The following is a 57,671-nucleotide window of genomic DNA, read 5'->3' as shown; positions in this document are numbered from 1 at the left end:
GTATCTCTCTGAAGCCAGCACCCTGAACGCGCTATGGCTGAAGGTTTCCCTGGGCCATTTTAGCGACACGCAGCCTCTCGATGCCTTACGTACTCTGCTCAATACCAGCGGTATAGCGCTGGTTGTGGAAAACGATCAGACCGACTGCGGCCAGCTTGCACCGATGCAACGCTTTCAGGCCGCCTGTCGCGAAAGGGCGCTTCCCGTCACGCTGACCTTTGACATGGGCAACTGGCTGTGGGTCGGTGACTCCCCGGAAGAGGCCGCGCGTCATCTGGCGCCTGCCGTGAGCTATATCCACGTTAAAGCCGCCGTTCCGCATAAAGATAACTTCCGCGCCGTCGCGCCGGATGGTGCCGATTCCCGCTGGCTGGATCTGCTTGGCCAGCTGCCTGCCGATGCCCCGCGCGGTATCGAGTTCCCGCTGGAAGGGGCGGATTTAACCGCCGTTACCCGCCATTACGTCAACCTGCTGCGCGAGGAGTAAATCATGCACAAGACGCTGGATGTCATCACGATTGGCGAAGCCATGGCGATGTTTGTCGCCACCGAAACGGGCGAGCTGAGCGCGGTAGAGCACTTTATCAAACGCGTGGCGGGCGCAGAGCTGAACGTCGCAACCGGCCTGGCGCGTCTGGGCCTGAACGTCGGCTGGGTCAGCCGCGTGGGCGATGACAGCTTTGGCCACTTCGTTCTCGATTCGCTGAAAAAAGAGGGGATTGATGCCGCAGGCGTCACGCTCGACGGACGCTTCCCCACCGGCTTTCAGCTTAAGTCTAAAGTTGAAAATGGAACCGATCCCATCGTGGAGTATTTCCGCAAAGGGTCGGCCGCCAGCCATCTCTCCGTAGAAGATTACCACGCCGATTATTTTGCCTCCGCGCGCCATTTGCACCTGAGCGGCGTGGCGGCGGCACTCTCTGCCAGCTCGTATTCGCTGCTGGATCATGCGGCAACGACCATGAAGTCGCTGGGCAAAACGATCTCTTTCGATCCAAATTTGCGCCCGGTGCTGTGGAAAAGCGAAGCGGAAATGATCGAGAAGCTTAACCGGCTGGCATTCAGGGCGGACTGGGTTCTGCCGGGCCTGAAAGAAGGGATGATCCTGACCGGCGAAAATACACTGGAAGGCATTGCTGACTTCTACCTGAATAAAGGGGTAAAAGCGGTGGTGCTGAAAACCGGCGCCGATGGCGCATGGTTTAAAACAGCCGAAGGCGAGCAAGGCGCGGTCGCGGCGGTGAAGGTCGAGAATGTCGTCGACACCGTCGGCGCGGGCGATGGCTTTGCCGTGGGCGTCATTAGCGCGCTGCTGGAAGGCAAACCGCTGCAGCAGGCGGTTGCACGAGGCAACAAGATTGGCTCACTGGCCATTCAGGTGCAGGGCGACAGCGAAGGATTACCGACACGAGGACAGCTCGGCATGTAAATTCCCTCTCCCCGTGGGAGAGGGCTAGGGTGAGGGCAACAGGCCGCACCCAATAATTAAACCACCGTGTACCCTACAGGCAACGGCGGTAACAACCTCAACAACAGAGGCAAGCCTATGAACAGTTCGACCAATGCAGTAAAACGCTGGTGGTACATCATGCCAATCGTGTTTATCACGTACAGCCTGGCGTACCTTGATCGTGCCAACTTCAGTTTCGCATCCGCGGCTGGGATCACCGAAGACCTCGGGATCACTAAGGGCGTCTCATCCCTGTTGGGCGCCCTCTTCTTCCTGGGGTATTTCTTCTTCCAGATCCCCGGTGCTATTTACGCCGAACGCCGCAGCGTGCGTAAGCTGATCTTCATCTGTCTGATCCTGTGGGGCGCCTGTGCGTCACTTACCGGCGTGGTGAACAATATTCCTGCCCTGGCCGCCATTCGCTTTATCCTTGGCGTCGTTGAGGCGGCGGTCATGCCCGCGATGCTGATTTACATCAGCAACTGGTTTACCAAATCTGAACGCTCACGCGCGAATACTTTCCTGATCCTCGGTAACCCGGTCACCGTACTGTGGATGTCGGTGGTCTCCGGCTACCTGATCCAGTCCTTCGGCTGGCGCGAGATGTTCATCATCGAAGGGGTTCCGGCAGTGATTTGGGCCTTCTGCTGGTGGGTGCTGGTGAAAGATAAACCTGCCCAGGCGAAATGGCTTTCCGAAGATGAAAAAGCGGCGCTCCAGGCGCAGCTGGATAAAGAGCAGCAGGGTCTGAAGGCGGTACGTAACTACGGTGAAGCCTTCCGCTCCCGTAACGTGATCCTGCTCTGCGCGCAGTATTTTACCTGGAGTATCGGCGTGTACGGTTTTGTGCTGTGGCTGCCGTCGATCATCCGCAGCGGCGGTGAGAATCTCGGCATGGTTGAAGTGGGCTGGCTCTCGTCCGTACCGTATCTGGCTGCGACCATCGCCATGATCGTCGCCTCCTGGGCGTCGGATAAGCTGCAAAACCGTAAGGTGTTCGTCTGGCCGCTGCTGCTGATTGCTGCTTTTGCCTTCATCGGCTCCTGGGCCGTGGGCGCGAATCACTTCTGGGCCTCTTATACCCTGTTGGTCATTGCCGGTGCCGCCATGTACGCCCCGTACGGTCCATTCTTTGCCATCATCCCGGAGATGCTGCCGCGTAACGTGGCGGGCGGTGCCATGGCATTAATTAACAGCATGGGCGCGCTGGGTTCGTTCTGCGGCTCCTGGTTTGTTGGTTACCTGAACGGAGCCACCGGCAGCCCATCCGCATCGTACATCTTTATGGGGGTGGCGCTTTTTGCCTCCGTGTGGCTTACTCTGATTGTTAAGCCTGCTAATAATCAACAGCACCCCGTCGGCGCACGCCACGCCTGAATCCTTAAAAATCAACGGAGATTAGCATGAAGCCGTCCGTCATTTTGTATAAAGCACTGCCGGAAGATCTGCAGAAACGCCTGGAAGAGCACTTCACCGTCACGCAGGTGAAAAACCTGAGTCCGGAGACCGTGGCACAGCATGCCGATGCGTTCGCCAGCGCCGAAGGCCTGCTGGGTTCAAGCGAGAAAGTGGACATCGCCCTGCTGGAGAAAATGCCGAAGCTTCGTGCTACTTCAACTGTTTCAGTAGGTTATGACAACTTCGACGTGGATGCCCTGAGCGCCCGCAAAATCCTGCTGATGCACACGCCGCATGCCCTGACGGAAACCGTGGCCGACACGCTGATGGCGCTGGTGCTCAGCACCGCCCGTCGCGTGGTTGAAGTGGCCGAGCGCGTTAAAGCAGGCGAATGGACAAAAAGCATTGGCCCGGACTGGTTCGGCGTGGATGTTCACGGAAAAACGCTGGGCATCGTGGGTATGGGACGTATCGGGCTGGCGCTGGCACAGCGCGCGCATTTTGGTTTCAACATGCCGATACTGTACAACGCGCGCCGTCACCACGATGAAGCGGAAGAACGTTTTAACGCGCGTTACTGTGAGCTGGATACGCTGTTGCAGGAAGCCGATTTTGTCTGCCTGATCCTGCCGTTGACGGATGAAACACGTCACCTGATTGGCAAATCCGCATTTGAAAAAATGAAGAAATCCGCCATTTTTATCAACGCGGGTCGTGGCCCGGTGGTGGATGAGCAGGCGCTCATTAAAGCCCTGCAAAATGGCGAGATCCACGCCGCCGGTCTGGACGTGTTTGAGCAGGAGCCACTGCCGGTGGATTCTCCACTGCTGAAAATGCCAAACGTCGTCGCCCTGCCCCACATCGGCTCTGCCACGCACGAGACACGCTACAACATGGCGGCTACCGCAGTGGACAACCTGATTGCCGCGCTGGGTGGAAAAGTGGATAAAAACTGCGTTAACCCGCAGATCCAACAGTAGAAACGAAAAAACCCGCCAGAAGGCGGGTTTTTGAATTTTGTGCTACTGGGTTGGAAGCTTACAGGCTTACAACGTTACCAGCTGCTGGGCCTTTAGCGCCGCTTTCGATGGTGAAGGACACTTTCTGACCTTCGTCCAGAGATTTGTAGCCATCGTTCTGGATAGCAGAGAAGTGTACGAACACGTCTTTTGAGCCATCGTCAGGAGTGATGAAGCCGAAACCTTTATCAGCGTTGAACCATTTTACCAGACCAGTCATTTTAGCAGACATAGAATTACCTTAATTAACAAATATATTGTGCCTTCCGGCTTGATGGATTGCGTTACAGATTTTTAAGCGATGAAGGAAGGGTCACAACGAAGGGTATCTATGGATAACAATCTGGACTGCTTTACTAAACTGCTTTAGGTCTGTGTAACAAACCGACGGGAATAGTTATACCGATGTGGTAGAGGAATGACAAGCGTTATTTTCGCAATGCATAAAAAAAACCCCGCCTGACGCGGGGTTTTTTCGGTTTATTCTGTGGCCGTGACGGCGGCACTCCATGCCTGGCTAAAGGCCTGATGCTGGGAGGCCAGTGGCCCAATCAGCGTATTGTACTGACTTGCCTGCTGCGAAGTCGGGAACTGGATGCCGTTGGCAACAAAGCTCACCTGAGTGTCCTGCTGGGCGATAAAGTCACCCACCTGAACCAGCTGCTGCGTGAAAATTTGCGCGGCCGGAATCAGCGGTTGCAGTGCTTCAGACGGTTTGGTCACCACTTTCTCATACACTTTGTCAAAGACCGGTTTGAGATCGTCACCCTGCTTCAGCGCAGAACGTGATGCATCAGCCTGCATTTTCGCATTCTGTAGCTGCTGGCTCAGCACGCCGAGCGCACCGTTGGACTGGCGCAGCGGTTCACGCTGAGTCACATAATCCTGTGGAACGCGGATGGCGTTTACGCTATCCACGACCGGGCGGATACCGGAATCCATCGCCTGGCTCACCTGCTGTGAATACCCATAAAGAATGGCGTAATCGGACACAAAGGGACCAAACTGTTTTTTCTGATCCGCAGTCAGCGTCGGTAACCGCTCGCCGCTGCGCATCACTGTATTCTGCAGAAAATCGATAAACGCTTTGCGCTGATCGCCTTCTTTATCAAAACACCCACTCAGGCTAACAACCATCAACAACGCCGCAATAGGCGCAAACCAGCGAGAGCAGGACTTTCCTGTCGCCATTTTATTACTCCTTTCACCCAAAAAAGCGCACACCGGCTCACGCGTGCCCGACGGCTTACAAGGATAGTCCAGGTCAGCCTTGCAAGATACTCTTTTCATGTAAAACGCCTATTGCCGATTTATTTCTTATCATTTACAAAAAAATACCTGACGGACCCTCCTTATGGTTAATCAGGTAATTAGCATAACTATCCATATAGCTGAATCGGATAAAGCGATCGTTACCGCACGATTAATCACACCCGTGACGATCCTGGGTTTGTATTAGGGACTATTCTTAATTGGCTCTCTGATGTTCTTGATCACGATGTGAGATTTAAGAGGAGTTCTCAATGGAATATAAAGATCCTGAGTTTGAGCTGCTGAGCAGTCTGGAACAGATCATTTTTAAAGATGTACCGCAGACGATTACCCTGCAACAAAAAGCCAATCCCTTTACAGAATATGAGCAATTGCGCAAAGGGACAGGTCTGAAGACAGAAGAATTCGCCAGAGCGATGGGTGTCAGCGTAGCTATGGTGCTGGAGTGGGAGTCAAAACGTGAGAGACCCACGCCAACCGAGTTAAAGCTGATGCGCCTGATTCAGGCCAACCCTGCACTCAGCAAACAGATAGCGTAGTGACGTTTGAACGCCCCCGCCTTCGCGGGGGCTTGTGTTTAAAGACTTTCGCAACGCCAGCCCGCCTCTTCCCAGATCATCTCGTGCGACAACGTTAACCCTTTTAAAAAAGCGTCATCGTGTGACACCACCAGCAGTGCTCCCGGAAAACCGGCCAATGCCGCTTCAATGGCCTGAACCGAGGCCAGATCCAGATGGTTGGTCGGTTCATCCAGCAACAGGAGCTGCGTGGCCTCAGCACGCCATAATACGCAGGCCAGTGCCGCCTTAAGACGCTCACCGCCGCTCAGTTCCGCCAGCGGGAGCGCGACTTTATCGGCCCCCAACTGAAGCTGTGCTAAACGGGTTCGTAATACCCCCTCTTCAAGGGGCGTATTGCCCAGGTTGAGGTGGGTCATGACCGACTGCGAGAGATCGAGCCGGGACAGATGTTGATCGAGATAAGCGCAGCTGACGGAAACGTTGCAGGTCCCTGAACGCGGGCTGATTTCGCCGAGAATCGCTTTTAACAGCGTCGACTTCCCGCAGCCGTTTGGTCCTTTTAACGCCACGCGCATCGGACCATCCATCCGCCAGTTGAGTGGGGGAACGGGCACATGCGGCAGCACCAGATTTTCCATCACCAGCACCTGTTTTCCTTCCGGAATCTGACTCCCCGGCAGGGTAAACATCACCGGGTTATCGTCTTCTACCCGCTCACGCGCCTTGTTTACGGCAGCGTTCAGGGCATCATTTTGCTCGTTATGCTGTTTTTTCCAGCTGCCAATACGTTCCTTTGCCGCGCCTTTATATTTGACGCGTTCGAACGATGCGATATTGAGGGTATCGACAGTGCGCAATGTTTTTGCCGACCGCCGCTGGCTGTCGTCATGCTCTTTCTGCATGCGCGCGCGGGTACGTTTGCGCGCCGTCGCCGCGTGCTCCAGCGCCGCGCGGGCAGCCTGTTGCTCAGCATCGCGCTGGGTTTGATAATCCGCATAATTCCCGCCATAGCTGCGAAGACCCGCGCCACTCAGTTCAAGAATACGCGGCACCTGCGCCAGCAGCTCACGGTCATGGGAGGCCACCAGTACACCGCCCTGATAACGGGCAAGCTGGTCGTAGAACCATGTCCGGCCTTGCCGGTCCAGGTGGTTAGTGGGTTCGTCCAGCAGCAGATAATCCGCTTGCGCCGTAAACGCCCCGCACAGCAACGCGCGGACACGCTCGCCACCGCTGAGTTCAGCGGCAGGCTTATCCGGATCAAACGGCGGCAGTCTCGCCCGGGCAAACGCCTCGCTCAGGCGTTCTGCTAAATCCCAGAAGCCATCAAGCGTTTCCAGATCGTCAGGCTGATACTCTCCGCTGTCGACACGCGCTCGCGCCGCGAAGATTGCCTCGTACCCGAGCAATTCAGCCAGCGTCGTGTGTGGCAAAATATCCTGCTGCTGCGCCACATAAACCTGTGTTCCGGTTCGTTCGATATGCCCGTTTGCGGGTTCATCAAGCCCCGCCAGCAGGCGCAGCAGACGTGTTTTCCCACTGCCGTTGCGGCCCACCAGCGCGCACAGAGACGGTTCCAGAGAAAGATTCAGCGGACCAAAAAGGATATCCCCCGTCGCAAACTGACAGGTGACCTGATGCAAAATAAAAGAAGGGGACTGCGCTAAATGAGCCATAAGCACTCCTGAATGAAATCAAAACATCCCCTGCCGACGCGGTGGCGTTTAGCAAGGATCGAAATTCATCAGTCGTGTTTGTTCATTTTTGGGGGGCACTCCAGCACGAGAAATTTAACGAGGGTAAGGATAACGGTAATGTGTTGAAGGTTTCAAGGTTAAATTTTGGGCGACTTATACTCCCTCAGCCCTTTGGGAAGGACTACTTTGCCGATACCCTGAAGGCGCTGCGCTTATCCGGCCTACAAAAGCCCCATAAAAAAACCCGCCGAAGCGGGTTTTCAAACTGCTGGCAAAGTGCATTTTGTCAGTTTCGCCCGGCGGCGCTACGCTTGCACGGGCCTACAATGAAACGTGCAACCCGTTACACAATGTAGGCCGGGTAAGCGTAGCGCCACCCGGAAAGAAAGACGGCTCGTATGTTTATGACAGCGGGCACATTACTGCAGCAGCGAAATATCCGCCACGCGCAGGAACAGCTCGCGCAGTTTTTCGAGCATAGAGAGACGGTTGATACGCAGGTCTTTATCTTCTACGTTCACCATCACTTTCTCGAAGAAGGCGTCGATCACGTCACGCAGTTCCGCCAGTTCCACCAGCGCTTCCTGGTAGCGGCCTTCCGCGAAGTACGGTTCGAGCTTGTCGCGCAGCACCACAACCTGCATCGCCAGAGCAATCTCTTCCGGCTCTTTCAGGGTCGCGGCGTTCACGCGTTCGTTCAGCGTTTCGTCGGATTTCGCCAGAATGTTGGAGACACGCTTGTTAGCCGCAGCCAGCGCAGATGACGCTTCCAGCGTACGGAAGTGGGAAACCGCCTTCATACGCGCATCGAAATCAGCCGGACGGGTCGGACGACGCGCCAGCACCGCCTGAATGGTGTCAACGGTGTAACCTTCGTCCTGATACCAGGCGCGGAAACGACCGAGCATAAAGTCGATAACGTCGTCCACCACGTTCGCGTTGGTCAGCTTGTCGCCGTACAGACGCACCGCTTCTTCGGTCAGTGTCTGCAGATCGAGGTTCAGGTTCTTCTCAACGATGATGCGCAGCACGCCCAGCGCAGCACGACGCAGCGCAAACGGGTCTTTGTCCCCTTTTGGATGCTGGCCGATACCGAAGATACCCGCCAGGGTGTCCATCTTGTCGGCAATCGCCACGGCGCAGGCGACCGGGTTGGACGGCAGTTCGTCACCCGCAAAGCGCGGCTGATACTGCTCGTTCAGTGCCACAGCCACGTCTTCCGCTTCGCCATCGTGACGCGCGTAGTGCATGCCCATCACGCCCTGGGTGTCGGTAAATTCGAACACCATGTTGGTCATCAGGTCGCACTTGGAGAGCAGGCCCGCACGGGTCGCATGGTTGACGTCGGCACCAATTTCGCGGGCGATCCAGCCGGACAGCTCCGCAATGCGGTCGGTCTTGTCGCGCAGCGTACCCAGCTGCTGCTGGAACAGCACGGTCTGCAGACGCGGCAGGTTATCTTCCAGACGTTTTTTGCGGTCGGTATTGAAGAAGAACTCGGCATCCGCCAAACGCGGACGAACGACCTTCTCGTTACCGGAGATAATCTGGATCGGATCTTTCGATTCGATGTTGGCGACGAAGATGAAGTTTGGCAGCAGCTTGCCGTCGTTGGCGTAGACCGGGAAGTACTTCTGGTCACCCTTCATGGTGTACACCAGCGCTTCTGCCGGAACGGCCAGGAATTTTTCTTCGAACTTCGCGGTCAGCACCACCGGCCATTCAACCAGAGAGGTCACTTCTTCCAGCAGGCTGTCGCTCAGATCAGCATTACCGCCAATCTTGCGCGCCGCCTCTTCCGCGTCCGCTTTGATTTTGGCTTTACGCTGTTCGTAGTCAGCAATGACCTTGCCGCGCTCCAGCAGAATTTGCGGATACTGGTCGGCATTGTCGATGGTGAACTCCGGCTCACCCATAAAGCGGTGGCCGCGGATCACGCGATCGGACGCCACGCCCAGAATGGTGGCAGGAATAACGGTGTCGCCCAGCAGCAGGGTCACGGTATGCACCGGACGCACGAAGTGGACGTCAGACGCGCCCCAGCGCATCAGCTTAGGAATCGGCAATTTCGCCAGCGACGTGGCAATCATGTCCGGCAGCAGCGCTTCTGCGCTCTCGCCTTTCACATGCGCACGATACAGCAGCCACTCGCCTTTGTCGGTGGTCAGACGCTCGGCCTGGTCAACAGTGATGCCGCAACCGCGCGCCCAGCCTTCAGCCGCTTTGCTCGGCTTGCCTTCCGCGTCGAACGCCTGGGCAATAGCCGGGCCACGTTTTTCGACTTCACGATCCGGCTGAGACGCCGCCAGATTTGCCACTTTCAGCGCCAGACGACGCGGCGCAGCAAACCACTCAATTTTACCGTGCGCCAGGCCAGCGTTATCCAGCTCGGCAGTCACGTTCGCAGCAAAAGATTCAGCCAGGCTGCGCAGGGCTTTTGGTGGCAGCTCTTCGGTGCCGATTTCCACCAGGAAAGTTTTCTCAGACATGGCCGCCTCTTATTCGTTTACTTTGATGTCTTCTGACTTCAACTTGTTGCACATCGGGAAGCCAAGGGCTTCACGGGACGCGTAGTAAGCTTCAGCAACGGCTTTGGTCAGGGTACGAATACGCAGAATGTAGCGCTGACGTTCAGTCACGGAGATGGCTTTGCGGGCGTCCAGCAGGTTGAAGCTGTGGGCGGCCTTCAGAATACGCTCGTAAGCAGGCAGCGGCAGCGGAGTCTCCAGCGCCAGCAGCTGCTGCGCTTCTTTCTCGTACTGCTCGAAGCAGGTGAACAGGAAGTCCACGTCCGCGTATTCGAAGTTATAGGTGGATTGCTCCACTTCGTTCTGATGGAACACGTCGCCGTAGGTGGTTTTACCCAGCGGGCCGTCGCTCCAGACCAGGTCGTAAACGCTGTCTACGCCCTGAATGTACATCGCCAGACGTTCCAGACCGTAGGTGATTTCACCCGTGATCGGCTTACATTCCAGACCGCCAACCTGCTGGAAGTAAGTGAACTGGGTCACTTCCATGCCGTTCAGCCACACTTCCCAACCCAGACCCCAGGCACCCAGCGTTGGGTTTTCCCAGTTATCTTCCACGAAACGGATATCGTGAATGGTTGGATCCATACCCAGCTCTTTCAGCGACCCGAGGTACAGTTCCTGAATATTGTCGGGCGATGGCTTAATCACCACCTGGAACTGATAGTAATGCTGCAGACGGTTCGGGTTCTCACCGTAACGACCATCGGTCGGACGACGGGAAGGCTGCACATACGCGGTCGCCATTGGCTCTGGTCCCAACGCGCGCAGGCTGGTCATCGGGTGTGAAGTGCCGGCGCCGACTTCCATGTCCAAAGGTTGAACAATGGTGCAGCCCTGACGAGCCCAGTAATCCTGTAAGGTCAGGATCAGGCCCTGGAAGGTCTTGGTATCAAACTTTTGCATAGTATTTCGTGCTGGATACGTGTGGTTTTAAATGGAAGGGACCAGTATACCCGCTGGCTGCAAGATATACAGTACGAAACGGGGTTGTTTAGGGAAAATTGGGAAATAAGCCTTCAGGCCAGAACGTGGGCGACGTCTGGCTGTTGATTATGCGAGCAGGCTAGCGCATGGAGAGGTGTAAAAACTGGCCGTCTGCACCAAACGAGCAGACAAAGCCCTCTTTACGCGACGTATGGCCCCGCAGCTCATAGCTTCCCTGAAAGCGCTCAAATCCGGTGACATCAATCTTCTGAACGGCCGAGTTATAGCGGCGTGCAGCCTGATCTTTACAGATTGCCTCCATGTTCAGTGAACGTTCCGGGCTCATTTTGCCCTGCTGTGCTTTTTGCACAGGTGCTTCTTGTGGCGTACTGCAACCTGCCAGCATGAGCAGCAGAAAGAGTGACGCCACTCGCTTCATCATCATTTTTATTACCGTCCTGGTCAGTGGCTGTTATTTTTAGTATCAAAGCTTTTATAGATTAAGGTCCGCCATTCTGCGAATCTCGCGGTCTTCCGGCAAGCCTGCTGATAAAACTCAGAATTTTCCAAACGAAGACTTTTGGACAATGGCAGTCACACTCCATTTACAGGGAATACGAGGAACTGATGGCGTCAAAAATTAACTGGATTGATAACCTGCGAGGAATAGCGTGCCTGATGGTGGTCATGATCCACACGACGACCTGGTATGTCACGAATGCGCACAGCATCAGCTCTGTTAACTGGGACATTGCCAACATTCTCAACTCTGCGTCTCGCGTCAGCGTCCCGCTATTTTTTATGATTTCCGGCTTTCTCTTTTTTGGCGAACGTAGCGCGCAGCCGAGGCACTTCATCCGCATCGCGGCCTGTCTGGGGTTTTACAGCGCCGTTGCCTTGCTCTATATCACCCTGTTCACCTCAATTAACGCCGGGCTATCACTCAAATATTTGCTGCAAAAACCAGTGTTCTATCACCTGTGGTTTTTCTTCGCCATTATCGTTATCTATCTCGTCTCTCCTCTTATTCAGGTGAAAAACGTCAGCGGGAAAATGCTGCTGGCCCTGATGGTGGTGATTGGCCTCATCGCCAACCCGAATACGGTCTCGCAGAAAATCGACGGATTTGAATGGTTGCCGGTCAATCTCTATATCAACGGCGATACCTTCTATTACGTGCTTTACGGCATGCTGGGGCGCGCCATCGGGATGATGGAGACGCAAAAACGTAGTCTGAACTGGCTTTGTGCGTCGCTGTTTATCGCAGGCGTGGCGGTGATATCGCGCGGGACGCTGCACGAATTGCAGTGGCGCGGTAATTTTGCCGATACCTGGTACCTGTATTGCGGACCGATGGTGTTTCTCTGTGCCGTCTCGCTGCTTACGCTCGTTAAAAACACGCTCAACGCGCGGCCACTCCCGGTACTGAGCGTGATTTCGCGGCACTCGCTCGGAATTTATGGTTTTCACGCGCTGGTGATCCACGCCCTGCGAACAAGAGGTGTGGAGCTAAAGAGCTGGCCAGTGCTGGATATCATCTGGATTTTTGCCGCCACGCTGGTCATCAGCCTGCTGCTGTCGATGCTGCTGCAAAGAATCGATACGCGCAGGTTTGTAAGTTAACCAGATGTACGGGGAGTTGTAGGCCGGGTCAGCGCAGCGCCACCCGGCGGATGTTTACGACATCAGCGGCAGCAGCTGCTGATAGATTTTGCGGAACACGTCGCGCCTCTGCGCATAGCGGGCATGGCGTGCTGCGTCAGGCAAGTGCGCCTGTTCAAGCGGAAGCTGCGGTAACAATTGTGAAAGCGGTTTTTCGGGGTTCATGGCTATCTGTGCCAGCCGTGCGGCGCCGAGTGCGGGCCCGACATCGCCACCAGTGCGGAAATCCAGCTGCAATCCGCTGATGTCAGCCAGCATCTGTCGCCAGTAAGGGCTCCGCGCGCCGCCGCCAATCAGGGTGACGCTCGACGGTTTCAGGCCGCAATCATGCACCACGTCCATGCCGTCGGCCAGCGCATAGCCCACACCCTCCAGAACCGCACGCGCCAGCTCAGCCGGGCCATGCTGATGAGTTAAACCAAAGAACACCCCTTTCGCTTCCGGGTTGTTGTGCGGCGTTCGCTCACCGGAAAGATACGGTAAAAACCAGATCGTACCCGCGGTGTCATCCGCCTGCTGCGCGGCGGAGATGAGCGCCGGAACATCGGCCATGCCGGTGAGTCTTGCCGCCCAGTCCAGGCAAGATGCGGCACTGAGCATCACTGACATCAAATGCCATTTCCCCGGAAGGGCATGGCAGAAACTGTGCACAGCGCTTTCAGGGTTGCTGCGATACCCGTCGCTAACGGCAAAATAGACACCGGACGTTCCCAGCGACAGCATCGCCTGCCCTGCCTCCACCATGCCGACACCCACGGCCCCCGCCGCATTGTCACCGCCTCCGGCCACCACCGGTACGGCTGGCATATTCCAGCGTTCAGCAACGGCTGGCTGCAGCGTGCCTGTCACCTCGCTACCTTCGAACAGCGCGGGCATATGGGCGCGGGTCAGATGGCAGGCATCCAGCATCGCCTCGCTCCAGTCACGTTTCGCCACGTCGAGCCACATCGTGCCCGCCGCGTCAGACATGTCGCTGGCGAAATCACCCGTCATGCGAAAACGCAGATAATCTTTCGGCAGCAGGACTTTCGCCACCTGCCGGAAAATCTCAGGTTCATGACGCTGTATCCACAGAAGTTTCGGTGCGGTAAAACCGGGCATCATCAGGTTGCCGGTGATCTGGCGGGAGGTGGGTACACGTTCCTCAAGAAGCGCACACTCTTCTGCACAGCGGCCATCGTTCCAGAGGATCGCAGGACGCAACACGCGATGCTGGCTATCCAGCAGCGTTGCGCCGTGCATTTGCCCGGCAATCCCCAGCGCTTTGACGTCACGCAGAGCGTGTTTCTCGCCTAGCGCCTTGATGGCACGGTCCGTTGCCTGCCACCACTGCTCCGGGTCCTGTTCCGACCACAGCGGATGCGGACGTGAAACCTGCAGCGTTTCCGTCTGCGTGGCTAACACATCGCCCTGCTCGCTTAACAGGATGGCTTTCACACCCGACGTGCCAAGATCGATCCCGATATACATTACGGTGACTCCTTTAACAGAAATGCCCGGTGGCGCTGCGCTTACCGGGCCTACGTGCTGTTATTTATCGAACAGGTAGTGGTTGACCAGGTTTTCCAGCAACTCCTGGTGCCCGCTCTGGTGCTGCGGTGCCAGCTGCTGCTGTTCAGCGTACTTCGCGATCTCCGCAAGTGATAACTGGCCTTTCAAAATTTGCTGACCCAGCTCACTGTTCCAGCCGCTGTAGCGCTTCGCAACACGCTTATCCAGCTCACCGTCTTCAATCATGCGAGCGGCGACTTTCAGCGCCAGCGCCATGGTGTCCATCGCGCCAATGTGGCCGTAGAACAGATCGTATTTGTCGGTGCTCTGACGACGTACTTTGGCGTCAAAGTTCAGGCCGCCGGTAGTGAAACCACCCGCTTTAATGATTTCGTACATCACCAGCGCATTCTCTTCCACGCTGTTCGGGAACTGGTCTGTATCCCAGCCCAGCTGTGCATCGCCGCGGTTAGCATCGACAGAGCCAAATATGCCCAGTGCAATCGCAGACGCAATCTCGTGATGGAAAGAGTGGCCCGCCAGCGTGGCGTGGTTGGCTTCAATGTTAACTTTAATCTCTTTTTCCAGACCGAACTGTTTCAGGAAGCCATACACCGTCGCCACGTCGTAGTCATACTGGTGCTTGGTCGGTTCCTGCGGTTTCGGCTCGATCAGCAGCGTGCCACGGAAGCCGATTTTGTGCTTATGATCGACAACCATCTGCATAAAGCGGCCAATCTGCTCGCGCTCCTGGCGCAGATCGGTGTTGAGCAGGGTTTCGTAGCCTTCACGACCGCCCCACAGGACATAGTTTTCGCCGCCCAACTGATGCGTGGCGTTCATGGCCGTCACCACCTGCGTGGCCGCCCAGCTAAACACTTCCGGATCCGGATTGGTTGCCGCGCCCGCGCCGTAGCGTGGGTTAGTGAAGCAGTTTGCGGTGCCCCACAGCAGCTTCACGCCGCTTTGCTGCTGTTTTGCCGCCAGCACATCCACCATCTGCGCGAAATTGTTCAGGTACTCTTTCAGAGACGCACCTTCCGGCGAGACGTCCACATCGTGGAAGCAGTAGTACGGCACGTTCAGCTTGTGGAAAAACTCAAATGCCACATCGGCTTTGCGTTTCGCCAGCTCGATGGCTTCACCCGGCTGCTGCCATGGGCGGTCAAAGGAACCCACACCGAACATATCGGCGCCGTTCCAGCAGAAGGTATGCCAGTAACAGGCGGCAAAGCGCAGATGGTCTTCCATGCGCTTACCCAGAACCAGCTCATCCGGGTTGTAGTGACGAAATGCTAAAGGATTGGTCGTTTTTGGGCCTTCGTAACGAACACGATCGAGTTGGTCGAAATAAGCTTGCATATTGAGCTCCATAATCAGGGTATGCGGCGAGTCGTTGATACAGGAGTAATAGTGAATAGACATTTTGGGTTGCTCAATTACGTTATTTCACACTGCTATTGAGAGAATGCACAACTGTGCGCTGGCTCGCAAAATAATGCGCAGGCAAACTATTTTTCGGCGTAAATTCCAGAATCAAATGTAATTAAGACGTTACGCATTTTAAAATCCGATCGCGGTCATAAATTCAGAAATAAACCAAATATCGTAATGAGAAGATAAAAATCTGTAATTGCCAGCCCGCCTTTCCGCGTTAAAAATTTGCTGCGTCCCAGCAGTGAATGTTTCTTTTATCTCAGCAACACATACCCCTACAAAAGGCCTAATAATTATGAAGATAAAGAACCTGACCCTAACGATCTGCACTACTCTCCTCCTTGTAAGCTTTGCAGGACATGCCAAAGAGGTCAAAATTGGCATGGCGATTGACGACCTGCGCCTGGAGCGCTGGCAAAAAGATCGCGATATCTTTGTGAAAAAAGCGGAATCACTCGGTGCGAATGTCTTTGTTCAGTCAGCGAATGGCAATGAAGAAACGCAAATGTCACAGATCGAGAATATGATTAACCGTGGTGTCGATGTCCTGGTCATTATCCCTTATAACGGCCAGGTATTAAGTAACGTAGTGAAAGAAGCGAAGCAAGAAGGCATAAAAGTTCTCGCTTATGACCGCATGATTAATAATGCGGATATTGATTATTATATTTCGTTCGACAATGAAAAAGTGGGTGAATTACAGGCGCAAAGCCTGATCGACAAAGTGCCTCAGGGCAATTATTTCCTGATGGGTGGCTCTCCGGTAGATAACAACGCCAAACTGTTCCGTGAAGGACAAATGAAAGTCCTTAAACCCTATATCGACAACGGGAAAATTAAGGTGGTTGGCGATCAGTGGGCCGACGGATGGCTGCCAGAAAACGCGCTGAAAATTATGGAAAACGCGCTGACGGCCAACAACAACAAAATTGATGCGGTCGTGGCCTCCAACGATGCCACCGCAGGCGGTGCTATCCAGGCGCTGAGCGCCCAGGGGCTGGCCGGGAAAGTCGCTATCTCCGGGCAGGATGCCGACCTGGCAGGGGTAAAACGCATTATCGCTGGCACACAAACCATGACGGTCTACAAACCGATTACCGAGCTTGCCAATACCGCGGCTGAAATCGCCGTGGAGCTGGGCAATGGCAAGCAGCCTAAAGCAGACGCGACGCTGAATAACGGGCTGAAAGATGTTCCGGCTCGCCTGCTCACGCCAATTGAAGTCAATAAAGAGAACATTGACGCCACCGTGATTAAAGACGGTTTCCACAAGAAGAGCGAACTGTAATCCAGCGCGGCCCCCGCTCTGCGGGGGCGCATCACGTTGTACTGTTCTTCCCTCGGGTTATGTGGAGCAGGTATGCCTTATTTACTTGAAATGAAAAGCATCACCAAGCGCTTCGGCGCAGTGAAGGCCGTCGACAACGTCAGCCTCCGGTTGAACCCCGGCGAAGTGGTTTCGCTGTGCGGCGAGAACGGTTCGGGCAAATCAACGTTGATGAAAGTTCTGTGTGGGATCTACCCACACGGCAGTTACGAAGGCGAAATTGTCTTTGCCGGTGAAGTGATCCAGGCGACACACATTCGCGATACCGAACGTAAAGGGATCGCCATTATCCACCAGGAGCTGGCGCTGGTGAAGCATCTCACCGTGCTGGAAAACATCTTCCTTGGAGCCGAGATTTCCCGCCACGGCGTACTGGATTACGACACCATGACGCTCCGCTGTGAAAAGCTGCTGGCGCAGGTGAGCCTCAATATTTCACCGGATACCCGCGTGGGCGATCTGGGTCTGGGGCAACAGCAGCTGGTAGAAATTGCTAAGGCGCTGAACAAACAGGTACGGCTGCTGATCCTCGATGAGCCCACGGCTTCGCTCACCGAACAGGAAACCGCAGTTCTGCTCAATATCATCCGCGATCTGCAAAACCACGGCATCGCCTGTATCTACATTTCGCACAAGCTAAACGAGGTTAAAGCCATTTCGGACACCATCTGTGTCATTCGCGACGGGCAACACATCGGCACGCGCGAAGCGGCAGGCATGAGTGAAGATGACATCATCACCATGATGGTAGGCCGCGAGCTGACGGCGCTCTACCCGAATGAGCCACACGCCAGAGGCGAGGAAGTGCTGCGTGTGGAAAACCTGACCGCGTGGCACCCCGTTAACCGCCACATTAAACGCGTGAATAACGTCTCGTTTTCTCTTCACAGCGGCGAAATTCTCGGGATTGCGGGCCTCGTCGGCGCCGGACGCACGGAGGCCGTACAGTGTCTGTTTGGCGTGTGGCCCGGGCGCTGGGAGGGGACGATTTATATCGACGGCCAGCCAGTGAAAATCGACAACTGCCAGCAGGCGATTGCCCGCGGCATTGCTATGGTGCCGGAAGATCGTAAAAAAGACGGCATCGTACCGGTCATGGCGGTGGGGAAAAACATTACGCTTGCGGCACTCGATCGGTTCTCCGGCGCGCTGAGCAGCCTGGACGATGCCGCAGAGCAGCAGTGCATTCTTCATTCGCTTGCCAGGCTGAAGGTCAAAACGTCCTCCCCGGAACTGGCGATTGGCCGCCTGAGTGGCGGTAACCAGCAGAAAGCGATTCTGGCGCGCTGCCTGCTTCTCAACCCACGCATATTAATCCTCGATGAGCCAACGCGCGGGATTGATATCGGTGCCAAATATGAAATCTACAAACTGATTAATCAGCTTGTTCAGCAAGGGATTGCCGTCATTGTCATTTCGTCTGAGTTACCCGAAGTGCTCGGCCTGAGCGACCGCGTGCTGGTGATGCACGAGGGGAAACTGAAAGCCAACCTGATTAACCAGAACCTGACGCAGGAGCAGGTGATGGAAGCCGCTTTAAGGAGCGAACGTCATGTCGAAAAGCAATCCGTCTGATATCAAAGTCGCCGTTCCGACGCCCGGTGCGTTCGCAGGGCTAAAAGCGCTGAACCTGCAGGTCTTCGTGATGATCGCAGCGATTATCGTCATCATGCTGTTTTTTACCTGGATGACCGATGGCTCATACTTAAGCGCGCGTAACGTCTCTAACCTGCTCCGCCAGACCGCCATTACCGGGATCCTGGCCGTAGGCATGGTGTTCGTCATTATCTCGGCAGAAATTGACCTGTCTGTAGGCTCGATGATGGGCCTGCTCGGCGGCGTGGCGGCTATTTTCGACGTCTGGCTTGGCTGGCCGCTGCCGCTGACCGTGGCGGTGACGCTGGTACTGGGTCTGGTCCTGGGGGCCTGGAACGGCTGGTGGGTTGCCTACCGCAAAGTCCCGTCGTTTATTGTTACCCTGGCGGGGATGCTGGCCTTCCGTGGGATCTTAATCGGGATTACCAACGGCACTACCGTCTCCCCCACCAGCGCCGCCATGTCGCAAATTGGTCAGAGCTACCTCTCCGATAGCGTGGGCTTTACGATTGGCGTGGTAGGTTTGCTGGCGTTTGTCGCCTGGCAGTGGCGGGGGCGCATGCGTCGTCAGGCGCTGGGGCTGGCGTCACCGGCATCAACCTCCGTGGTAGGACGCCATGCGCTGACTGCGGTCATTGTGCTGGGCGCCATCTGGCTTCTTAACGACTATCGCGGTGTTCCGACACCGGTCCTGCTGCTGGCGCTGTTACTGCTGGGCGGGATGTTTATGGCGATGCGCACCGCGTTTGGCCGCCGCATTTATGCCATCGGTGGCAACCTTGAAGCTGCCCGTCTCTCGGGGATCAACGTCGAGCGCACTAAGCTCGCGGTGTTCGCCATTAACGGCCTGATGGTCGCCATCGCCGGGTTGATCCTCAGTTCGCGTCTGGGTGCCGGTTCGCCCTCCGCGGGTAACATCGCCGAGCTGGATGCGATTGCCGCCTGCGTCATTGGCGGCACCAGCCTCGCCGGCGGTATCGGTAGCGTGGCGGGTGCCGTCATGGGGGCATTTATCATGGCGTCGTTGGATAACGGGATGAGTATGATGGACGTCCCGACGTTTTGGCAGTATATCGTCAAGGGGGCCATTCTTTTACTGGCAGTCTGGATGGACTCTGCCACCAAGCGACGAGCCTGATAACCGTATTGTGACTTAATTGGGAAGTGAGCCATGTTTGAAAAGCGTCACCGCATTACGTTGTTATTCAATGCCAATAAAGCCTACGACCGTCAGGTCGTTGAAGGCGTGGGTGAATATTTGCAGGCGTCGCAATCCGAGTGGGATATCTTCATTGAGGAAGACTTCCGCACCCGTCTGGAGAACATCAAAGACTGGCTGGGGGATGGCGTCATCGCTGACTATGACGATCCCGTCATTGAACAGCTGCTGACCGACGTCGACGTCCCGATCGTGGGCGTCGGCGGCTCCTACCATTCCCCCGAAAATTACCCGCCGGTTCACTATATCGCCACCGATAATCATGCACTGGTCGAAGCCGCTTTTCTTCATTTAAAAGAGAAAGGCGTCCATCGTTTCGCGTTCTATGGTTTACCCGCCACCAGCGGCAAGCGCTGGGCAGTCGAGCGCGAGCATGCGTTTTGCCAGCTGGTCGCGCAGGAGAAGTATCGCGGCGTAGTGTATCAGGGGCTGGAGACGGCTCCGGAAAACTGGCAGCACGCGCAAAACCGGCTGGCGGACTGGCTGCAAACGCTGCCCCCGCAAACCGGTATTATTGCCGTCACCGACGCCCGTGCCCGCCACGTGCTGCAGGTCTGCGAGCATTTACATATCCCGGTGCCCGAGAAGCTGTGCGTGATTGGCATTGATAACGAAGAACTCACCCGCTATCTCTCCCGCGTAGCGCTCTCCTCTGTGGCACAGGGCACCCGTCAGATGGGCTATCAGGCAGCGAAGCTGCTGCATCGTCTGCTGGATAAAGAGTCTCTGCCGCTTCAGCGTTTGCTGGTACCCCCTGTCCGCGTCGTGGAGCGTCGCTCAACCGACTATCGTTCCCTGAGTGACCCGGCCGTCATTCAGGCGATGCACTATATTCGCAACCACGCCTGTAAAGGAATTAAGGTCGATCAGGTTCTGGATTCGGTGGGCATTTCTCGTTCGAATCTGGAGAAGCGTTTCAAAGAAGAAGTGGGCGAAACCATTCATGCCGTCATCCATGCGGAGAAACTGGAGAAAGCCCGCAGCCTGCTCATCTCAACATCACTGTCGATCAACGAAATCTCGCAGATGTGCGGTTATCCGTCGCTGCAATATTTCTATTCGGTGTTTCGCAAAGAGTATGACACCACGCCAAAAGAGTATCGGGATCGCCACAGCGAGGTGCTGATATAGAAAAGAAAACGCCTTCATTTAGAAGGCGTTTTTAGTGATTACATATGGGCGGCGATTAAGCGCTGGTTATCCTGGTACATCGCGAACAGATAGTTGTTATAGCTCTGCCCCTTCGTCGAATAACCCTTCAGCTTGTGGATCATCGTACTGGCCGTCACTTCCTGATCCGCTTTACGCAACTGAGCACGTGATTTACGGAAAGATGAGTAGGCCGGGTGCGTATTCAGATTGACCACATAGGCACCCACGGAATCTTTGACTGATTCAAACTGAGAATAGCCTTTCACCTTGCCAGGCGCATTATTACAACGACCTTTCACACACTTCATACCGAAAAGATTGTTGTTATTACGCGCCAGCTTTGACGTTCCCCAGCCGCTTTCGGCTGCCGCCATGGTCGCAACCATGCTATTCGGGATGATATCGACACGTTCAAGGAGAGCATTCCACGGCACACGACGGGTGTTACCGTTCCAGCTCAGCTTGTAGCGCTTCGTGATATCTTTCAGACGCGCGCGTTCTGAGGGCGACCAGCGGCTATCGTACTGTTTGGAAATCAGCCAGTTACGATCCGCAGTAATCGCGGCATTTTGACTCGTGATGTAAGGCATTACCGTCCGGAGAAACGCTTTTTTCCTTGGTGTTCCGGAAGGGTATTTTCGCAAATCAGGAAGTGAACTACTCTTTGCACTATTGCGAGAATACTCTTGTTTACTGCTAACCTTACTACTTGTCGTCTTTATTACGTGGGCTTTCTTACTCGTTGTATCCGTGTGCGTCTTCGCAAGCACCTCACCTGAAAATGCCATGGTGAGTAACATGAGTATCGCAGCCCCATATCGTCGAATGGGAGTCGATATCATTAGGTCTCCTGGTCGGATGTCATCATCCTAACACCTTATTTTTTTCACAAATTTGAGAGCGGAATCTCAAATCATATCAAAAATAGACTTCAAGAGCACGTATAGAAATAGTCCAAATCCGAAACTATGTCACCTGAAACTTGCTTATAAAAACAGCACTCCTGAAAATTTGTGCGCGATATCGCAGATAACTGCCTAATTTTGCGCGGGATCACTCATCCTCACACGTCCTCCTGGCAGAAAGCGCTGGAGGATGAGTTTTTACCCTCCGCCTGATGGCAAACTGGTTAAAAATGCCGCGACAGGAAAATGGAATGAAACGCACCGCTCTGGCTTTTCTGATGCTACCCACACTGGCACACGCTGACTGGTCATCACCGGGGTTTAATAGTTTTAGCGCCGAAGGCACCGGGATTTTCACCAGCCAGGCAAAGCTTGCGAAGGGTACGCGTCCTCTTACGCTGAGTTTTGACAAGACGTGCTGGCAGCCATCAGAGGCGATAAAACTCAATGAGATGCTGTCGCTCAAACCCTGCGATAGCACGCCGCCGCAGTGGCGCCTTTTCCGCGACGGTGAATATCAGATGCGGATTGATACTCGCTCCGGCACGCCCACGCTACTGCTGACAATTCAGAGTGCAGCAGAACAACCGGTGGCAACCGCTATCCGCCAGTGTCCGAAGTGGGATGGTAAACCGCTGACGCTGAACGTTAGCGATACTTTCCCGGAAGGGACAGTAGTGCGTGATTTCTACAGCAAACAGACCGCGACGGTACAGAACGGAAAAATTACCCTGCAGCCCGCCGCTGGCAGTAATGGCCTGCTGCTGCTTGAGCGCGCCGAAACGGATAAACCCGCACCGTTTAGCTGGCAGAACGCCACCGTCTATTTTGTCCTGACCGACCGCTATGTGAACGGTGACCCGAGCAACGACAACAGCTATGGCCGCCATAAAGACGGCATGCAGGAGATTGGCACCTTCCACGGTGGCGACCTCAAGGGACTTGCCAGCAAGCTCGATTATTTACAGCAACTGGGGGTGAATGCGCTCTGGATAAGCTCTCCGCTTGAGCAGATCCACGGCTGGGTAGGCGGGGGGACCAAAGGGGATTTCCCTCACTATGCGTATCATGGCTATTACACCCAGGACTGGACAAAGCTTGATGCCAACATGGGTACCGAAGAAGATTTGCGCCATCTTGTCGATGAAGCACACAAGCGTGGTATCCGCATCCTGTTCGATATCGTCATGAACCACACGGGCTACGCGACGCTAGCAGACATGCAGGCGTATCAGTTTGGCGCGCTGTATTTACAGGGTGATGAGCTGAAAAAAACGCTGGGTGAACACTGGACCGACTGGAAGCCAGGTGCAGGCCAAACCTGGCACAGCTTCAATGACTACATTAACTTCAGCGACAAAGCCGCATGGGAAAAATGGTGGGGCAAGAAATGGATCCGTACCGACATCGGTGATTACGACAACCCTGGCTTTGATGATTTGACGATGTCGCTGGCGTTCCTGCCCGACCTGAAAACGGAATCCACCGTCCCTTCCGGGTTACCCAATTTCTATCAACACAAATCCGATACCCACGCGAAGGCCATCCCGGGGTATACCCCGCGCGACTATCTGACTCACTGGCTCAGCCAGTGGGTACGAGACTACGGCATCGACGGTTTTCGGGTCGATACCGCGAAGCACGTCGAGCTTGCGGCCTGGCAGCAGCTAAAAGATCAGACAAGTCAGGCACTGGCGGCCTGGAAAGGGGCGAACCCGGACAAAAAGCTCGACAACGCACCGTTCTGGATGACCGGGGAATCCTGGGGTCACGGGGTGATGCAGAGTGATTATTACCGCCACGGTTTCGATGCGATGATCAACTTTGATTATCAGGAGCAGGCGGCAAAGGCGGTGAACTGCCTGGCCGATATTGACCTGACGTGGCAGCAGATGGCAGAAAAGCTGCAAAGCTTCAACGTTCTGAGCTACCTCTCCTCCCATGACACACGCCTGTTCCGCGAAGGTGGTCAGCGCGCGGCTGAGCTGCTCCTGCTGGCACCGGGCAGCGTACAAATCTATTACGGGGATGAATCCGAACGTCCGTTCGGCCCGACGGGCTCCGACCCGCTTCAGGGCACCCGTTCGGATATGAACTGGCAGGATGTCACGGGCACGCAGGCGTCAACCGTCGCCCACTGGCAAATGCTGGGTCAGTTCCGCGCCCGTCACCCGGCGATCGGCGAAGGCAAGCAAACCACGCTGTCGCTGAAAGAAGGGTATGGCTTTGTGCGCGAGCACAAGGGCGATAAAGTCATGGTGGTATGGGCTGGTAATCAATAATCCCCCCCTCACCCTAACCCTCTCTCCACAGGGGAGAGGGCCGGGGTGAGGGGAGAAAAAACCGCCAGAACAATTCACTGAATAAATCCTTACCCGCCACACAAAACAACAAATCCGACCACACCACCCGATTTGCACCAACACGGTGCTAGCGTTATGGTTACCCACTTTCAAAATAAGCTCGACAGATCACCTGCTATGACGTTTTCACTTTTCGGCGACAAATTCACCCGCCATTCAGGCATTACTCGCCTGATGGAGGACCTCAACGACGGGCTGCGCACACCGGGCGCAATCATGCTCGGCGGCGGAAACCCGGCTCAAATTCCGGAGATGAATACCTATTTCCAGACGCTGCTCGCTCAGATGCTGGAAAACGGCAAAGCGACCGATGCGCTCTGCAATTACGACGGTCCTCAGGGCAAAACTGAACTGCTGGCGCTCCTCGCTGGAATGCTGCGTGACGAGCTGGGCTGGGATATCGAACCACAGAATATTGCACTAACAAACGGCAGCCAGAGCGCGTTTTTCTACTTGTTTAACCTGTTCGCAGGACGTCGCGCCGACGGCACGACCAAAAAAGTGCTGTTCCCGCTGGCCCCGGAATATATCGGCTATGCCGATTCCGGTCTGGAAGAGGATCTGTTCGTCTCCGCACGCCCTAACATTGAGCTGCTGCCGGAAGGCCAGTTCAAATATCACGTCGATTTTGAACATCTGCATATCGGTGAAGAGACGGGCATGATCTGCGTCTCCCGTCCGACTAACCCGACGGGCAACGTCATTACCGACGACGAGCTGATGAAGCTGGATGCGCTGGCAAATCAGCACGGCATTCCGCTGGTGATCGATAACGCCTACGGCGTGCCGTTCCCGGGCATTATCTTCAGCGAAGCGCGTCCGCTGTGGAACCCGAATATCGTTCTGTGCATGAGCCTCTCTAAGCTGGGCCTGCCGGGTAGCCGTTGCGGCATTATCATCGCCAACGAGAAAATCATCACCGCCATTACCAATATGAACGGCATTATCAGCCTTTCACCGGGCGGCATCGGTCCGGCAATGATGTGTGAAATGATTAAGCGCAACGACCTGCTGCGTCTGTCTAACGAGGTTATCAAGCCGTTTTATTATCAGCGCGTTCAGGAAACCATCGCGACGATTCGCCGCTACCTGCCGGAAGAGCGCTGCCTGATCCACAAACCTGAGGGGGCGATTTTCCTCTGGCTGTGGTTTAAGGACCTGCCGATCACCACCGAACTGCTCTACCAGCGTCTGAAAAAACGCGGTGTGTTGATGGTGCCGGGTGATTACTTCTTCCCGGGTCTGGATAAGCCGTGGCCGCACACGCACCAGTGCATGCGTATGAACTACGTGCCCGATCCGGAAAAAATTGAAGCGGGCGTCAAAATTCTCGCCGAAGAAATCGAAAAAGCCTGGCTCGAAGACGGTCAGTGACGCGTTACGCCAGATGATGCTGCACAGCGGGCATAATCTGGCGACCCCGAGGCAGGTCAACCAGAATTAATATGCTCTTTACAGTACCGCCGTTTCCAGACGGCGGGCGTTAGACCGGTGTGCTTAGAAAAAATCTGTCGAAAATAGCCCACATCATTAAAACCGCAGCGTGTCGCTACTTCGGTTAATGATGCGGCCTCGTTGAGCAGTAATTTTTCTGCCGCCCGGACACGCTGGCGATGAATGGCCTCCGTCAGGGTTAAATGAAATGTCCGGCGAAATACTCGCCCAAGATAATCCGCATTGCAGTGCAGCTCTTTTGCCAGTAGCGACGTTGAAAGCGGTAAATGAAACTGTGTGCGAATAAGCTGTTTCGCCTTCCACGCCATGGCCGCACCGGCTTCATTGGCGCTGTCTTCATATCCGGAAGGACGGGAAATTTGCTGTAAGATCAGCAGTAAAATGATTTCAAGCGCCATGGTTCGCTGTAATTTCTCCTGCTCGCTTAAGAACTGGCGGAAAAGAGAAATGACAGACTGGGCGTCCCTCACGCGACAATGCTGTTCTATCGCCAGATTGGGTTGTGAAGAGGGGTAATGTTCAATCTCAAAATGCAGCCAATAAAATTTAAGATCGATCGGGAATTCGCCCACACCCACGTGTCGCCTGTCAGGCCAAAGCAGTAACGTCTCCCCCGCACGCACCTCAAACACCGTATTTTCTTCCTGGATCGTTAATGTCCCTTTTTCGACAAAAATAATCTCCCACGATGTTAATTTCCGCGCAGGATGGCGACCCACGCCCCGGGAAATAAATAGGCCGCCATTTTGGACCTTAATCGGAAGCGCTATGGATAATTCGAGCATGGATATTCACCATTCCGCTTTTATTGCCATCAATATTCAATTTACGCATTGATTATTAACTAATATCTGAATAACTGTCCGATCGAAATCACATTTTCTTTATCAGGTCGGAATCGTCACCTTTTTATACTTTTCCCTTCCCTTGTTGGCCTTGCCGTTCAATGCAGAATAAATGGGTACCTTGCATAAATACGATAATAAATTCGTTCATCGAGGAGTTACTTCATGACTTCCACACCGATTACTGAATCAGACGTGACACAAGGGGCGGCAGATGACCGGCTGTCCGTCCGCGAAAAAATTGGCTATGGCCTGGGTGATGCGGGCGGGACGGTAATTACCTGCCTGATCATGAATTTCCTGACCTTTTTCTATACCGATGTCTTTGGCCTCACTCCCGCGCTCGTGGGCACGCTATTTATTGCTCTTCGTGTGTTTGATGCCATCTCCGATCCGGTGATGGGCGTGATTGCTGACCGCACGCAGAGCCGCTGGGGACGTTTTCGTCCCTGGCAGCTATGGGTGGCGCTCCCCATCGGGGTGATTGGCGTGCTGACGTTCACCGTACCGGAAGCCAGCATGGGGGTGAAAATCGCCTGGGCGTTTGGTACCTATTTGCTGTTGTCCGTTGGTTATACCGCCATTAACGTGCCCTACTGCGCGCTGATTAACACCATGACTACCCGACACAACGAGGTGATCGCCTGCCAGTCATGGCGCTTTGTGCTGTGCGGCGTGGCGGGATTTCTGGTCTCTGTGGGTTTGCCATGGCTGGTCGCGGAGCTCGGTCAGGGCGATGCCGCAAAGGGTTATCAGCTTGGCGTCGGCGTCCTGTGTGCTGTCGCCGTGGTGATGTTTCTCTGCTGCTTCTTCTGGGTTCGCGAGCGCGTTCCGCTGGCGCTGATGGGTAAATTCACCTTACGCGAGCACCTTGCGGGCCTGCGTAAAAACGATCAATTGCTCCTGATGCTGGTGATGTCGTTTCTGCTGATCAACGTTTTCAACATTCGCGGCGGCGGATACATGTACTTCATCACCTACGTCCTGCAGGGCAGCACGGCCTATACCTCGCTATTTTTCACGATGGTGACTTTTGCGGCCATTCTGGGCGCGGTGATCGTCAATCCGCTGTCGCGCCGTATTGATACCGTCAAACTCTACTACTACACCAACCTGGTGCTCGCTGCGCTTGCGGTGGGCATGTGGTTTCTGCCGGGAGGCCCGGCGCACCAGACGCTCTGGCTGGTGATTATTTTAAGCAACGGCGTGATCCTCGGTTTTACCCTGCCACTACACTTCTCGCTGATGGCTTTTGCCGATGACTACGGTGAATGGAAAAACGGCGTGCGCTCATCGGGCATGAACTTCGCCTTCAACCTGTTTTTCATCAAGCTCGCATGGGCATCCAGCGCCGGGATCATCAGCCTGGTGTTTATCACCGTAGCCTATCAGCCGGGCATGGGTAACCAGACGCCAGCCTCGTTACAGGGCATCACCGCCATGGAGACACTGCTGCCTGCCCTTTTCCATCTGCTGCTGGCGGTCACTATCCGCTGGTGCAGGCTTAACAATCCACTGATGTCGCGCATTGCCACCGATCTGCGCCAGCGTCATGTCCCTTCCTGAGGAGAATACGATGTCCGTAATGGAACCCGATCTGCACCAACTGAAAATCAATGACCCGTTTCTCGGGCAGTATCAACGACTGGTCCGTGATGTGGTGATCCCCTACCAGTGGGATGCGCTGAACGATCGCGTGGCAGAGGCTGAACCCAGCCACGCCATCACCAACTTCCGCATTGCCGCGGGTCTGGAAGAGGGTGAATTCTACGGGATGGTGTTTCAGGACAGCGACGTGGCGAAATGGCTGGAGGCCGTGGCGTGGTCGCTATGCCAGAAACCGGATGCTGAACTGGAAAAAACCGCCGACGAGGTCATTGAACTGATTGCCGCAGCACAGTGTGAAGATGGCTATCTCAATACGTACTTTACGGTTAAGGCCCCCGAGGCGCGCTGGACCAATCTGGCCGAATGCCACGAGCTGTACTGCGCCGGGCATATGATTGAGGCTGGCGTGGCCTGGTTTCAGGGAACCGGTAAACGCAACCTGCTGGATGTGGTGTGCAGGCTGGCAGACCATATCGACAGCGTGTTTGGCCCTGGCGAAACGCAGCTGCACGGTTATCCTGGCCACCCGGAAATCGAGCTGGCGCTGATGCGGCTGTACGACGTCACGGAGGAACCACGCTACCTCAATCTGGTGAAATACTTTATTGAGGAACGCGGCGCCCAGCCTCACTTCTACGATATCGAGTACGAGAAGCGTGGCAAAACGTCATACTGGAATACCTATGGACCTGCGTGGATGGTCAAGGACAAAGCCTACAGCCAGGCACATCAACCTCTTGCTGAACAACAAACGGCCATCGGCCATGCGGTACGCTTTGTCTACCTGATGGCGGGCATGGCGCATCTGGCGCGCCTGAGCGGCGACGAAGGTAAACGCCAGGACTGCCTGCGGCTGTGGAATAACATGGCGCAGCGCCAGCTGTACATTACCGGCGGGATTGGCTCGCAAAGTAGCGGCGAGGCGTTCAGCAGCGATTACGATCTGCCCAACGATACGGTGTACGCGGAAAGCTGCGCCTCCATTGGCCTGATGATGTTTGCCCGCCGGATGCTCGAGATGGAGGCAGACAGCCACTACGCCGACGTGATGGAGCGCGCGTTATACAACACGGTACTCGGCGGCATGGCGCTGGACGGAAAACACTTCTTCTATGTGAACCCGCTGGAGGTACATCCGAAAACGCTGGCGTTCAACCATATCTACGATCACGTGAAGCCCGTCCGCCAGCGATGGTTCGGCTGCGCCTGCTGTCCGCCGAATATCGCCCGCGTGCTGACCTCACTGGGACATTACATTTATACCGTTCGCCCGGATGCCCTGTTGATCAACCTGTATGTGGGGAACGATGTCGCCATAAAGATTGATGAAAACACACTCCAGCTACGTATTAGCGGTAACTATCCGTGGCAGGATCAGGTGACCATCGAAATAACCTCGCCTGTTCCGGTGACTCACACGCTGGCCCTGCGGCTGCCGGACTGGTGCGCAGAACCGGCTGTTTCGCTGAATGGTGAACGCGTCACCGGTGAGGTCGTTCGTGGATATCTTTACCTCAACCGTTGCTGGCATGAGGGCGACACGCTGACTCTGACACTCCCTATGCCGGTTCGCCGCGTGTACGGTAACCCGCAGGTGCGCCAACAGGCAGGTAAAGTCGCGCTTCAGCGCGGGCCCCTGGTTTACTGTCTGGAAGAAGCTGATAACGGCGCAAATCTGCATAACCTCTCTTTGCCTGAAAACAGTGCGTTCCGGGTATTTGAAGGCAAAGGCATTTTCGCGCACAAAATGTTGATACAGGCGGAGGGGAGCGGTTATCACGCGAAGGATACGGATGCGCTGTGGCAGTACGATCGCTCGCCGGTACAGCGTGAGCCCCAGACGCTGACCTTTATTCCCTGGTTCAGTTGGGCAAACCGGGGAGAAGGGGAGATGCGGATATGGGTGGATGAAGGCTGAATATTTGCGGTCCGTTGCCCTCCCCCCGGACTGTACACACCCACGGGGAGAGGGAGTAAACCGGCTTTAACGTATCAGAAGCGCCAGGTCAGCCCGGTCATCAGCACGAAGCTGTCGTCGCGGTCGATCATCGGGCTGTTCTTCACGTCGTCAGGCAACACGGTGTAGACCGCGCTGGCGTTAAGGTACAGCTTCTGGGTTAACTGATATTTAGCCGCCAGGCCAACGTATGGCGTCCAGCTGTCACCGGCGGTGTATTGCTTCAGACCTGAGCGGCGAGACTCGTTGCCGGATACGCCGTAGTAGTAGTCGTTATAGCTTTCGTCGGTATAAAAAACACCCACAGATGGCGTCAGGGTCAGGCGTTCCATCCTGATGGGTCGAAAGTAGGAGACTTCTCCAATCATGCCGCCGCTTTCATCCGTGGCATCGCCAGAGACCGCCACTTTCAAAGAACCCCAGCTTTCATGGTGATAGTACGCGCCACCGAGGAAAGCGGACGCCTTACGCTCATCAAGCTGTTTCATCTGATGGTCGTCATTGTCATCGGGATCAAAATGCAGCGGCATCCACGATGCGGTCAGGCTGAGTTCATTTTTTGCGTCTTTCCACAGGATCCAGCCGCCCGTGGTCTGGCGCACATAAAAACGATCGCTTTCGTAACTGATTAACGGCACCGCAGTGGTATTTTCGTTATATCCCTTATAAGGCGACTCATTAAATACAGCCCCCGCCCCTATTGAAAAGTCACCGGCCATCGCAGATGTGGCTGCAAATAACGTGGCAGCGATAAGTAAATTGTATTTAATAGTCATCAAAGTAATCCATTTAAACGCCAAACAAGCGGGGCGAATAATAATGGTTACAAATTTGCCAATGCAACGCTGCGGTTTATATAATATTATATATATAATGATATAGATGGGTGCGCATGATGAGTAAATTACAACTAAAACCACGCGAATTAAAAATAATCTCCGTCATCGCCGCCACTCACAGCATTGGTGATGCTGCTGCCCTGTTGGGTATGGCGCAGGCTAACGTCAGTAAATATCTCTCTGATTTTGAAGCGCGGGTTGGACTAAAGGTTTTTGAGCGCACGACCCGTCAGCTTGCGCTTACTCAGTTTGGTGAAGCGTTACTTCCCTATATTGACGCTTCGCTGGACAAAAACGATCAGCTCGTGAATTTCATTGCCGATTATAAGCATGAAAAGCGGGGCAAAGTGACCCTTTACGCGCCCACGGGAATTGTCACCTACCTCGCGCGCCATGTCATCCATCAGATAAAAGACATCGGCGACATTCGTATCTCCCTGAAAACGTACAACCTGGACCGCAATGAATTTTCAGAAGGCGTTTCCTTCCCGGATGACTGCGATATTTTAATTACCTATGCACAACCAAAAGATGGAAGTCTGGTCGCCAGCGTATTAACAAAATATTCCGTTACGGCATTCGCCACTCAGGAATATTTAAATAACCATCCATTAGCCGGACCTGACGATTTAATTAATCACTCATGTATTCTGATCGATTCCATGCTGGTCGACGATGCAAATATCTGGCGTTTTCGTACCCATGGTAGTGATAACGTGCAAGATTACAGGGTGACCGGAAATTATATTTGCGACAACACGCAGACGGCGCTGGAGCTGGCAAGAAATAACCTTGGCATCGTATTCGCACCTAAAGAGAGCCTGAAAAAAGAATTAGCGCAAGGCATGCTGGTTCCCTGCTTCACGCATCAGGAAGAGTGGTGGCTCGATCTGACCGCAATATTCCGCAAACGTGAATACCAGCCCTGGCGTGTGCAGTACGTCCTTGATGGCGTCCTCAATTGCCTGCGCCAGCAAATTGCTCAGGCCGCCCAGGGACGGCCTGAGCAGGGCGACTAGAACAGGCCCAGCGGTTTATCGGAGTAGCTGACCAGCAAACATTTCGTCTGCTGGTAATGCTCCAGCATCATCTTGTGGGTTTCACGCCCGATGCCGGATTGCTTATAACCCCCAAATGCGGCGTGTGCCGGATAGGCGTGATAGCAGTTGGTCCAGACGCGCCCGGCCTGAATGCCCCGGCCCATTTTATAGGCCAGATTTCCGTTGCGGCTCCAGACGCCCGCCCCCAGGCCATACGGCGTGTCGTTGGCAATCTCCAGTGCCTCCTCCATCGTTTTGAAGGTGGTCACCGCCAGCACCGGTCCGAAAATCTCCTCCTGGAAGACGCGCATGTTGTTCTTGCCAAACAGGATCGTCGGCTCAAGGTAATACCCGTCCTGCAGATCGCCACCAAGTACCTTACGGCGTCCGCCGGTCAGGATATCTGCGCCCTCTTTCTTGCCGATATCAATGTAGTTGAGGATGGTCTCCAGCTGTCCATGTGAGACCTGCGCCCCCATCTGCGTAACGTTATCAAGCGGGTTCCCGCTGCGGATAGATTCGACGCGGCGAATGGCGCGCTCCATGAAGCGTTCATAGATAGACTCCTGCACCAGCGCGCGACTCGGGCAGGTACAGACTTCACCCTGGTTAAACGCAAACAGCGCAAACCCTTCCAGGGCTTTATCAAAGAAGGCATCCTCTTCTTCCATCACGTCTGCAAAGAAGATGTTCGGGGATTTTCCCCCGAGCTCAAGCGTCACCGGAATGATGTTCTGGGTGGCGTACTGCATGATCTGCTGGCCCACTTCCGTCGACCCGGTAAATGCCACTTTGGCGATACGTTTAGACGTAGCCAGATACTCCCCTATCTCGCCACCCGCACCGTTCACCACGTTAATCACGCCCGGCGGCAGGAGATCGCCAACGATTTCCATCAGCAGCAGAACCGAAAGCGGGGTCAGACGCGCCGGTTTGAGCACAATGCAGTTGCCTGCTGCCAGCGCGGGCGCCATTTTCCAGCTCGCCATCAGCAGCGGGAAGTTCCACGGAATAATTTGCCCTACCACGCCCAGCGGTTCGTGGAAGTGATACGCCACGGTGTCGCTGTCGACCTCGCTGATTCCGCCCTCCTGAGCGCGAATACAGGAGGCAAAATAGCGGAAGTGGTCAATGGCCAGCGGCACGTCTGCCGCCATCGTTTCCCGGATCGGCTTGCCGTTATCCCAGGTTTCTGCCGTCGCCAGCAGTTCCAGATTCTGCTCCATCCGGTCAGCGATTTTGAACAGAATGGCTGCCCGATCCTGAACGGAGGTATGCCCCCATTTGTCTTTCGCGTTGTGCGCCGCATCCAGCGCCAGATCGATATCGCGCTTGCCGGAGCTGGCTATTTCACACAGCGGCTGGCCGGTAACGGGGGTCAGGTTGGAATAGTATTCGCCGTCGACGGGGGCCACCCAGTCGCCGCCAATAAAGTTGTCATAACGAGGCTTTAGCTTGAGGGGAAAACCATACTCGCCAGGCTGGATACGCGAAGAGGGAGGATTGTTTGTCATGACCGTCTCCTTGCTGTTGGTGTACAACAAGGGTAGTCCCGGCTGGCGATTTTCTCGCCAACCGGTAACGGTGTTTACGACGGGGGTCACGGAGTTTCAGGAAATAATAACGAATCTCGCAGAACATGGTCGTTACCGCGGCGACGCGTAAACCCAATACGATTGAAATATTCCAGGATCTGAATCGCCAGCTTGCGCCCTACGTTCAGCCGATCGCGAAAATCGGCTGCACAGGTGGAGCCGCGCGCCTGATCCAGCTCGCGGATCAGGTTAGCAAACGCCACAATGCGATCGTTACGGTAATAACGATCTTTCACGATCGCAACTATCAGCCCCTGCTGCGCCGCGTGGCGTAATACCTGACGCATCGCCTGCTCGTCGGTGTTCGTTTCGCGCGCCAGATCGCGAACCCACCACGGCTCATCACCAAACAGCGAAGCCACTTTCTGCCAGATAACCTCCTGCTCTGCGGTGAATCCGGCTTTGTGATCCGGCAGGTGCAGCCAGCCGTGGTGGCTTTTAATCACCCCGCTTTCGCGCATGTTTTCAATCAGCAGCAGCACCAGCGCATCGTCTTCCATCGGCAGCGCCATGCGGCGCAGACGCTCACGCCCCGGACCAGGCTCATCCTGATGCTGTTCATGATACGTCGCGAGAGTGGTGAGTATTTTACGCTGCCAGCGTGCGGCAACCGGGGCATTCAACAGGCTATTACCGGCCTGAATAAAGCCCGGCTGCCGGGTCAGCGGGTCTAATCCTTCCCTGCTCAGCTGGCGTGCCCAGGCAAAATCACCCAGGTTCACTGCACCGCGATCGAGATGCACCCGCAGCGCGGCGTTATCATCAGGGGCCTGTGCCAGCGCGGCCAGCCATTGCAGATATTCCGGTTTACGCTTGCCGCGTCGCGGCGAGTTAAGCGCCACCACCCGTGCCCCGGCCAGCGTTTCCCGCGCGGAGATATCCCGCAGAACCAGACGGTCGTTGTCTGCAAGCCAGAGCGGTGAATCGAAAACCAGTTCAGCAAGATCGTTTTCCAGCAGCGACACGCGTCCGGTGATATGGCTGGCCGCGTGGTGAATATGCAGCGGCTGCCACTGAGTCAGCGGCACATTCGTCTGCAGAGAGACAATCACGCGTTCAGACGGCTCTGGCGGAGCATCGGCCAGCAGCCAGTCGCCGCGGTTAAGCTGCTCTTTTTCCGCATCTCCGGCAATATTCAGCGCGATCCGCTGCCCGGCATGCGCCTGCTCTGCGGGCTGGTTCTGTGCATGTAAGCCGCGCACGCGCATCGGTTTGTTAACGCCCGTCAGCCACAGGCTATCGCCCACCTTCACTTCACCGCTCAACGCGGTACCGGTGACCACCAGGCCCGCCCCTTTTACGGTAAATGCCCGATCAATCGCCAGACGGAAGCGATGATGACTTGCGTGGTCACGTGACGTCAGTTGCTGCAAATGGTGACGAAGTTCGTCGATGCCGCGGCCTTCGGTGGCCACGGTGACAAAAATCGGCGCATCGGCAAAACCATACTCCCGTAAGGTGGCCTGCACCCCTTCGCGCACCTCGCCGACGCGCGCGTCATCCACGCGGTCAGCTTTCGTCAGCGCTACGGTCAGCTGCGGGTTGCCGGTCAGCTGGAGGATTGCCAGATGCTCGCGGGTTTGCGCCATCACGCCGTCATCGCAGGCCACGACCAGCAGGGCATGATCGATACCCCCCACCCCCGCCAGCATGTTAGACAGAAACTTCTCGTGCCCTGGTACATCAATAAAACCCAGCACGCGGCCGTCTGGCTGGGGCCAGTAGGCATAGCCCAGGTCGATGGTCATGCCGCGCTTTTTCTCTTCCGGCAGACGATCGGCGTTTATGCCAGTAATCGCCTGCAGCAACGTCGTTTTTCCGTGGTCGACATGACCGGCGGTGGCAATAATCATTTCAACAACATCTCCAGAAATCGCTCTTCATCATCAAGGCAGCGCAGATCCAGCCACATTCGTCCATCGTAAATCCGCCCGATAACCGGCACAGGCATGGCGCGCCAGCGTAACGACAGGGCCTCCAGGTGGCTGCCGCGCCCGTCACGCGGGGTAAACGTGAGCGCTTCGCTCGGCAGCCTGTCCACCGGCAGCGAACCGCTGCCAATCTGCGACTGGCAGGGCTCAATCCGAACGTCAAAATCAGGGTAGTGCGGGGCGATGCGCGGCAGCAATAACTCGGCCTGCGCACGAATCGAGGCGGCATCACGGGTTAAGAGACGCAGCACAGGCAGGCGGTCGGCCAGTTTCTCCGGATGGAGATAGAGCCGCAGCGTCGCATCCAGCGCGGCAAGGGTCATTTTATCGGCTCGCAGGGCGCGCTTGAGCGGATGCTGCTGCAGCCGGGCAATCAGCTCGCGTTTGCCGACGATAATTCCGGCCTGCGGCCCGCCCAGCAGTTTGTCGCCGGAAAAACTCACCAGGCTGACGCCCGCCGCAATCATCTCTTGCGGCATCGGTTCTTTTGGCAAGCCGTACTGGCTCAGGTCCACCAGCGAACCGCTGCCGAGATCGGCAATCACCGGGATATTCAGTTCGCGCCCAATCTCCGCCAGCTCGGCCTCATCAACCGTTTTGGTGAAGCCTTCAATCTGATAATTGCTGGTGTGAACCTTCATCAGCAGGGCGGTGTTTTCATTCACCGCTGCGCGATAATCTTTCGCATGGGTACGGTTGGTGGTACCGACCTCATGCAGCGTGCAGCCCGCCTGGCGCATCACGTCCGGGATGCGAAACGCCCCGCCAATTTCCACCAGCTCGCCGCGGGATACCACCACCTCTTTGCCACTGGCGGTGGCCGCCAGCATTAGCAGCACCGCTGCGGCGTTGTTATTCACAATGCAGGCATCTTCTGCACCGGTCAGCTGGCACAGCAGATCCGCCAGGGCACGATCGCGATGCCCGCGTCCTGCGCCGTCCAGATCGTACTCCAGCGTCACCGACGTTCGCATGGCCTGCCCGACCGCAGCCACGGCCTCTTCCGCCTGCTGCGCGCGGCCCAGGTTGGTGTGCAGCACGGTACCGGTAAGGTTGATCACCGGGCGTAATGCGCTTTGCGCGTTCTTGTCCAGCCGATGTTCCACTTCCAGCTCCCACGCGCTACACCAGCCGGGCAAGCTATTTTCTGCCTGAATGGCGCATCGGGCTTCGTCCTGAAGCAGGCGTAACATCTCAACCGTCGCGGTATGGCCGAAACGCTCCACAACAGCATGAATGCGAGGTTCGCGAAGAAGACGATCGGTAGCGGGGATCTGGCTGTAGAGCGAATGATGAGTAGTCATGAAAGCGCCTGGCGAGTAAATATCTTCCCCCCTCCCGACGGGAGAGGGAGTTAACATGTGGAGAGATTGTACCGCCTCCTGCAGCGAAGTGTTATAACCCGCGTCAAGCCTTTGGCGGTTCGGTACGGGCAAAGCTCTCGCGGCTAAAGAGCGTTTCAGCCAGCTTCACCAGCAACGGTCGGTCAACGCACCAGCCGGGGGACACGCGGCGGAAATTGAGATACCCGATGGCGCAGGCAATGGCGATGGTGGCCAGGTTCAGGCTGTCGGTGTGAATTTTTCCCTCCCGGATGAGCTGTTCGCACATATCCAGACTGCGGTTGATTTTTTCCCGCTGGCGCAGCAGTTCGTTTTCTGACTGCTGTGCGGCAGGCCTTGCCTGCTCACGCACGGAAGTCAGCGCCGCATCCATAATGCCGTCGGCCAGGGCTTCAATCTGCTTCACCGCCAGCGCCGCTTTTTGGTTAGCCGGCAGCATGGCCGGGGCCACGCCCAACAGCTCGATATACTCCGCAATAATCGGGGAGTCGAACCAGTATTCACCCTCGTCCGTCACCAGCGCCGGAACTTTTCCTAGCGGGTTGTACTGCGCGACGCCGTTTTCAGCGTTGTAGGGCTGTTCATTGACGAATTCGAATGTCATCCCTTTCTCCAGCAGGAGAATCGAGATTTTTCGCACGAAGGGACTGGTGTAGCTACCGATGAGTTTCATTGCCTGATCCTTGATGCCGGAAAAAGGTCAGTATGGATCACGGGATGAAAAAAGGGCAGGTATGGATGTCGCATTCCTGCCCTGGCGGGATTAATGATCGAGGTAGAGGTAGTGCATCCAGCTGGTCATGCGCAGCAACACTTTACGCATTACCGAGACGTGGGCGAAATGGTCTGAATAGACCGCCACCTGGGCATAGATACCGTCTGGTAGCGCATCGACGTCGGCGTTAGGCTCCAGTTCAATCAGCGCCTGTACGCCATCCGTGCCCGGTGTGACGGTCAATGCCTGCAACGCCCCCTGCGCCTGGTACGACCCTCCCGGCACCACCGGCAGGACGCTGGTGAGTTTCCCGGTAAATACCTGGCCCGGCAGCGCATTAAACACCACTTCCGCTTCATCACCCGGCTTAAGACGCAGCAGCGAGTTCTGGCGGAACTGCGCCACAATCTGACGTTTCTGTTCCGGAATAAAGACCATGACCGGACGCAGAGGTAACGCGGCGGCATAGGTCCCCGGACGGATCAGCACCTGGGTGATATAGCCGTTGCTCGGCGCGCGCACCACGGTCTGATCGAGATTGTATTTCGCTTCGGCAAGCTGGGCGCGTAATGAAGCAATCTGCGACTGTTCACCGTTCACCATGCTGTCTAACTGACTTTGAATCTGCGTCTGTTCAGCCACAGAACCTTTCACCAGCGCATCCTGCGCCAGATAGTTCTGCCGCGCGTTGTCGATATCGCTTTCAGAAAACGGGTTCACCTTCGCCCGGCTGCCTTTCAGGTAACGCTGATAATCTTTATACAGGCGGTCACGCTCTGCCGAGACGCGCGTGGTATTAGCGACGGCTTCTGCAAGCTGCGCTTTCAGGCTATCGATATTGTGGGTTGCGGTGACCAGATCGGCCTTGAGTCTGTCGACCCGCGCCTGGTAGCGGCCCGGATCAAGTTTAAATAATACTTCGCCTTTTTTAATGAGCTGGTTGTTTTTATCAGTCACTTCGGTGACCACGCCCGTCACCTGCGGTGTAATCGGAATGGAAATAACCGCTTTTTGCGCCGTAAAGGTATACGGATGGTTATAGTTCATTAACAGAATCAGTCCGGCAACAATAAATACCCCACCCAACGTTGCGGTGGCGAGCGTCCACTGATTTACCGGAATGCGGAATATTTTAAAGATCGCCCAGGCAAATGCCACATAGGTCAAAATAATCAACAGATCCATGATTAGCGCTCCAGCGTGTTCTGATCAGCAGTGGGCTGTACCGCCGCCAGCTTTTGTTCTAATTCGGCCACGCGTTTGGACAGCGCATCCATGCCCGGAACCTCATCTGGCTTTGTAATGTGGTTCTGCATGCCCCAACCGCGATCTTCACGGTAGAGCGTGGCCCAAATCCACAGAAACGGCCAGATGGCATGGAGGGTGAACAGGCTAATCCAGCCTGCCGTATGAATCGCATCAGCATGGGGATGATTACGTTTTTTAGCCATATTATAAGGGATATCATGAATAGCGATAATCCCGTAAAAAAGCACCAGAAATACAAAAATCAATACGCCCAACGCAAAATAGTTGAGAAACATATTTTCCTCACTTAAACAACGTCAACTCATTAGGTGATGCTGCCAACTTACTGATTTAGTGTATGATGGTGTTTTTGAGGTGCTCCAGTGGCTTCTGTTTCTATCAGCTGTCCCTCCTGTTCAGCTACTGACGGGGTGGTGCGTAACGGCAAAAGCACTGCCGGACATCAGCGCTATCTCTGCTCTCACTGCCGTAAAACATGGCAACTGCAGTTCACTTACACCGCTTCTCAACCCGGTACGCACCAGAAAATCATTGATATGGCCATGAATGGCGTTGGATGCCGGGCAACCGCCCGCATTATGGGCGTTGGCCTCAACACGATTTTCCGCCATTTAAAAAACTCAGGCCGCAGTCGGTAACCTCGCGCATACAGCCGGGCAGTGACGTCATCGTCTGCGCGGAAATGGACGAACAGTGGGGATACGTCGGGGCTAAATCGCGCCAGCGCTGGCTGTTTTACGCGTATGACAGGCTCCGGAAGACGGTTGTTGCGCACGTATTCGGTGAACGCACTATGGCGACGCTGGGGCGTCTTATGAGCCTGCTGTCACCCTTTGACGTGGTGATATGGATGACGGATGGCTGGCCGCTGTATGAATCCCGCCTGAAGGGAAAGCTGCACGTAATCAGCAAGCGATATACGCAGCGAATTGAGCGGCATAACCTGAATCTGAGGCAGCACCTGGCACGGCTGGGACGGAAGTCGCTGTCGTTCTCAAAATCGGTGGAGCTGCATGACAAAGTCATCGGGCATTATCTGAACATAAAACACTATCAATAAGTTGGAGTCATTACCAACTCATTAAACGAATAAAACAGCACGCAGCCTAATTAATTTATTTTTAAATTTAAAAGGCACACTGGTTATTTCAGAGCCGGGGAGTATCGGTTTTTATAATATCTCCATGCAAGTTTATAAACGTGTCAAAATATAACCTGAATAATAATATACTTAACCTTACATTATGAGCGTAATCCACCTTTTAACTTTTCGCCATACCACACATGAAAAGTGGTTTTTTAGCTTTACGTGTCACTCAAGACTATCCTGACGCCAATTCGCAAAGCAGAGTTTGCCGCCGATCACAGCCAGAGAAATCTGCATAAAAATATTTTGTGAAATCAGTCACAATCCAGAAACAAACCCACAAAACAAAAATGCGATCACAATCACAAAAACACGTGGTTTTTGCTTTGTTTTTCGCCATCGTATTTTTTTTACCCACTAATTTTGTGATTCGGATCACGTCATTAAATGCCACACCCCCTACATTTACGTGACATATGTCACACAAATTTTCACTGTCTGGACAGTTGAACGATTCAGTGCCAGATTTCACAGCATCAGAACAGGGCCCGGCTACCTCTGCCGCCGCACATTAACGATAAACCTCGGGCCGCAAGCCTAAGCGTAAACATAAGAAGGGGTGTTTTATGTCATCCGATTTCAAGATCAAAGTTCAAAGCTTTGGTCGTTTCCTCAGCAACATGGTGATGCCAAATATCGGCGCGTTTATCGCGTGGGGTATTATCACCGCATTGTTCATTCCGACAGGGTGGTTGCCTAACGAAACGCTGGCGAAACTTGTTGGCCCTATGATTACTTACCTCCTGCCGCTGCTGATCGGTTTCACCGGTGGTCGTCTGGTTGGCGGTGACCGTGGTGGCGTTGTGGGTGCCATCACCACAATGGGTGTTATCGTCGGTGCGGATATGCCGATGTTCCTCGGTGCCATGATTGCCGGTCCTCTGGGCGGCTGGGCGATTAAGAAATTCGACGTCTGGGTAGATGGTAAGATCAAATCCGGCTTCGAAATGCTGGTGAACAACTTCTCTGCGGGCATCATCGGGATGATCCTCGCGATTCTGGCGTTCCTCGGCATTGGCCCTGCGGTTGAAGTGCTGTCCAAAATTCTGGCGGCAGGCGTTAACTTTATGGTGGCGCACGACATGCTGCCGCTGGCGTCTATCTTCGTTGAACCGGCGAAAATTCTGTTCCTTAATAACGCCATCAACCACGGTATCTTCTCGCCGCTGGGTATTCAGCAGTCTCACGATCTCGGCAAGTCCATCTTCTTCCTGATTGAAGCGAACCCAGGTCCGGGTATGGGCGTTCTGCTGGCATACATGTTCTTTGGTCGCGGCAGCGCTAAGCAGTCTGCTGGCGGTGCGGCTATCATCCACTTCCTGGGCGGTATCCACGAAATTTACTTCCCGTACGTGCTGATGAACCCACGCCTGATCCTGGCCGTTATCCTCGGCGGTATGACCGGCGTGTTCACCCTGAGCGTGCTGGGCGGCGGTCTGGTCTCCCCTGCTTCTCCGGGCTCTATCCTGGCCGTGCTGGCGATGACCCCGAAAGGTGCCTACTTCGCTAACATCGCGGCTATCTGTGCGGCCATGGCGGTCTCCTTCGTGGTTTCTTCTATCCTGCTGAAAACCAGCAAAGTGAAAGAAGATGACGATATCGAAGCGGCAACCCGCCGTATGCACGACATGAAAGCGGAATCCAAAGGCGCGACCCCGCTGGCGGCTGGCGATGTCTCTAACGACCTGAGCCACGTGCGTAAAATCATCGTTGCTTGTGATGCCGGTATGGGCTCCAGTGCAATGGGTGCCGGCGTGCTGCGTAAGAAAGTACAGGATGCGGGCCTGACCAACATCTCCGTGACCAACAGCGCAATTAACAGTCTGCCGCCGGACGTTGACCTGGTGATCACCCACCGCGATCTGACCGAACGCGCCATGCGTCAGGTACCGCAGGCACAGCACATTTCGCTGACTAACTTCCTCGACAGCGGCCTGTACACCAGCCTGACCGAACGTCTGGTTGCCGCGCAGCGTCATGAAGATAACGAAGTGAAAGTGCGCACCAGCCTGCAGGATAGCTTTGACGAGAGTAATGCCCACCTGTTTAAACTGGGTGCGGAGAACATCTTCCTCGGCCGTACCGCGGCTACTAAAGAAGAAGCGATTCGCTTTGCCGGTGAACAGCTGGTAAAAGGCGGTTACGTTCAGCCTGAATATGTCGATGCGATGTTGGAACGCGAAAAACTGACCCCGACCTATCTCGGTGAATCCATCGCGGTTCCACACGGTACCGTTGAGGCGAAAGACCGCGTGCTGAAAACCGGTGTGGTGTTCTGTCAGTATCCTGATGGCGTACGCTTCGGTGAAGAAGAAGATGACATCGCCCGTCTGGTGATTGGTATCGCCGCTCGCAACAACGAGCATATCCAGGTGATCACCAGCCTGACCAACGCCCTGGACGATGAGTCCGTTATCGAGCGTCTGGCCAAAACCACCAGCGTTGAAGAAGTTCTGGCACTGCTGAACAAATAACAGCGCCTCTTCCCTCTCCCCCCGGGGAGAGGGCTAGGGTGAGGGGGAGAAAGCTCCTCACCCCAGCCCTCTCGGGTAAAAACATTGATGAAGGTTAACACTATGAAAGCATTACATTTTGGCGCAGGTAACATCGGTCGTGGTTTTATCGGCAAACTGCTGGCAGACGCGGGCATTACGCTGACGTTCGCCGATGTGAATCAGGTGGTCCTGGATGCCCTGAATGCCCGTCATAGCTATCAGGTCCATGTGGTGGGCGAAAACGAGCAGGTCGATACCGTCTCAGGCGTGAACGCGGTCAGCAGCATTGGCGACGACGTAATCGACCTGATTGCCAGCGTTGACCTTATCACCACGGCGGTAGGCCCGGTGGTTCTGGAGCGTATCGCCCCGGCGGTGGCTAAAGGCCTGGCAAAACGTAAAGCGCAGGGCATCGACACCCCGCTGAACATCATCGCCTGTGAAAACATGGTACGCGGCACCACACAGCTGAAAGGCCATGTCATGGCGGCCGTGGCTGATGAGGATAAAGCCTGGGTCGACGCGCACGTTGGGTTTGTGGATTCCGCCGTGGACCGCATCGTTCCGCCGTCAGCATCCGCCACCCACGACCCGCTGGAAGTGACCGTGGAAACCTTCAGCGAGTGGATCGTCGATAAAACTCAGTTTAAAGGTGCGCTGCCGACCATTCCGGGAATGGAATTAACCGATAACCTGATGGCATTTGTCGAACGCAAACTCTTCACGCTGAACACCGGGCATGCTATAACCGCGTACCTCGGAAAATTGGCCGGTCATCAGACCATTCGCGATGCGATTCTCGATGAGAAAATCCGCGCAGTGGTAAAAGGGGCCATGGAAGAGAGCGGCGCGGTGCTGATCAAACGCTACGGTTTTGATGCTGATAAACACGCAGCCTACATCCAGAAAATCCTCGGTCGCTTTGAAAACCCGTATCTGAAAGATGATGTTGAGCGCGTGGGACGTCAACCGCTGCGTAAGCTGAGTGCAGGCGACCGTCTGATTAAGCCGCTGCTCGGCACGCTGGAATACGGTCTGCCGCATGCCAACCTGGTGAAAGGGATTGCCGCTGCAATGCACTACCGCAGCGATCAGGACCCGCAGGCGATCGAGCTGGCTCAGCTGATTGATGACAAAGGCGCGCAGGCTGCGCTGGCGCAGATTTCCGGTCTGGACGCCAATAGCGACGTGGTTGTGGAGGCGGTTAACGCATACAACGCAACCAAATGATGCACAGTGTGGCGCAGGTTAGCCTGCGCCCAGATAACAGATTGTCAGATATGCAGGCAATAATGGAACAAACCCAGGCCTTTGAAAATCGTGTGCTTGAGCGTCTGAATGCTGGCAAAACCGTACGAAGCTTCCTGATTGCCGCCGTCGAGCTGTTAACCGAGGCGGTAAATATCCTGGTGCTTCAGGTGTTTCGCAAAGACGACTACGCGGTAAAATATGCTGTAGAACCGTTACTGGACGGCGATGGACCGCTGGGCGATTTATCGGTGCGTCTGAAGCTGATTTACGGTCTTGGCGTGCTGAACCGGCAAGAGTACGAAGATGCAGAGCTGTTAATGGCGCTACGTGAGGAGCTCAATCATGACGGTAACGAATACGCCTTTACCGATGATGAGATCCTGGGGCCCTTCGGCGAGCTGCACTGCGTGGCCGCGCTGCCCCCTGCCCCTCATTTCGACAGCAGCGACCCTGAGCTATATGCAATGCAAAAGCTGCGTTATCAGCAGGTTGTCCGCTCCACGATGGTCCTTTCCCTGACTGAGCTGATTTCCCGGATCAGCTTAAAAAAAGCGTTTCAGAAGTAAGCCTGCTCACATTGGTGTATCCTTCCCTGTAAATTCCCCGTTTTCAGAGTTATTTGTCATGAAAGAAGTCGAAAAGAACGAAATTAAACGCCTGAGCGACCGCCTGGATCTGATCCGTCACCAGATGGCGGGTCTGTCACTGGTCGATTCCGCCGAGAAGTACGCCGAGCTGGAGAAAGAGACCGCGAAGCTGGAGGCAGAGATCGAGCGCCTGCGCGAAGTAAAAGGCCAGAAGCTGAGCAACGAAGCGCAGAAGCTGATGAACATGCCACACCGCCGCGCAATCACCAAAAAAGAACAGGCTGACATGGGCAAGCTGAAGAAAAGCGTCCGTGGCCTGGTGGTCGTGCACCCGATGACCGAGCTTGGCCGTGAAATGGGCCTGAAAGAGATGACGGGTTTTTGTAAGACCGCATTCTGATTTCATGCCGGGTGGCGCTGCGCTTACCCGGCCTACTCTTTTCCCCTTCGTGTGAATTGGTCCAACCAATTGCGCAATCAATCCTCCCCTGGTTCACAATTCCATTATTTCCGCTCACAAAACCATTGCCACCCCATAACATCTGATTAACCATTCATTGTCATTAACCCTACAACACAACATTGGCAGGACCACTTTTACATAACCTGTGATGCAGAGATGAGCGGAGACTCACCCGCCGCGCAGGTTATCTGGTCCCCAGGAGACCTGCATGAGCCTCTGGCAACAAAACTACGACCCGGCCGGAAATATCTGGCTGTCGAGCCTGATCGCATCGCTTCCAATCCTGTTCTTCTTCTTTGCGCTGATTAAGCTCAAGCTGAAGGGCTACCTTGCCGCGACGTACACCGTTGCCATCGCTCTGCTGGTGGCGCTGTTCTTCTACAAAATGCCGGTCGATCGCGCGCTGGCCTCCGTTGTCTACGGTTTCTTCTACGGTCTGTGGCCAATTGCGTGGATCATCATCGCCGCTGTCTTTGTCTATAAAATTTCGGTGAAAACCGGGCAATTCGACATCATCCGCTCGTCGATTCTCTCCATCACGCCGGACCAGCGCCTGCAGATGCTGATTGTCGGCTTCTCCTTCGGGGCGTTTTTGGAAGGTGCCGCCGGATTTGGCGCACCGGTCGCCATTACGGCCGCCCTGCTGGTGGGCCTCGGCTTTAACCCGCTTTATGCCGCGGGCCTGTGCCTGATTGTGAATACCGCCCCGGTGGCGTTTGGCGCAATGGGGATTCCGATTCTGGTCGCCGGACAGGTGACCGGGCTGGATAGCTTTGAGATCGGCCAGATGGTGGGTCGCCAGCTGCCGTTCCTGACCATCATCGTGCTGTTCTGGATCATGGCGATTATGGACGGCTGGCGCGGCGTGAAAGAGACGTGGCCTGCTGTAATGGTGGCGGGCGGTTCGTTCGCCATCGCGCAATACCTGAGCTCAAACTTCCTCGGTCCGGAGCTGCCGGACATTATCTCGTCGCTGGTCTCGCTGGTCTGCCTGACCCTGTTCCTGAAACGCTGGCAGCCGGTACGTATTTTCCGCTTCGCCGACATGGGTGCCTCGCAGGTCGATCAAACCCTGGCACGCACGGGCTATACCGCAGGGCAGGTGATCCGTGCCTGGTCACCGTTCCTGTTCCTGACCGCAACGGTAACGCTGTGGAGCATCCCGCCGTTTAAAGCCCTGTTCGCCCCGGGCGGCGCGCTGTACGACATGGTGATTAACATCTCCGTGCCGTTCCTCGACAAAATGGTCGCCCGCATGCCGCCAGTCGTGCATGCCGCCACACCGTATGCCGCGGTCTATAAGTTCGACTGGTTCTCCGCCACCGGGACCGCCATCCTGTTTGCCGCGATCCTTTCCGTGGTGTGGCTGCGCATGAAGCCTGCCGCCGCGGTGCAGACCTTCGCAGCGACGATTAAAGAACTGATGCTGCCGATTTACTCCATCGGCATGGTGCTGGCGTTCGCGTTTATCTCGAACTACTCCGGCCTGTCATCGACGCTGGCACTGGCGCTGGCCCATACCAGCCACGCCTTCACCTTCTTCTCACCGTTCCTCGGCTGGCTGGGTGTGTTCCTGACCGGGTCAGATACCTCGTCGAACGCCCTGTTTGCTGCACTGCAGGCTACGGCAGCCCAGCAGATTGGCGTGTCGGATGTCCTGCTGGTCGCTGCGAACACCACCGGCGGCGTGACCGGGAAAATGATCTCCCCGCAATCCATCGCCATTGCCTGTGCGGCGGTGGGACTGGTCGGTAAAGAGTCGGATCTGTTCCGCTTTACCGTGAAACACAGCCTGATATTCACCTGCATGGTCGGGGTGATCACCACCCTGCAGGCTTATGTCTTAACCTGGATGATCCCATGATAGTGATGCCCAGACGCCTGTCCGACGAGATAGCCTCTCGCGTACGGGCGCTGATTGAAGAACAACAGCTGGAAGCGGGCATGAAGTTGCCCGCTGAACGCCAGCTCGCCGCCCAGCTTGGTGTATCGCGTAATTCCCTGCGTGAAGCGCTGGCCACGCTGGTCAGCGAAGGGGTACTGGTGAGCCGTCGCGGCGGCGGCACCTTTGTGCGCTGGCAGCATGACGACTGGTCCGAGCAAAACATCGTTCAGCCGCTGAAGACGCTGATGGAAAATGACCCGGACTACAGCTTTGACATCCTCGAAGCGCGTCACGCCATCGAGACCAGCACCGCCTGGCATGCGGCCATGCGGGCAACCGAGGCCGACAAAGAGAAGCTCAAAGCCTGCTTTGAGGCCACGCAAAGCAGCGACCCGGATATCGCCTCCCAGGCTGACGTGCGTTTTCACCTGGCCATTGCCGAAGCGTCGCACAATGTGGTTCTGCTCCAGACCATGCGCGGGTTCTTCGACCTGCTGCAATCCTCTGTCAAACAAAGCCGCCAGCGCATGTACCTGGTTCCGCCGGTGTTTGCCCAACTGACTGAACAACACGAGGCGGTGCTTAACGCCATTCTGGCCGGTGATGCCGAGGCCGCACGCAAGGCGATGATGGCGCATCTCGGCTTCGTTCACACCACCATTAAACGATTCGATGAAGACCAGGCCCGACAGGCGCGTATTACCCGTCTGCCTGGCGACAGTGATATTTCCAGGGAGAACAAAGCATGATCATTTCAGCAGCCAGTGACTATCGCGCCGCGGCGCAGCGCATTTTGCCCCCGTTCCTGTTCCACTACATCGACGGCGGGGCGTATGCCGAATACACCCTGCGCCGCAATGTGGAAGACTTGTCAGAGGTGGCCCTGCGTCAGCGCGTGCTGAAGAATATGTCTGACCTGAGCCTTGAGACGACGCTGTTCAACGAAACGCTCTCCATGCCGGTCGCCCTCGCCCCCGTCGGCCTGTGCGGTATGTACGCCCGTCGTGGCGAAGTGCAGGCGGCGGCGGCCGCGGATGCCAGGGGTATTCCGTTTACCCTCTCTACCGTCTCCGTCTGCCCGATTGAAGAGGTCGCGCCGACCATCAAGCGTCCGATGTGGTTCCAGCTGTACGTCCTGCGCGATCGCGGTTTTATGCGCAACGCGCTGGAGCGCGCCAAAGCGGCGGGCTGTTCCACGCTGGTCTTTACCGTCGATATGCCAACGCCGGGTGCGCGCTACCGTGACGCCCACTCCGGCATGAGCGGCCCGAATGCCGCTCTGCGCCGCTACTGGCAGGCGGTGACGCACCCGCAGTGGGCGTGGGATGTGGGTCTGAACGGACGTCCGCACGATCTGGGCAATATCTCGGCTTACCTCGGTAAACCGACCGGGCTGGAAGATTACATCGGCTGGCTGGCGAACAACTTCGATCCGTCCATCTCCTGGAAAGACCTGGAGTGGATCCGCGAATTCTGGGACGGCCCGATGGTGATCAAAGGGATCCTCGACCCGGAAGATGCCCGCGACGCGGTACGTTTTGGCGCAGACGGCATTGTGGTCTCAAACCACGGCGGGCGTCAGCTCGACGGTGTGCTCTCCTCCGCACGCGCGCTGCCCGCCATTGCCGATGCGGTGAAAGGCGATATCGCGATTCTGGCCGACAGCGGCATTCGCAACGGGCTGGATGTGGTACGCATGATCGCGCTCGGCGCCGACAGCGTGCTGCTGGGCCGTGCGTATCTGTACGCGCTGGCGACGGCAGGTCAGGCTGGCGTGGCGAACCTGCTTGACCTGATCGAAAAAGAGATGAAAGTCGCGATGACGCTGACCGGTGCGAAAACCATTAGCGAAATCAGCAAAGACTCTCTGGTGCAGGAGTTAAGTCGATTACCGGCGGCGCTGGCTCCCCTTGCGCAGGGAAACGCTGCCTGAATACCCCTCCTGTTAACACCGCTGTTCACGCGCCCGGTTCCCCCTTCGGGCGCTTTTTTTTGCCGAAAATAACACTTAGATAACAAATTGGATAAGAAAATTTGACATATTTACCCCCTCCGCAATTGTATAGACAAGCAAATACAAGAACACAAAAACAACATCACATCGGAGAGGAGCATATGACGTATTCAGGCAAGGTGGATATTCAGCAGGTGATCGATGAGAGTCCCTTTTCAGGGTTTCACTGGCTTCTTATCGTACTGGGCTTTCTGGTTCTGGCGATCGATGGATTTGATACCGCGGCAATGGGTTACATCGCCCCTACGCTGTCGGCAGAATGGGGGATACATAAACAGGATCTGGGGCCGGTGCTGAGCGCTGCCCTGCTGGGCTTGTCGCTGGGTGCCCTCATTGCAGGCCCGGTATCGGACAAGATGGGGCGCAAGCGCGTGCTGGTCTTCTCCTGCCTGTTCTTCGGCCTTGCAAGCCTGGGCACGGCCTGGGCGCAAACTCTGAATACGCTGACGTTGTGGCGCTTTCTGACGGGCCTTGGCCTCGGTGCCGCAATGCCAAACGCCATCACGCTGATTTCGGAGTTCGCCCCCCAGCGCTGCCGCGCCATGGCGATTAATACCATGTACTGCGGCTTCCCTCTGGGTGCCGCAGGGGGCGGTGCGATCTCTTCGTGGCTTATTCCCCACCATGGCTGGCGAAGCGTGCTGCTGACGGGTGCAATTGCGCCGCTGATTTTGACGCTGCTGCTGGCGCTATTTTTGCCGGAGTCGGTGAAGTTTCTGGTGCAGCGCGGGAAGGACGTCATGCAGATCCGCCGTATCGCGAGCCGGTTCAGCCGCAGCACTCTGGAGAGCGTTACCGGCTTTTTCCTGGCAGAGGAAAAAGTCGCTTCTAGAAAAGGGAGCGTGGCGCAGCTCTTCTCCATGCCCTGGCTGCCCGGCACACTAATGCTATGGGTCACCTACTTTATGGGGCTGGTGATTTACTACGTCCTGCTGAGCTGGATGCCGACCCTGATGCAGGGGATGGGCTATGCGCTGGCGGAATCCGCCTGGCTCACCTCGCTGTTCACCTTCGGCGGTACCGCAGGCATTCTGCTCGCGGGCTGGATGATGGATCGCTGGGAGGCACACAAAGTGGTCGCGGGTGGCTTTGTGCTGACAATGGGTCTCATTCTGTTACTGGGCATTGAGCATAATCATATCGTCCTGTTTGGCGGGTTGATTTTCCTGATGGGGATCGCGATGAACGGGGCGCAATCGGGCATGCAAACCCTGGCTGCGACTTTTTACCCAACAGAGTGCCGCGCAACGGGTATTGCCTGGATGCAGGGGATCGGCCGCTTTGGCGGCGTGGCGGGAACCATGACCAGCGCTCAGCTGCTTTCCCTGCAGTGGCAGGCGGACAGTATTTTGATGATCCTCAGCGTGCCTGCCATGGTCGCCGCAGCGGCAACGTGCTACAAAATGCTGCGTTGCCGTGCGCAGGAACCTGGCGTCGCGTAATTCCTCACTTTTCTGCTATTCTGCCCCCGCAATTAAGGGGGCAGCATGCTTAACATCGTTTTATTCGAACCAGAAATTCCGCCGAATACCGGCAATATCATCCGCCTGTGTGCCAACACCGGCTTTCGTCTGCACATCATTGAGCCGATGGGCTTTACGTGGGACGATAAGCGTCTGCGTCGCGCGGGGCTGGATTACCATGAATTTACTGCCGTCGTGCGCCATCATGATTACGCCGCGTTTCTGGAAAGCGAAAAGCCGCAGCGCATGTTCGCCCTGACCACCAAAGGCACGCCAGCACACAGCGCCGTGAGCTATCAGGACGGTGACTATCTGATGTTTGGCCCGGAAACCCGCGGCCTGCCAGCCGCGATTCTGGATGCCCTGCCCGCTGAGCAGAAAATCCGTATTCCGATGATGCCGGACAGCCGCAGCATGAACCTGTCGAACGCGGTGTCGGTGGTGGTGTATGAAGCATGGCGCCAGCTGGGGTACCCGGGCGCCATTCTCAGAAGTTAAATGCCGTCACCATACTCAAACGTATGGTGGATACCGTTGAAATGCTGATCCATATCCATGGACGGCTTATCGCTGTCTGGTTTGCCGACGATACGCGCCGGTACGCCAGCCGCGGTGGTGTGCGGCGGAACCGGCTGGAGCACAACCGACCCTGCACCAATCTTCGCGCCGCGTCCGACTTCGATATTGCCGAGGATTTTGGCACCCGCGCCAATCATCACCCCTTCACGAATTTTCGGATGGCGATCGCCGCTGGTTTTACCGGTACCGCCAAGGGTAACCGACTGCAGGATCGAAACGTCGTCTTCAATCACCGCCGTCTCACCCACAACAATGCCGGTGGCGTGGTCGAGCATAATTCCACGGCCAATTTTCGCTGCCGGGTGAATATCGACCTGGAAGGTCACGGAGACCTGATTTTGCAGGAAGATTGCCAGCGCGCGGCGGCCTTCATTCCATAGCCAGTGGCCGATGCGATACGCCTGCAGGGCGTGGAAGCCTTTCAGGTATAGCAGCGGCGTAGAGTATTTATCTACCGCTGGGTCACGCGTACGCACGGCCTGAATATCACAGGCGGCAGAGGCGATCATTTCCGGGTCAGCGGCGTATGCCTCCTCCACCACTTCACGGATGGCGATAGCAGGCATAATCGAGGAGGCCAGCTTGTTGGCGAGCATGTAGCTGAGAGCACTGCCAAGGTTTTCGTGTTTGAGTAGCGTAGCGTGGTAAAAACTGGCCAGCATAGGCTCACAGTCGGCCAGCGCCCGGGCTTCGGCTTTAATATTGTTCCAGACGATATCCAGTTCTTCACACGGCATTGCTTACTCCAGACGATAAGTTAATGACCAGCCAGTTCTGCGCTGGCTGGGTCATTCAGGTGACAATGGTTCCGACTACTTACTGCTGCGCTCGTCCTTGCGCGCACGACCTAATAAGGTCAATGCTGCCTCGCGCGCATTTTTTCCGCAATACAATACCTGATAAATTTCCTCGGTTATTGGCATTTCGACACCAAACCGGTGCGCCAATTCGCGGACTTCTTTGGTATTGCGGTAGCCTTCCACCACCTGTCCAATCTTCTCCTGCGCGCTTTTTACATCGCTGCCCTGTCCGAGCATCATGCCAAAGCGGCGGTTACGAGACTGGTTGTCGGTACAGGTCAGCACCAGATCGCCCAGACCCGCCATCCCCATAAAGGTGGCCGGATCGGCGCCCAGCGCCTCGCCAAGACGGGACATCTCGGTTAAGCCGCGGGTAATCAACGCCGTACGGGCGTTGGCGCCAAAGCCAATACCGTCAGACATCCCGGCACCGATAGCAATCACGTTCTTCACCGCACCGCCCAGCTGGACACCGATAAAATCAGGGTTGCTGTAGACGCGGAAACTCTTGCCACAATGCAGCAGATGCTGGAGATCGTCGGCGAAAGCCTGGTCAGTCGATGCCAGCGAGATCGCCGTCGGCAGGCCAGCAGCCAGCTCTTTGGCAAAGGTCGGACCGGAGATGACCGCCAGCGGGATCGCATCACCCAGCGCTTCGCGGGCAACGTCCTGCAGCAGGCGTCCGGTTTCCGCTTCAAGACCTTTGGTTGCCCAGACAATACGGGCATCCGGGCGCATCAGCGGCTTAATCTGACGCAGCACTTCGCCAAACACATGGCTCGGGACGACAATCAGAATGTTGCGGCTGGCCGCCAGCGCGGTCGCTAGATCGCTTTCCAGGTGCAGGGAGTCAGGGAACGGAACGTCCGGGAGAAACGCCACATTGCAACGGTCGTGCTGCAGCGTGGCGATATGTTTTGGATCGTGGCCCCACAGGACCACGTCGTGACCATTTCTTGCCAGCGTGATGGCAAGAGCGGTGCCGTATGAGCCGGCACCGATCACAGTCATTGAAGCATTAACAGTGCTCATCAGGCATCCTGATGTTGTTCAGCACCTTCGCCAGCTTGCTGCTGCAGATAGTTCATGAACAGCGCATCAAAGTTAACTGGCGCAAGGTTCAGTTGCGGGAATGTACCGCGAGAAACCAGGCTGGTGATGCATTCGCGCGCATACGGGAACAGGATGTTCGGGCAGTATGCACCCAGGCAATGCGCCATCTGGTTGCCTTCGATGCCGCCGATGGAGAAGATACCGCCCTGCTGTACTTCACACAGGAACGCGGTTTCTTCGCCCAGAGAGGCGGTCACGGTCACACGCAGTACAACTTCATACACGTCATCTGCCAGTTGGGTAGATGCGGTATCCAGATCAAGTTTAACCTCTGGCTGCCAGTCTTTCTGGAAAACGTGCGGCGCATTTGGCGCTTCAAAAGAGACATCTTTCGTGTAGATGCGCTGGATCTGGAAAATCATTTCATTATTGCTTTGTTCTGACATGGAAAAACCCTTTTTAATTGTCCTAAAGTCTCTTAGCTCAGCAGCGGATCGAGTCCACCACGGGCGTCGAGCGCATACAAGTCATCACAGCCGCCAATGTGCTGCGCATCAATAAAAATCTGCGGAACCGTCGTACGACCACTACGTTGGATCATCTCTTCACGTTTAACCGCGTCACCGTCGATCGGCAGTTCCTTGAACGTGACGCCTTTGCTGTTCAGCAGCGCTTTCGCACGGTGGCAGAACGGGCACGTCGCTTTGGTGTAGATCTCAATATTGGCCATGACTGAACTCCTTATTTACCGCGAACCAAAGGAAGATTTTCCCCGCTCCAGCCGGAGATCCCTTCTTTCAGTACCGTTACATTTTCGAAGCCCGCTTTATAAAGCGCGCTGGCAGATTCTTGCGCCTGCATACCGGTTGCATCAACAACGATAATTGGCTGGGCTTTGTGTTTTTCAAGCTCACCCACGTTGTTCGCTTTGATTTCAGCTGGCAACAGGTTGATTGCGCCTGCAATGTGACCTTTACGGAAATCGTCACGCTGACGCAGATCGACAACGACGGCATCTTCTTTGTTGATAAGACGCGTCGCTTCACCACGGGTGATAACCTTAATCTTAGACGTCAGGCTCTTAAATGTGGTGAACAGCACAGCAGCCAGCAGGCCAATCCACGCGATGCTCAGAACCGGATGGCGGCTAACGAATTGCATAATTTCTTGCATGGAGGGTAACTACTCCCGACTAAGTGATAAAAAAACCAGGACAGGAGTATACCTGTGCGTTCTGGCAAATACAGCCAGCGACCCTAACCTAATCCATTTTCTGCGGCATGCCACCTAAAAAAATGCCTCAAAATGGTCCGGTCAGCGCCTTGCCCCTGCGCTTTCTTTGATCTTCTGCGGCTATTTGATCGATTCAGCTGTAGTAAAATTACGCAAATTTTGACTCTTGAGCATGAGGTTGTTGCAATGTCGGTTTCTAAAAAACCTATGGTACTGGTGATTCTGGATGGCTATGGCTACCGTGAAGACAGCCAGGATAACGCTATTTTCAGCGCAAAAACCCCGGTGATGGATGCGCTGTGGGCGAAACGTCCCCATACCCTGATCGACGCATCCGGTCTGGAAGTCGGTCTGCCTGACCGCCAGATGGGCAACTCCGAAGTCGGTCACGTTAACCTGGGCGCGGGCCGTATCGTCCATCAGGACCTGACCCGTCTGGATGTCGAAATCAAAGAACGCACCTTCTTCGCGAACCCGGTTCTTTGCGGCGCGGTAGATAAAGCCGTTGCGGCAGGTAAAGCCGTTCACATCATGGGCTTGCTCTCCGCGGGCGGTGTACACAGCCACGAAGATCACATCATGGCGATGGTTGAACTGGCCGCCGAGCGCGGTGCAGAAAAAATCTATCTGCACGCCTTCCTGGATGGTCGCGATACGCCACCACGCAGCGCAAAAGGCTCTCTGCAAGCCTTCGAAGAGAAATTTGCCGCACTGGGCAAAGGCCGCGTCGCCTCCATCATTGGTCGTTACTACGCCATGGACCGCGACAACCGCTGGGATCGCGTTGAACAGGCCTATGACCTGATGACCCTGGCAAAAGGTGAGTTCCAGTTCCCGACTGCCGTTGAAGCCCTGGAAGCCGCATACGCACGTGATGAAAACGATGAATTCGTGAAAGCGACCGTGATTCGTGCTGAAGGCCAGCCCGATGCCGCCATGGAAGATGGCGATGCGCTGATCTTCATGAACTTCCGCGCTGACCGCGCGCGTGAAATCACCCGTGCTTTCGTCAACAGCGACTTCGACGGTTTTGCCCGTAAGAAAGTGGTAAACCTCGACTTCATCCAGCTGACCGAATACGCGGCAGACATCAAAGCCCCATGCGCGTATCCACCAGCCTCGCTGGCTAATACCTTCGGCGAGTGGATGGCGAAGAATGACAAAACGCAGCTGCGTATTTCCGAAACCGAAAAATATGCGCACGTGACCTTCTTCTTTAACGGCGGCGTGGAAGAGCCGTTCAAAGGTGAAGAGCGCATTCTGATCAACTCACCGAAAGTCGCGACTTACGATCTGCAGCCAGAGATGAGCTCTGCTGAGCTGACTGAAAAACTGGTCGCGGCCATCAAGAGCGGCAAGTACGACACCATCATCTGTAACTACCCGAATGGCGACATGGTCGGTCATACCGGCGTGATGGAAGCCGCCGTGAAAGCGGTTGAAGCACTGGATCACTGCGTTGAGCAGGTTGCAAAAGCGGTTGAGTCCGTAGGCGGTCAGCTGCTGATCACCGCTGACCACGGTAACGCGGAACAGATGCGCGACCCGGCAACGGGCCAGGCGCATACCGCTCACACCAACCTGCCTGTTCCGTTGATTTATGTCGGTGATAAATCACTGAAAGCAGTGGAAGGCGGCAAGCTTTCTGACATCGCGCCAACCATGTTGTCGCTGATGGGTATGCCGATCCCTGAAGAGATGACTGGTAAGCCGCTGTTCATCGTGGAATAATCCCTCCCCATGAGGGGAAAGGCGATTTTTTCAATCACATGGGTCGTGAAGCCGCTTAGGTTATCAGTCAGACCCCTGCTTTGCGCCAGCGCACTCAGCGCTGGCGTATTGCTGTGCGCCGCATCCGCCCACGCGGACGATCGCGACCAGTTGAAATCCATTCAGGCGGATATCGCCGCTAAAGAGCGTGCGGTACGCCAGCAACAACAGCAACGCTCCGCCCTGCTCGCCCAGCTTAAGCAGCAGGAAGAAGCTATTTCGGCCGCAGCCCGTAAGCTCCGTGAAACGCAAGATACCCTCGCTCAGTTGAATAAACAGATCGACGAGATGAACGCGTCGATTGCCAAACTGGAGCGCCAGCGTGATGCACAGGAGCGCAATCTTGCCGCACAGCTTGATGCCGCTTTCCGACAGGGTGAACACACCGGCCTTCAGTTAATCCTCAGCGGTGAAGAGAGCCAGCGCGGTCAGCGTCTGCAGGCCTACTTCGGTTATCTGAACCAGGCGCGTCAGGAGACCATTGCGCAGTTGAAACAGACGCGTGAAGAGGTCTCCACCCAAAAAGCTGAGCTTGAAGAGAAGCAGAGTCAGCAGCAGACGTTGCTCTACGAACAAAAAGCGCAGCAGGCGAAACTTGAGCAGGCCCGTAACGAGCGCAAGAAAACCCTTTCCGGTCTTGAGTCCTCCATTCAGCAAGGTCAGAGCCAGCTGAGTGAAATGCGTGCCAACGAATCAAAACTGCGTAACAGTATCGCCCGTGCCGAAGCCGCGGCGAAAGCGCGTGCCGAAAAAGAGGCCCGCGAGGCACAGGCTGTCCGCGACAAGCAGCAGGAAGCCTCCCGCAAAGGTACCACCTACAAGCCAAGCGAAAGCGAACGTTCCCTGATGTCGCGTACCGGCGGTCTGGGTTCCCCACGCGGTCAGGCCTACTGGCCCGTTCGCGGTACGCTTCTGCATCGTTATGGCGAACAGCTGCAGGGTGAGCTACGTTGGAAAGGGATCGTTATCGGTGCGTCTGAAGGTAGTGAAGTGAAAGCCATTGCCGATGGACGAGTGATTCTGGCCGACTGGCTGCAGGGTTACGGTCTTGTGGTAGTGGTTGAGCACGGTAAAGGCGACATGAGTCTTTACGGCTACAATCAGAGCGCACTGGTCAGCGTTGGCACACAGGTGCGCGCAGGCCAACCCATCGCCCTTGTGGGCAGCAGTGGCGGTCAGGGCCGCCCGTCACTCTATTTCGAAATTCGTCGTCAGGGTCAGGCGGTCAATCCACAGCCGTGGTTGGGAAGATAAGTTTTGCTTCAATTTCGTCGAATGGTTCTCTCCGTCGTCAGCGCGCTGGCGCTGGCTGCACCGGTATACGCAGGTAAACTCGCGATTGTGATTGATGACTTCGGTTATCGTCCGCACTATGAAAATCAGGTGCTGGCAATGCCGCCAGCCATCTCTGTCGCCGTCCTTCCGAATGCGCCTCACGCCCGTGAGATGGCGACCAAAGCCCACAACAGCGGACATCAGGTCCTCATCCATCTGCCGATGGCACCGCTCAGTAAACAGCCGCTGGAAAAAGATACGCTTCGTCCGGATATGAGCAGCGATGAGATCGAGCGCATCATCCGTGACGCTTACAACAACGTGCCGTATGCCGTTGGCCTGAACAACCATATGGGTAGCGCGATGACCTCCAGCCTGTACGGCATGCTAAAAGTGATGCAGGCGCTGGAACGCTACAACCTCTACTTCCTCGACAGCATGACCATCGGCAATAGCCAGGCGATGCGTGCCGCTCAGGGAACGGGAGTGAAGGTGATCAAGCGCAAGGTGTTCCTGGATGATACTCAGAACGAGGCCGACATTCGCGTGCAGTTCAATCGCGCCGTGCAGCTCGCCCGACGTAATGGTTCAGCCATTGCCATCGGCCACCCGCATCCTTCTACGGTGCGCGTTTTGCAGCAGATGTTGCCGACCTTGCCTCCAGATATCACACTGGTACGTCCGAGCGATCTGCTCAATGAGCCGCAGGTCGATACGTCTCGCCCGGGTAGCGCACAACCACCCGCAACGCAGCCGCGTAACCCGTTCCGTGGCGTGAAGAATTGCAAGCTGAAACAACCGCCTGAACCGGTGCATGCAACCCGCTTCTTCGCGGTCATCAGCGAAAGCGTGAGCCAGAGTACGCTGGTGCAATACTTCCAGCACCAGTGGCAGGGATGGGGTAAGAAATCCTGATTGCTTGCCCCTTATTTCGCAATCTGTGAGTCCGTCTGCTTATTAGCAACGGGCTCTTTTTTCTCCTGATGCTGATACCAGGATTTGAAATACTTCAAAAAGCTGTAGGCCGTCGCATAAAGCCCCGTCACGACCCCAACCTTGCCCTGGCGCCAGGCGCCGCTGAACAGATACCATTTG

At 55.6% G+C, this 57,671-nt stretch carries 51 protein-coding genes (2 of these 51 cut by a window edge); 28 read left to right on the top strand and 23 right to left on the bottom strand.

From position 1 onward, the window contains the following. From L3068_RS00800 to ghrB, 4 genes are all read left to right on the top strand, one after another. Window positions 1-487, top strand: partial view of a sugar phosphate isomerase/epimerase family protein gene (locus tag L3068_RS00800; protein WP_117581968.1) — the 3' portion only. 263 nt of this gene lie to the left of the window's left edge; 487 of the gene's 750 nt are visible here — the last part of the coding sequence; the start codon falls outside the window, past its left edge; its stop codon occupies window positions 485-487. A gap of 3 nt (window positions 488-490) precedes the next feature. After that, window positions 491-1,429 carry a sugar kinase gene (locus tag L3068_RS00795; protein WP_087529156.1) on the top strand — a complete coding sequence of 313 codons (939 nt, stop codon included), beginning with the start codon at window positions 491-493 and terminating at the stop codon, window positions 1,427-1,429. A gap of 117 nt (window positions 1,430-1,546) precedes the next feature. Next, window positions 1,547-2,827, top strand: a complete 1,281-nt coding sequence (locus L3068_RS00790; protein ID WP_023331751.1) for an MFS transporter — start codon at window positions 1,547-1,549, stop codon at window positions 2,825-2,827. 26 nt (window positions 2,828-2,853) lie between these two features. Continuing rightward, window positions 2,854-3,828, top strand: a complete 975-nt coding sequence (ghrB, locus tag L3068_RS00785) for a glyoxylate/hydroxypyruvate reductase GhrB (RefSeq protein ID WP_117581970.1) — start codon at window positions 2,854-2,856, stop codon at window positions 3,826-3,828. Between the two features lie 58 nt (window positions 3,829-3,886). Here the strand turns inward: ghrB and cspE are convergent, their stop codons facing one another. Beyond that, window positions 3,887-4,099: a transcription antiterminator/RNA stability regulator CspE gene (gene cspE, locus L3068_RS00780; protein WP_003860775.1), complete on the bottom strand. Its 213-nt coding sequence runs from the start codon at window positions 4,097-4,099 to the stop codon at window positions 3,887-3,889. A 248-nt stretch (window positions 4,100-4,347) separates the two neighbouring features. After that, the gene (locus L3068_RS00775) at window positions 4,348-5,058 is read right to left on the bottom strand and encodes a DUF3053 domain-containing protein (protein WP_014882044.1); all 711 of its coding nucleotides are present in this window, start codon (window positions 5,056-5,058) and stop codon (window positions 4,348-4,350) included. Window positions 5,059-5,390: 332 nt separating this feature from the next. Between L3068_RS00775 and L3068_RS00770 the strand changes: the two genes are divergently transcribed. Beyond that, window positions 5,391-5,678, top strand: coding sequence for an HTH-type transcriptional regulator (locus L3068_RS00770; protein WP_014882043.1), 288 nt, complete (start codon window positions 5,391-5,393; stop codon window positions 5,676-5,678). Between the two features lie 38 nt (window positions 5,679-5,716). Here L3068_RS00770 and L3068_RS00765 read toward each other — a convergent pair whose 3' ends face one another. The 4 genes from L3068_RS00765 to L3068_RS00750 form a co-directional block, all read right to left on the bottom strand. Beyond that, window positions 5,717-7,336: an ABC-F family ATP-binding cassette domain-containing protein gene (locus tag L3068_RS00765; protein ID WP_063434247.1), complete on the bottom strand. Its 1,620-nt coding sequence runs from the start codon at window positions 7,334-7,336 to the stop codon at window positions 5,717-5,719. Window positions 7,337-7,776: 440 nt separating this feature from the next. After that, complete coding sequence (gene glyS / locus L3068_RS00760; RefSeq protein WP_014882041.1) at window positions 7,777-9,846, bottom strand: glycine--tRNA ligase subunit beta; 2,070 nt, start codon at window positions 9,844-9,846, stop codon at window positions 7,777-7,779. 9 nt (window positions 9,847-9,855) lie between these two features. Then, window positions 9,856-10,791, bottom strand: coding sequence for a glycine--tRNA ligase subunit alpha (gene glyQ, locus L3068_RS00755; RefSeq protein ID WP_023338915.1), 936 nt, complete (start codon window positions 10,789-10,791; stop codon window positions 9,856-9,858). Window positions 10,792-10,951: 160 nt separating this feature from the next. Further along, window positions 10,952-11,257, bottom strand: a complete 306-nt coding sequence (locus L3068_RS00750) for a YsaB family lipoprotein (RefSeq protein WP_214602810.1) — start codon at window positions 11,255-11,257, stop codon at window positions 10,952-10,954. 182 nt (window positions 11,258-11,439) lie between these two features. Here L3068_RS00750 and L3068_RS00745 point away from each other — a divergent pair, with 182 nt between their 5' ends. Further along, window positions 11,440-12,435 carry an acyltransferase gene (locus L3068_RS00745; RefSeq protein WP_023331748.1) on the top strand — a complete coding sequence of 332 codons (996 nt, stop codon included), beginning with the start codon at window positions 11,440-11,442 and terminating at the stop codon, window positions 12,433-12,435. Window positions 12,436-12,489: 54 nt separating this feature from the next. Here L3068_RS00745 and xylB read toward each other — a convergent pair whose 3' ends face one another. Further along, the gene (xylB, locus tag L3068_RS00740; RefSeq protein ID WP_047343742.1) at window positions 12,490-13,944 is read right to left on the bottom strand and encodes a xylulokinase; all 1,455 of its coding nucleotides are present in this window, start codon (window positions 13,942-13,944) and stop codon (window positions 12,490-12,492) included. Window positions 13,945-14,004: 60 nt separating this feature from the next. Next, complete coding sequence (xylA, locus tag L3068_RS00735) at window positions 14,005-15,327, bottom strand: xylose isomerase (protein WP_086527836.1); 1,323 nt, start codon at window positions 15,325-15,327, stop codon at window positions 14,005-14,007. 370 nt (window positions 15,328-15,697) lie between these two features. On the opposite strand from xylA, the gene xylF reads away from it, so the two are divergent. From xylF to xylR, 4 genes are all read left to right on the top strand, one after another. After that, the gene (gene xylF, locus L3068_RS00730) at window positions 15,698-16,690 is read left to right on the top strand and encodes a D-xylose ABC transporter substrate-binding protein (RefSeq protein WP_014882036.1); all 993 of its coding nucleotides are present in this window, start codon (window positions 15,698-15,700) and stop codon (window positions 16,688-16,690) included. A 72-nt stretch (window positions 16,691-16,762) separates the two neighbouring features. After that, on the top strand, window positions 16,763-18,304 hold the full coding sequence (locus tag L3068_RS00725; RefSeq protein ID WP_023331745.1) for a xylose ABC transporter ATP-binding protein: 1,542 nt from the start codon (window positions 16,763-16,765) through the stop codon (window positions 18,302-18,304). Further along, window positions 18,282-19,463: a xylose ABC transporter permease XylH gene (xylH, locus tag L3068_RS00720; protein ID WP_117581974.1), complete on the top strand. Its 1,182-nt coding sequence runs from the start codon at window positions 18,282-18,284 to the stop codon at window positions 19,461-19,463. The genes L3068_RS00725 and xylH overlap by 23 nt, the downstream gene beginning before the upstream one ends. A 33-nt stretch (window positions 19,464-19,496) precedes the next feature. Then, entirely contained in the window at window positions 19,497-20,675 is a 1,179-nt protein-coding gene (gene xylR, locus L3068_RS00715; protein ID WP_014882033.1) for a D-xylose utilization transcriptional activator XylR, read from the top strand. Window positions 20,676-20,713: 38 nt separating this feature from the next. On the opposite strand, the gene L3068_RS00710 is transcribed toward xylR, so the two are convergent. Further along, complete coding sequence (locus L3068_RS00710) at window positions 20,714-21,538, bottom strand: protein bax (protein ID WP_014882032.1); 825 nt, start codon at window positions 21,536-21,538, stop codon at window positions 20,714-20,716. A 314-nt stretch (window positions 21,539-21,852) separates the two neighbouring features. Here L3068_RS00710 and L3068_RS00705 point away from each other — a divergent pair, with 314 nt between their 5' ends. Then, on the top strand, window positions 21,853-23,883 hold the full coding sequence (locus tag L3068_RS00705; protein ID WP_117581975.1) for an alpha-amylase: 2,031 nt from the start codon (window positions 21,853-21,855) through the stop codon (window positions 23,881-23,883). 198 nt (window positions 23,884-24,081) lie between these two features. Beyond that, the gene (gene avtA / locus L3068_RS00700) at window positions 24,082-25,338 is read left to right on the top strand and encodes a valine--pyruvate transaminase (RefSeq protein WP_023331743.1); all 1,257 of its coding nucleotides are present in this window, start codon (window positions 24,082-24,084) and stop codon (window positions 25,336-25,338) included. Between the two features lie 56 nt (window positions 25,339-25,394). On the opposite strand, the gene L3068_RS00695 is transcribed toward avtA, so the two are convergent. Further along, window positions 25,395-26,204: a helix-turn-helix domain-containing protein gene (locus tag L3068_RS00695; protein ID WP_045134449.1), complete on the bottom strand. Its 810-nt coding sequence runs from the start codon at window positions 26,202-26,204 to the stop codon at window positions 25,395-25,397. 225 nt (window positions 26,205-26,429) lie between these two features. Here L3068_RS00695 and L3068_RS00690 point away from each other — a divergent pair, with 225 nt between their 5' ends. Both L3068_RS00690 and L3068_RS00685 read left to right on the top strand, forming a co-directional pair. After that, a complete protein-coding gene (locus L3068_RS00690) occupies window positions 26,430-27,830 on the top strand; it encodes an MFS transporter (protein ID WP_045282192.1) in 1,401 nt (466 codons plus the stop codon). 10 nt (window positions 27,831-27,840) lie between these two features. Beyond that, window positions 27,841-29,790: a glycoside hydrolase family 127 protein gene (locus L3068_RS00685; RefSeq protein WP_117581977.1), complete on the top strand. Its 1,950-nt coding sequence runs from the start codon at window positions 27,841-27,843 to the stop codon at window positions 29,788-29,790. Between the two features lie 74 nt (window positions 29,791-29,864). Here the strand turns inward: L3068_RS00685 and L3068_RS00680 are convergent, their stop codons facing one another. Continuing rightward, window positions 29,865-30,605 (bottom strand): MipA/OmpV family protein, encoded by a 741-nt coding sequence (locus L3068_RS00680; protein WP_014882026.1) that lies wholly within the window; start codon window positions 30,603-30,605, stop codon window positions 29,865-29,867. A 116-nt stretch (window positions 30,606-30,721) separates the two neighbouring features. Here L3068_RS00680 and L3068_RS00675 point away from each other — a divergent pair, with 116 nt between their 5' ends. Beyond that, window positions 30,722-31,687 carry a LysR family transcriptional regulator gene (locus tag L3068_RS00675; RefSeq protein WP_117581979.1) on the top strand — a complete coding sequence of 322 codons (966 nt, stop codon included), beginning with the start codon at window positions 30,722-30,724 and terminating at the stop codon, window positions 31,685-31,687. Here the strand turns inward: L3068_RS00675 and aldB are convergent. The 6 genes from aldB to L3068_RS00645 form a co-directional block, all read right to left on the bottom strand. After that, window positions 31,684-33,222 carry an aldehyde dehydrogenase AldB gene (aldB, locus tag L3068_RS00670; protein ID WP_014882024.1) on the bottom strand — a complete coding sequence of 513 codons (1,539 nt, stop codon included), beginning with the start codon at window positions 33,220-33,222 and terminating at the stop codon, window positions 31,684-31,686. The genes L3068_RS00675 and aldB overlap by 4 nt on opposite strands. Before the next feature lie 86 nt (window positions 33,223-33,308). Beyond that, window positions 33,309-35,156 carry a selenocysteine-specific translation elongation factor gene (gene selB, locus L3068_RS00665; RefSeq protein ID WP_057057600.1) on the bottom strand — a complete coding sequence of 616 codons (1,848 nt, stop codon included), beginning with the start codon at window positions 35,154-35,156 and terminating at the stop codon, window positions 33,309-33,311. Then, window positions 35,153-36,538, bottom strand: coding sequence for an L-seryl-tRNA(Sec) selenium transferase (gene selA, locus L3068_RS00660; RefSeq protein WP_117581981.1), 1,386 nt, complete (start codon window positions 36,536-36,538; stop codon window positions 35,153-35,155). The genes selB and selA overlap by 4 nt, the downstream gene beginning before the upstream one ends. Before the next feature lie 103 nt (window positions 36,539-36,641). Continuing rightward, window positions 36,642-37,250: a glutathione S-transferase gene (locus L3068_RS00655; RefSeq protein ID WP_117581983.1), complete on the bottom strand. Its 609-nt coding sequence runs from the start codon at window positions 37,248-37,250 to the stop codon at window positions 36,642-36,644. A gap of 90 nt (window positions 37,251-37,340) precedes the next feature. Beyond that, window positions 37,341-38,477 carry an HlyD family secretion protein gene (locus tag L3068_RS00650; protein WP_014882020.1) on the bottom strand — a complete coding sequence of 379 codons (1,137 nt, stop codon included), beginning with the start codon at window positions 38,475-38,477 and terminating at the stop codon, window positions 37,341-37,343. 2 nt (window positions 38,478-38,479) lie between these two features. Then, the gene (locus L3068_RS00645; RefSeq protein ID WP_014882019.1) at window positions 38,480-38,836 is read right to left on the bottom strand and encodes a DUF3302 domain-containing protein; all 357 of its coding nucleotides are present in this window, start codon (window positions 38,834-38,836) and stop codon (window positions 38,480-38,482) included. A gap of 87 nt (window positions 38,837-38,923) precedes the next feature. On the opposite strand from L3068_RS00645, the gene L3068_RS00640 reads away from it, so the two are divergent. The 10 genes from L3068_RS00640 to trmL all read left to right on the top strand — a co-directional run bounded on the left by L3068_RS00640 (window position 38,924) and on the right by trmL (window position 50,364). Next, window positions 38,924-39,621 (top strand): IS1-like element IS1B family transposase gene (locus L3068_RS00640; protein ID WP_095033700.1). Its coding sequence is split into 2 segments (ribosomal slippage): window positions 38,924-39,173 and window positions 39,173-39,621, totalling 699 coding nucleotides; the frame shifts between segments, so codons are not numbered across the junction. Between the two features lie 653 nt (window positions 39,622-40,274). Then, window positions 40,275-42,182: a PTS mannitol transporter subunit IICBA gene (locus L3068_RS00635; protein ID WP_014882018.1), complete on the top strand. Its 1,908-nt coding sequence runs from the start codon at window positions 40,275-40,277 to the stop codon at window positions 42,180-42,182. Window positions 42,183-42,284: 102 nt separating this feature from the next. Continuing rightward, on the top strand, window positions 42,285-43,433 hold the full coding sequence (gene mtlD, locus L3068_RS00630) for a mannitol-1-phosphate 5-dehydrogenase (RefSeq protein ID WP_014882017.1): 1,149 nt from the start codon (window positions 42,285-42,287) through the stop codon (window positions 43,431-43,433). Beyond that, the gene (gene mtlR / locus L3068_RS00625; RefSeq protein ID WP_023331737.1) at window positions 43,430-44,020 is read left to right on the top strand and encodes a mannitol operon repressor MtlR; all 591 of its coding nucleotides are present in this window, start codon (window positions 43,430-43,432) and stop codon (window positions 44,018-44,020) included. Before mtlD ends, mtlR begins: the two co-directional genes overlap by 4 nt. Before the next feature lie 58 nt (window positions 44,021-44,078). Further along, window positions 44,079-44,441, top strand: a complete 363-nt coding sequence (locus tag L3068_RS00620) for a YibL family ribosome-associated protein (protein ID WP_014882015.1) — start codon at window positions 44,079-44,081, stop codon at window positions 44,439-44,441. A 271-nt stretch (window positions 44,442-44,712) separates the two neighbouring features. Further along, a complete protein-coding gene (lldP, locus tag L3068_RS00615; protein ID WP_014882014.1) occupies window positions 44,713-46,368 on the top strand; it encodes an L-lactate permease in 1,656 nt (551 codons plus the stop codon). Beyond that, window positions 46,365-47,138: a transcriptional regulator LldR gene (lldR, locus tag L3068_RS00610; RefSeq protein ID WP_014882013.1), complete on the top strand. Its 774-nt coding sequence runs from the start codon at window positions 46,365-46,367 to the stop codon at window positions 47,136-47,138. The genes lldP and lldR overlap by 4 nt, the downstream gene beginning before the upstream one ends. Further along, a complete protein-coding gene (gene lldD, locus L3068_RS00605; RefSeq protein WP_023331735.1) occupies window positions 47,135-48,322 on the top strand; it encodes a quinone-dependent L-lactate dehydrogenase in 1,188 nt (395 codons plus the stop codon). The genes lldR and lldD overlap by 4 nt, the downstream gene beginning before the upstream one ends. Before the next feature lie 182 nt (window positions 48,323-48,504). Beyond that, the gene (locus L3068_RS00600; RefSeq protein WP_117581987.1) at window positions 48,505-49,845 is read left to right on the top strand and encodes an MFS transporter; all 1,341 of its coding nucleotides are present in this window, start codon (window positions 48,505-48,507) and stop codon (window positions 49,843-49,845) included. 45 nt (window positions 49,846-49,890) lie between these two features. Beyond that, entirely contained in the window at window positions 49,891-50,364 is a 474-nt protein-coding gene (gene trmL / locus L3068_RS00595; RefSeq protein ID WP_023336553.1) for a tRNA (uridine(34)/cytosine(34)/5-carboxymethylaminomethyluridine(34)-2'-O)-methyltransferase TrmL, read from the top strand. Here trmL and cysE read toward each other — a convergent pair. From cysE to L3068_RS00570, 5 genes are all read right to left on the bottom strand, one after another. Continuing rightward, complete coding sequence (gene cysE, locus L3068_RS00590; RefSeq protein WP_008502718.1) at window positions 50,361-51,182, bottom strand: serine O-acetyltransferase; 822 nt, start codon at window positions 51,180-51,182, stop codon at window positions 50,361-50,363. The two genes, trmL and cysE, sit on opposite strands and share 4 nt — an antisense overlap. A gap of 75 nt (window positions 51,183-51,257) precedes the next feature. Beyond that, complete coding sequence (gpsA, locus tag L3068_RS00585; protein ID WP_014882009.1) at window positions 51,258-52,277, bottom strand: NAD(P)H-dependent glycerol-3-phosphate dehydrogenase; 1,020 nt, start codon at window positions 52,275-52,277, stop codon at window positions 51,258-51,260. Further along, window positions 52,277-52,744: a protein-export chaperone SecB gene (gene secB / locus L3068_RS00580; RefSeq protein ID WP_008502716.1), complete on the bottom strand. Its 468-nt coding sequence runs from the start codon at window positions 52,742-52,744 to the stop codon at window positions 52,277-52,279. Before secB ends, gpsA begins: the two co-directional genes overlap by 1 nt. Window positions 52,745-52,776: 32 nt before the next feature. Beyond that, window positions 52,777-53,028 carry a glutaredoxin 3 gene (gene grxC, locus L3068_RS00575; protein ID WP_014882008.1) on the bottom strand — a complete coding sequence of 84 codons (252 nt, stop codon included), beginning with the start codon at window positions 53,026-53,028 and terminating at the stop codon, window positions 52,777-52,779. Window positions 53,029-53,039: 11 nt separating this feature from the next. After that, entirely contained in the window at window positions 53,040-53,471 is a 432-nt protein-coding gene (locus tag L3068_RS00570; RefSeq protein ID WP_014882007.1) for a rhodanese-like domain-containing protein, read from the bottom strand. A gap of 246 nt (window positions 53,472-53,717) precedes the next feature. Here L3068_RS00570 and gpmM point away from each other — a divergent pair, with 246 nt between their 5' ends. From gpmM to L3068_RS00555, 3 genes are read left to right on the top strand one after another with little or no spacing between them, the layout of a single operon-like run. Further along, complete coding sequence (gpmM, locus tag L3068_RS00565; protein ID WP_117581989.1) at window positions 53,718-55,262, top strand: 2,3-bisphosphoglycerate-independent phosphoglycerate mutase; 1,545 nt, start codon at window positions 53,718-53,720, stop codon at window positions 55,260-55,262. Between the two features lie 33 nt (window positions 55,263-55,295). Then, complete coding sequence (envC, locus tag L3068_RS00560; RefSeq protein WP_230278613.1) at window positions 55,296-56,555, top strand: murein hydrolase activator EnvC; 1,260 nt, start codon at window positions 55,296-55,298, stop codon at window positions 56,553-56,555. A gap of 3 nt (window positions 56,556-56,558) precedes the next feature. Further along, on the top strand, window positions 56,559-57,491 hold the full coding sequence (locus L3068_RS00555) for a divergent polysaccharide deacetylase family protein (RefSeq protein WP_117581991.1): 933 nt from the start codon (window positions 56,559-56,561) through the stop codon (window positions 57,489-57,491). Window positions 57,492-57,502: 11 nt separating this feature from the next. Here L3068_RS00555 and L3068_RS00550 read toward each other — a convergent pair whose 3' ends face one another. Continuing rightward, a protein-coding gene (locus tag L3068_RS00550) for a glycosyltransferase family 2 protein (protein ID WP_047343729.1) crosses the window boundary here: on the bottom strand, window positions 57,503-57,671 show its end. It continues 632 nt past the right edge of the window; 169 of the gene's 801 nt are visible here — the last part of the coding sequence; its start codon lies beyond the right edge, outside the window; it ends in the stop codon at window positions 57,503-57,505.

Origin of the sequence: Enterobacter cloacae complex sp. ECL414 (assembly GCF_021869685.1) — a bacterium.
Classification (GTDB): Bacteria; Pseudomonadota; Gammaproteobacteria; order Enterobacterales; family Enterobacteriaceae; genus Enterobacter; species Enterobacter kobei.
The sequence above is the reverse complement of the archived record's forward strand: the minus strand, read 5'-3'. Positions and strand labels throughout refer to the sequence as shown.

Bases quoted from the DNA above. Each gene is read 5' to 3' on its own strand.
- L3068_RS00795 (WP_087529156.1), top strand. From the start codon at position 491: ATGCACAAGACGCTGGATGTCATCACGATTGGCGAAGCCATGGCGATG.
- L3068_RS00790 (WP_023331751.1), top strand. From the start codon at position 1,547: ATGAACAGTTCGACCAATGCAGTAAAACGCTGGTGGTACATCATGCCA.
- ghrB (WP_117581970.1), top strand. From the start codon at position 2,854: ATGAAGCCGTCCGTCATTTTGTATAAAGCACTGCCGGAAGATCTGCAG.
- cspE (WP_003860775.1), bottom strand. From the start codon at position 4,099: ATGTCTGCTAAAATGACTGGTCTGGTAAAATGGTTCAACGCTGATAAA.
- L3068_RS00775 (WP_014882044.1), bottom strand. From the start codon at position 5,058: ATGGCGACAGGAAAGTCCTGCTCTCGCTGGTTTGCGCCTATTGCGGCG.
- L3068_RS00770 (WP_014882043.1), top strand. From the start codon at position 5,391: ATGGAATATAAAGATCCTGAGTTTGAGCTGCTGAGCAGTCTGGAACAG.
- L3068_RS00765 (WP_063434247.1), bottom strand. From the start codon at position 7,336: ATGGCTCATTTAGCGCAGTCCCCTTCTTTTATTTTGCATCAGGTCACC.
- glyS (WP_014882041.1), bottom strand. From the start codon at position 9,846: ATGTCTGAGAAAACTTTCCTGGTGGAAATCGGCACCGAAGAGCTGCCA.
- glyQ (WP_023338915.1), bottom strand. From the start codon at position 10,791: ATGCAAAAGTTTGATACCAAGACCTTCCAGGGCCTGATCCTGACCTTA.
- L3068_RS00750 (WP_214602810.1), bottom strand. From the start codon at position 11,257: ATGATGATGAAGCGAGTGGCGTCACTCTTTCTGCTGCTCATGCTGGCA.
- L3068_RS00745 (WP_023331748.1), top strand. From the start codon at position 11,440: ATGGCGTCAAAAATTAACTGGATTGATAACCTGCGAGGAATAGCGTGC.
- xylB (WP_047343742.1), bottom strand. From the start codon at position 13,944: ATGTATATCGGGATCGATCTTGGCACGTCGGGTGTGAAAGCCATCCTG.
- xylA (WP_086527836.1), bottom strand. From the start codon at position 15,327: ATGCAAGCTTATTTCGACCAACTCGATCGTGTTCGTTACGAAGGCCCA.
- xylF (WP_014882036.1), top strand. From the start codon at position 15,698: ATGAAGATAAAGAACCTGACCCTAACGATCTGCACTACTCTCCTCCTT.
- L3068_RS00725 (WP_023331745.1), top strand. From the start codon at position 16,763: ATGCCTTATTTACTTGAAATGAAAAGCATCACCAAGCGCTTCGGCGCA.
- xylH (WP_117581974.1), top strand. From the start codon at position 18,282: ATGTCGAAAAGCAATCCGTCTGATATCAAAGTCGCCGTTCCGACGCCC.
- xylR (WP_014882033.1), top strand. From the start codon at position 19,497: ATGTTTGAAAAGCGTCACCGCATTACGTTGTTATTCAATGCCAATAAA.
- L3068_RS00710 (WP_014882032.1), bottom strand. From the start codon at position 21,538: ATGATATCGACTCCCATTCGACGATATGGGGCTGCGATACTCATGTTA.
- L3068_RS00705 (WP_117581975.1), top strand. From the start codon at position 21,853: ATGAAACGCACCGCTCTGGCTTTTCTGATGCTACCCACACTGGCACAC.
- avtA (WP_023331743.1), top strand. From the start codon at position 24,082: ATGACGTTTTCACTTTTCGGCGACAAATTCACCCGCCATTCAGGCATT.
- L3068_RS00695 (WP_045134449.1), bottom strand. From the start codon at position 26,204: ATGCTCGAATTATCCATAGCGCTTCCGATTAAGGTCCAAAATGGCGGC.
- L3068_RS00690 (WP_045282192.1), top strand. From the start codon at position 26,430: ATGACTTCCACACCGATTACTGAATCAGACGTGACACAAGGGGCGGCA.
- L3068_RS00685 (WP_117581977.1), top strand. From the start codon at position 27,841: ATGTCCGTAATGGAACCCGATCTGCACCAACTGAAAATCAATGACCCG.
- L3068_RS00680 (WP_014882026.1), bottom strand. From the start codon at position 30,605: ATGACTATTAAATACAATTTACTTATCGCTGCCACGTTATTTGCAGCC.
- L3068_RS00675 (WP_117581979.1), top strand. From the start codon at position 30,722: ATGATGAGTAAATTACAACTAAAACCACGCGAATTAAAAATAATCTCC.
- aldB (WP_014882024.1), bottom strand. From the start codon at position 33,222: ATGACAAACAATCCTCCCTCTTCGCGTATCCAGCCTGGCGAGTATGGT.
- selB (WP_057057600.1), bottom strand. From the start codon at position 35,156: ATGATTATTGCCACCGCCGGTCATGTCGACCACGGAAAAACGACGTTG.
- selA (WP_117581981.1), bottom strand. From the start codon at position 36,538: ATGACTACTCATCATTCGCTCTACAGCCAGATCCCCGCTACCGATCGT.
- L3068_RS00655 (WP_117581983.1), bottom strand. From the start codon at position 37,250: ATGAAACTCATCGGTAGCTACACCAGTCCCTTCGTGCGAAAAATCTCG.
- L3068_RS00650 (WP_014882020.1), bottom strand. From the start codon at position 38,477: ATGGATCTGTTGATTATTTTGACCTATGTGGCATTTGCCTGGGCGATC.
- L3068_RS00645 (WP_014882019.1), bottom strand. From the start codon at position 38,836: ATGTTTCTCAACTATTTTGCGTTGGGCGTATTGATTTTTGTATTTCTG.
- L3068_RS00635 (WP_014882018.1), top strand. From the start codon at position 40,275: ATGTCATCCGATTTCAAGATCAAAGTTCAAAGCTTTGGTCGTTTCCTC.
- mtlD (WP_014882017.1), top strand. From the start codon at position 42,285: ATGAAAGCATTACATTTTGGCGCAGGTAACATCGGTCGTGGTTTTATC.
- mtlR (WP_023331737.1), top strand. From the start codon at position 43,430: ATGATGCACAGTGTGGCGCAGGTTAGCCTGCGCCCAGATAACAGATTG.
- L3068_RS00620 (WP_014882015.1), top strand. From the start codon at position 44,079: ATGAAAGAAGTCGAAAAGAACGAAATTAAACGCCTGAGCGACCGCCTG.
- lldP (WP_014882014.1), top strand. From the start codon at position 44,713: ATGAGCCTCTGGCAACAAAACTACGACCCGGCCGGAAATATCTGGCTG.
- lldR (WP_014882013.1), top strand. From the start codon at position 46,365: ATGATAGTGATGCCCAGACGCCTGTCCGACGAGATAGCCTCTCGCGTA.
- lldD (WP_023331735.1), top strand. From the start codon at position 47,135: ATGATCATTTCAGCAGCCAGTGACTATCGCGCCGCGGCGCAGCGCATT.
- L3068_RS00600 (WP_117581987.1), top strand. From the start codon at position 48,505: ATGACGTATTCAGGCAAGGTGGATATTCAGCAGGTGATCGATGAGAGT.
- trmL (WP_023336553.1), top strand. From the start codon at position 49,891: ATGCTTAACATCGTTTTATTCGAACCAGAAATTCCGCCGAATACCGGC.
- cysE (WP_008502718.1), bottom strand. From the start codon at position 51,182: ATGCCGTGTGAAGAACTGGATATCGTCTGGAACAATATTAAAGCCGAA.
- gpsA (WP_014882009.1), bottom strand. From the start codon at position 52,277: ATGAGCACTGTTAATGCTTCAATGACTGTGATCGGTGCCGGCTCATAC.
- secB (WP_008502716.1), bottom strand. From the start codon at position 52,744: ATGTCAGAACAAAGCAATAATGAAATGATTTTCCAGATCCAGCGCATC.
- grxC (WP_014882008.1), bottom strand. From the start codon at position 53,028: ATGGCCAATATTGAGATCTACACCAAAGCGACGTGCCCGTTCTGCCAC.
- L3068_RS00570 (WP_014882007.1), bottom strand. From the start codon at position 53,471: ATGCAAGAAATTATGCAATTCGTTAGCCGCCATCCGGTTCTGAGCATC.
- gpmM (WP_117581989.1), top strand. From the start codon at position 53,718: ATGTCGGTTTCTAAAAAACCTATGGTACTGGTGATTCTGGATGGCTAT.